The sequence below is a fragment of the Pseudomonas sp. GZD-222 genome (genome assembly GCF_049310525.1).
In the GTDB taxonomy this organism is placed as follows: Bacteria; Pseudomonadota; Gammaproteobacteria; order Pseudomonadales; family Pseudomonadaceae; genus Aquipseudomonas.
On the sequence record NZ_JBMOWO010000095.1, the window covers coordinates 1 to 57671 of the forward strand.

The 57671-nt window shown below is 62.0% G+C and carries 40 protein-coding genes, 1 other RNA gene and 2 pseudogenes (1 of these 43 running past the window's edge); 16 read left to right on the forward strand and 27 right to left on the reverse strand.

From position 1 onward, the window contains the following. The first annotated feature begins 136 nt into the window (after window positions 1-136). The 3 genes from ligA (at window position 137) to ffs (ending at window position 3903) form a co-directional block, all read left to right on the forward strand. Window positions 137-2491: an NAD-dependent DNA ligase LigA gene (ligA, locus tag ACO6VD_RS17755; RefSeq protein WP_422420947.1), complete on the forward strand. Its 2355-nt coding sequence runs from the start codon at window positions 137-139 to the stop codon at window positions 2489-2491. A 60-nt stretch (window positions 2492-2551) separates the two neighbouring features. Next, entirely contained in the window at window positions 2552-3691 is a 1140-nt protein-coding gene (locus ACO6VD_RS17760; RefSeq protein WP_422420949.1) for a zinc-binding metallopeptidase family protein, read from the forward strand. Window positions 3692-3806: 115 nt separating this feature from the next. Then, window positions 3807-3903: signal recognition particle sRNA small type (gene ffs / locus ACO6VD_RS17765), an RNA gene on the forward strand. Between the two features lie 53 nt (window positions 3904-3956). On the opposite strand, the gene ACO6VD_RS17770 is transcribed toward ffs, so the two are convergent. After that, a complete protein-coding gene (locus ACO6VD_RS17770) occupies window positions 3957-4745 on the reverse strand; it encodes a substrate-binding periplasmic protein (RefSeq protein ID WP_422420950.1) in 789 nt (262 codons plus the stop codon). A 129-nt stretch (window positions 4746-4874) separates the two neighbouring features. On the opposite strand from ACO6VD_RS17770, the gene dnaX reads away from it, so the two are divergent. The 3 genes from dnaX to recR all read left to right on the forward strand — a co-directional run bounded on the left by dnaX (window position 4875) and on the right by recR (window position 8031). Continuing rightward, entirely contained in the window at window positions 4875-6935 is a 2061-nt protein-coding gene (dnaX, locus tag ACO6VD_RS17775; RefSeq protein WP_422420951.1) for a DNA polymerase III subunit gamma/tau, read from the forward strand. Between the two features lie 70 nt (window positions 6936-7005). Next, a complete protein-coding gene (locus ACO6VD_RS17780; RefSeq protein ID WP_028945400.1) occupies window positions 7006-7332 on the forward strand; it encodes a YbaB/EbfC family nucleoid-associated protein in 327 nt (108 codons plus the stop codon). Between the two features lie 96 nt (window positions 7333-7428). Further along, window positions 7429-8031 carry a recombination mediator RecR gene (gene recR / locus ACO6VD_RS17785; protein ID WP_038613204.1) on the forward strand — a complete coding sequence of 201 codons (603 nt, stop codon included), beginning with the start codon at window positions 7429-7431 and terminating at the stop codon, window positions 8029-8031. Window positions 8032-8131: 100 nt separating this feature from the next. Here recR and ACO6VD_RS17790 read toward each other — a convergent pair whose 3' ends face one another. The 16 genes from ACO6VD_RS17790 to ccoN (ACO6VD_RS17865) all read right to left on the reverse strand — a co-directional run bounded on the left by ACO6VD_RS17790 (window position 8132) and on the right by ccoN (ACO6VD_RS17865) (window position 23724). Beyond that, window positions 8132-8680 carry an adenine phosphoribosyltransferase gene (locus ACO6VD_RS17790; protein ID WP_422420953.1) on the reverse strand — a complete coding sequence of 183 codons (549 nt, stop codon included), beginning with the start codon at window positions 8678-8680 and terminating at the stop codon, window positions 8132-8134. Window positions 8681-8735: 55 nt separating this feature from the next. Continuing rightward, window positions 8736-9470: a Crp/Fnr family transcriptional regulator FnrA gene (gene fnrA / locus ACO6VD_RS17795; protein WP_400173465.1), complete on the reverse strand. Its 735-nt coding sequence runs from the start codon at window positions 9468-9470 to the stop codon at window positions 8736-8738. A gap of 178 nt (window positions 9471-9648) precedes the next feature. Continuing rightward, the gene (gene hemN, locus ACO6VD_RS17800) at window positions 9649-11031 is read right to left on the reverse strand and encodes an oxygen-independent coproporphyrinogen III oxidase (RefSeq protein ID WP_422420956.1); all 1383 of its coding nucleotides are present in this window, start codon (window positions 11029-11031) and stop codon (window positions 9649-9651) included. A gap of 83 nt (window positions 11032-11114) precedes the next feature. Next, window positions 11115-11798 carry a sulfite exporter TauE/SafE family protein gene (locus ACO6VD_RS17805; protein WP_422420957.1) on the reverse strand — a complete coding sequence of 228 codons (684 nt, stop codon included), beginning with the start codon at window positions 11796-11798 and terminating at the stop codon, window positions 11115-11117. Next, a complete protein-coding gene (gene ccoS / locus ACO6VD_RS17810; RefSeq protein WP_038613194.1) occupies window positions 11791-12003 on the reverse strand; it encodes a cbb3-type cytochrome oxidase assembly protein CcoS in 213 nt (70 codons plus the stop codon). Before ccoS ends, ACO6VD_RS17805 begins: the two co-directional genes overlap by 8 nt. 12 nt (window positions 12004-12015) lie before the next feature. Further along, on the reverse strand, window positions 12016-14469 hold the full coding sequence (locus ACO6VD_RS17815) for a heavy metal translocating P-type ATPase (RefSeq protein WP_422420959.1): 2454 nt from the start codon (window positions 14467-14469) through the stop codon (window positions 12016-12018). A gap of 106 nt (window positions 14470-14575) precedes the next feature. After that, window positions 14576-15115 carry a FixH family protein gene (locus ACO6VD_RS17820; protein ID WP_422420961.1) on the reverse strand — a complete coding sequence of 180 codons (540 nt, stop codon included), beginning with the start codon at window positions 15113-15115 and terminating at the stop codon, window positions 14576-14578. Window positions 15116-15127: 12 nt separating this feature from the next. Continuing rightward, window positions 15128-16537, reverse strand: a complete 1410-nt coding sequence (ccoG, locus tag ACO6VD_RS17825) for a cytochrome c oxidase accessory protein CcoG (RefSeq protein ID WP_400173470.1) — start codon at window positions 16535-16537, stop codon at window positions 15128-15130. A gap of 278 nt (window positions 16538-16815) precedes the next feature. Further along, window positions 16816-17796: a cytochrome-c oxidase, cbb3-type subunit III gene (gene ccoP, locus ACO6VD_RS17830; protein WP_422420963.1), complete on the reverse strand. Its 981-nt coding sequence runs from the start codon at window positions 17794-17796 to the stop codon at window positions 16816-16818. Then, on the reverse strand, window positions 17793-17990 hold the full coding sequence (locus ACO6VD_RS17835; RefSeq protein ID WP_028945389.1) for a CcoQ/FixQ family Cbb3-type cytochrome c oxidase assembly chaperone: 198 nt from the start codon (window positions 17988-17990) through the stop codon (window positions 17793-17795). The genes ccoP (ACO6VD_RS17830) and ACO6VD_RS17835 overlap by 4 nt, the downstream gene beginning before the upstream one ends. Before the next feature lie 5 nt (window positions 17991-17995). After that, the gene (ccoO, locus tag ACO6VD_RS17840) at window positions 17996-18604 is read right to left on the reverse strand and encodes a cytochrome-c oxidase, cbb3-type subunit II (protein WP_422420965.1); all 609 of its coding nucleotides are present in this window, start codon (window positions 18602-18604) and stop codon (window positions 17996-17998) included. Beyond that, window positions 18604-20046, reverse strand: coding sequence for a cytochrome-c oxidase, cbb3-type subunit I (gene ccoN, locus ACO6VD_RS17845; RefSeq protein ID WP_422420967.1), 1443 nt, complete (start codon window positions 20044-20046; stop codon window positions 18604-18606). The genes ccoO (ACO6VD_RS17840) and ccoN (ACO6VD_RS17845) overlap by 1 nt, the downstream gene beginning before the upstream one ends. Before the next feature lie 487 nt (window positions 20047-20533). Continuing rightward, entirely contained in the window at window positions 20534-21481 is a 948-nt protein-coding gene (gene ccoP / locus ACO6VD_RS17850; protein ID WP_422420969.1) for a cytochrome-c oxidase, cbb3-type subunit III, read from the reverse strand. Continuing rightward, on the reverse strand, window positions 21478-21675 hold the full coding sequence (locus tag ACO6VD_RS17855; RefSeq protein ID WP_038613176.1) for a cbb3-type cytochrome oxidase subunit 3: 198 nt from the start codon (window positions 21673-21675) through the stop codon (window positions 21478-21480). Before ACO6VD_RS17855 ends, ccoP (ACO6VD_RS17850) begins: the two co-directional genes overlap by 4 nt. A gap of 5 nt (window positions 21676-21680) precedes the next feature. Continuing rightward, window positions 21681-22289 carry a cytochrome-c oxidase, cbb3-type subunit II gene (gene ccoO, locus ACO6VD_RS17860; RefSeq protein WP_038613174.1) on the reverse strand — a complete coding sequence of 203 codons (609 nt, stop codon included), beginning with the start codon at window positions 22287-22289 and terminating at the stop codon, window positions 21681-21683. Between the two features lie 10 nt (window positions 22290-22299). Next, window positions 22300-23724 (reverse strand): cytochrome-c oxidase, cbb3-type subunit I, encoded by a 1425-nt coding sequence (gene ccoN / locus ACO6VD_RS17865; RefSeq protein WP_422420972.1) that lies wholly within the window; start codon window positions 23722-23724, stop codon window positions 22300-22302. Between the two features lie 49 nt (window positions 23725-23773). On the opposite strand from ccoN (ACO6VD_RS17865), the gene ACO6VD_RS17870 reads away from it, so the two are divergent. Next, a complete protein-coding gene (locus ACO6VD_RS17870; RefSeq protein WP_422420974.1) occupies window positions 23774-24463 on the forward strand; it encodes an alpha/beta family hydrolase in 690 nt (229 codons plus the stop codon). Between the two features lie 73 nt (window positions 24464-24536). Here ACO6VD_RS17870 and ACO6VD_RS17875 read toward each other — a convergent pair. Further along, window positions 24537-24809: pseudogene (locus tag ACO6VD_RS17875) on the reverse strand (pyrimidine/purine nucleoside phosphorylase); the annotation flags it as partial. A gap of 70 nt (window positions 24810-24879) precedes the next feature. Continuing rightward, a complete protein-coding gene (locus tag ACO6VD_RS17880; protein ID WP_422420976.1) occupies window positions 24880-25431 on the reverse strand; it encodes an exonuclease domain-containing protein in 552 nt (183 codons plus the stop codon). A 212-nt stretch (window positions 25432-25643) separates the two neighbouring features. Between ACO6VD_RS17880 and ACO6VD_RS17885 the strand changes: the two genes are divergently transcribed. Together ACO6VD_RS17885 and ACO6VD_RS17890 are read left to right on the forward strand one after the other, a co-directional pair. Beyond that, window positions 25644-26405: a substrate-binding periplasmic protein gene (locus tag ACO6VD_RS17885; protein ID WP_422421014.1), complete on the forward strand. Its 762-nt coding sequence runs from the start codon at window positions 25644-25646 to the stop codon at window positions 26403-26405. Window positions 26406-26464: 59 nt separating this feature from the next. After that, window positions 26465-27478 carry a GNAT family N-acetyltransferase gene (locus ACO6VD_RS17890; protein ID WP_422420977.1) on the forward strand — a complete coding sequence of 338 codons (1014 nt, stop codon included), beginning with the start codon at window positions 26465-26467 and terminating at the stop codon, window positions 27476-27478. Window positions 27479-27559: 81 nt separating this feature from the next. Here ACO6VD_RS17890 and ACO6VD_RS17895 read toward each other — a convergent pair whose 3' ends face one another. Further along, window positions 27560-28090, reverse strand: coding sequence for an RNA polymerase factor sigma-70 (locus ACO6VD_RS17895; protein WP_422420979.1), 531 nt, complete (start codon window positions 28088-28090; stop codon window positions 27560-27562). 338 nt (window positions 28091-28428) lie between these two features. On the opposite strand from ACO6VD_RS17895, the gene ACO6VD_RS17900 reads away from it, so the two are divergent. Further along, a complete protein-coding gene (locus ACO6VD_RS17900; RefSeq protein WP_422420981.1) occupies window positions 28429-41391 on the forward strand; it encodes a non-ribosomal peptide synthetase in 12963 nt (4320 codons plus the stop codon). Window positions 41392-41448: 57 nt separating this feature from the next. On the opposite strand, the gene dsbG is transcribed toward ACO6VD_RS17900, so the two are convergent. Genes dsbG through dsbD form a run of 3 tightly spaced genes read right to left on the reverse strand, consistent with a single transcriptional unit; the run spans window position 41449 to window position 44758 of the window. Next, window positions 41449-42213 (reverse strand): thiol:disulfide interchange protein DsbG, encoded by a 765-nt coding sequence (gene dsbG, locus ACO6VD_RS17905; RefSeq protein ID WP_400172533.1) that lies wholly within the window; start codon window positions 42211-42213, stop codon window positions 41449-41451. Further along, on the reverse strand, window positions 42198-43055 hold the full coding sequence (locus tag ACO6VD_RS17910) for a prolipoprotein diacylglyceryl transferase family protein (RefSeq protein WP_422420983.1): 858 nt from the start codon (window positions 43053-43055) through the stop codon (window positions 42198-42200). Before ACO6VD_RS17910 ends, dsbG begins: the two co-directional genes overlap by 16 nt. Next, window positions 43055-44758, reverse strand: coding sequence for a protein-disulfide reductase DsbD (gene dsbD, locus ACO6VD_RS17915; protein WP_422420984.1), 1704 nt, complete (start codon window positions 44756-44758; stop codon window positions 43055-43057). Before dsbD ends, ACO6VD_RS17910 begins: the two co-directional genes overlap by 1 nt. A gap of 172 nt (window positions 44759-44930) precedes the next feature. Here dsbD and ACO6VD_RS17920 point away from each other — a divergent pair, with 172 nt between their 5' ends. From ACO6VD_RS17920 to ACO6VD_RS17930, 3 genes and pseudogenes are all read left to right on the forward strand, one after another. After that, window positions 44931-45614 (forward strand): response regulator, encoded by a 684-nt coding sequence (locus ACO6VD_RS17920; protein WP_400172530.1) that lies wholly within the window; start codon window positions 44931-44933, stop codon window positions 45612-45614. After that, on the forward strand, window positions 45611-46933 hold the full coding sequence (locus tag ACO6VD_RS17925; RefSeq protein ID WP_422420986.1) for an ATP-binding protein: 1323 nt from the start codon (window positions 45611-45613) through the stop codon (window positions 46931-46933). Before ACO6VD_RS17920 ends, ACO6VD_RS17925 begins: the two co-directional genes overlap by 4 nt. Before the next feature lie 141 nt (window positions 46934-47074). Next, window positions 47075-48478, forward strand: a pseudogene (locus tag ACO6VD_RS17930) (aspartate aminotransferase family protein); the annotation flags it as partial. Window positions 48479-48504: 26 nt separating this feature from the next. Here the strand turns inward: ACO6VD_RS17930 and ACO6VD_RS17935 are convergent. Then, the gene (locus ACO6VD_RS17935; RefSeq protein ID WP_422420988.1) at window positions 48505-49476 is read right to left on the reverse strand and encodes a siderophore-interacting protein; all 972 of its coding nucleotides are present in this window, start codon (window positions 49474-49476) and stop codon (window positions 48505-48507) included. A gap of 145 nt (window positions 49477-49621) precedes the next feature. On the opposite strand from ACO6VD_RS17935, the gene ACO6VD_RS17940 reads away from it, so the two are divergent. Continuing rightward, on the forward strand, window positions 49622-51244 hold the full coding sequence (locus tag ACO6VD_RS17940) for a twin-arginine translocation signal domain-containing protein (RefSeq protein WP_422420990.1): 1623 nt from the start codon (window positions 49622-49624) through the stop codon (window positions 51242-51244). Between the two features lie 58 nt (window positions 51245-51302). Here the strand turns inward: ACO6VD_RS17940 and ACO6VD_RS17945 are convergent, their stop codons facing one another. From ACO6VD_RS17945 to ACO6VD_RS17955, 3 genes are read right to left on the reverse strand one after another with little or no spacing between them, the layout of a single operon-like run. Continuing rightward, a complete protein-coding gene (locus tag ACO6VD_RS17945; protein ID WP_422420992.1) occupies window positions 51303-52706 on the reverse strand; it encodes an efflux transporter outer membrane subunit in 1404 nt (467 codons plus the stop codon). Window positions 52707-52709: 3 nt separating this feature from the next. Beyond that, on the reverse strand, window positions 52710-54677 hold the full coding sequence (locus ACO6VD_RS17950; protein ID WP_422420993.1) for a MacB family efflux pump subunit: 1968 nt from the start codon (window positions 54675-54677) through the stop codon (window positions 52710-52712). Further along, window positions 54678-55856, reverse strand: coding sequence for an efflux RND transporter periplasmic adaptor subunit (locus ACO6VD_RS17955; protein ID WP_422420995.1), 1179 nt, complete (start codon window positions 55854-55856; stop codon window positions 54678-54680). 339 nt (window positions 55857-56195) lie between these two features. Here ACO6VD_RS17955 and ACO6VD_RS17960 point away from each other — a divergent pair, with 339 nt between their 5' ends. Further along, a complete protein-coding gene (locus tag ACO6VD_RS17960; protein ID WP_422420997.1) occupies window positions 56196-56675 on the forward strand; it encodes a histidine kinase in 480 nt (159 codons plus the stop codon). A gap of 114 nt (window positions 56676-56789) precedes the next feature. Next, window positions 56790-57671, forward strand: partial view of an MFS transporter gene (locus ACO6VD_RS17965; protein WP_422420999.1) — the 5' portion only. The gene runs 444 nt beyond the window's last position; the window shows 882 of its 1326 coding nt (coding positions 1-882); its start codon is at window positions 56790-56792; its stop codon lies off the right edge, out of view.

The window sequence follows — 57671 nt, forward strand, 5'->3', positions numbered from 1 at the left end:
AAACAAAAAAAACGCGGAGACCACCCCCTCCCCTATGGGGAGGAGCGGGCTTGCCCCGCGATGAGGCCCTCAAGGCCGACCCCGAACACGCAAGAGCAGCCCAGGCTGCTCTTTTGCTTTGCAAGAGAATACGAAAATGACCGCCGAATCCCGAATCCTTGAACTGCGAGCAGAGATCCGCGAGCACAATCGCCTGTACTACGAGCAGGACGAACCCAGCATTTCAGATGCCGAGTACGACTTACTTTTCAGTGAGTTGCTGAGGCTGGAGGCTGAGCATCCTGAGTTCGGCAGTGAAGACTCGCCAACTCTGACGGTGGGAGGGGCGACACTGCCTGGTTTTAAACAGGTCACCCATGATGTACCGATGCTTAGCATTCAGAGTGTTTTCGACGAGACTCAGGTTCGAGATTTTGATCGGCGTGTTGTTGAAGGGCTGGGGTTGGTTAAGGCCGATCTTTTCGGTGAAAGCGCTTTGGTGACTTACGCTTGTGAGCCAAAGCTCGACGGGTTAGCTGTGAGTATCATCTATCGAAATGGTGAATTGGCCAGGGCGGGCACCCGAGGCGATGGCACTACAGGCGAAGATGTGCTTGAAAATATTCGGACAATAAAGTCTGTTCCGAAAAAGCTTAAGGGTAGCGATTGGCCCGGTGTGCTTGAGGTGCGTGGCGAAGTCTACATGACCAAGGCCGGCTTGGAGCAGTTGAACGCTTCTCAGGAGGAGTTGGGTAAAAAAACGTTCGCAAACCCGAGAAACGCTGCTGCCGGCAGTTTGAGGCAGCTTGACTCGAATATTACCAAAAGCCGACCTTTAACATTTTGCTCCTACGGTGTGCCGGAAGGACATCAAGGTGTTCCTGGTAGTCATGGCGAAATACTGCGGCAATTGAAAGCCTGGGGGCTGCCGGTAAGTAATGAGCTGAAGATTGTTGAGGGTATCGACGAGTGCATGCGATACCACGAAGCGATTGGGCAGCGTCGGGATGAGCTGGCTTATGATATTGATGGTGTCGTTTATAAGGTCAATAGCGTCGCGGATCAGCGGAAATTGGGCTTTCGCGCTCGTGAGCCGCGGTGGGCGTTAGCTCATAAGTACCCGCCTGTAGAGCGCGAAACGCAGGTTATTGATGTTGAGTTTCAAGTCGGGAGAACGGGGGCTGTCACGCCTGTTGCGCGATTGGAGCCTGTTCAGGTTGCAGGTGTCATCGTGTCAAATGCCACATTGCACAATATGGGAGAAATTCATCGGTTAGGCCTGTTGATCGGGGACACCGTGTTGGTCCGGCGCGCGGGGGATGTGATTCCGCAGGTGGTTAGCGTTGTTACAGAGAAGCGCCCCGCTGATGCTAAGCACATTCCTGTTCCATCAACGTGCCCGGTGTGTGGTTCTCCTGTAGAGCCTACACAACTGCGGAAGCGTGCTAAGGGTCGCATTAGTGCGGTGCCGGGAGCGGTTTATCGTTGCACCGGACGACTTGCTTGCAAGGCGCAACTCAAGCAGGCCATTGCACACTTTGTATCTAGAAGAGCTATGGATATAGATGGCCTCGGGGACAAGAGCGTGGAACAGCTGGTTGATGAAGGGCTGATTCGATCGCCGGCGGACCTGTATCAGCTTAAGTTCGAGCAGTTGATTGATTTAGAAGGCTTTGCAGAGGTCTCCGCTAAAAAACTCCTACAGGCGATCAGGGATAGTAAGCAGCCTGGATTGGCTCGGCTTGTCTTTGCGTTGGGAATTCCCGGGATCGGAGAAGAAACCGCCAAAGTGTTGGCCCGATCCTTGGGGTCTCTTGAACGTATTGGTGTAGCTATGCCTGAAGTGCTGACTTATCTACCGGATGTCGGTGTGGAGGCTGCTCACGAGATTCATTCTTTTTTTGCAGATGACCACAACGCTCAGGTCATCACGGATCTGAAAGAGTATGGTCTTCCAACAGAGGAGAGCATGACACAGCCGGTCCGAGCGACATTGGAGCAGTTTGTCGTCAGGCTTGATATCACCGGGATTGCAATCACGGGGGCGGCCAAGCTGGCGGAAAAGGTGAAAGATATCGAAGGCCTGATTGAGTTTAGTCAGGATTGGCTATCGCTGAGCTCTTTCAAGGGAGTGAGTCAAAACGCCAAGAATGCTTTGCGCGTTTTTTTTGCAGATGAAGCCACGAAAGGAAAGGTGCGCAGAATCGACCAACAACTGCGTGAATTCGGCATGCACTGGTCGAGCGAGAAGAAAGTCGCTGCCGGCTTGCCGCTGGCCGGCCAGACCTGGGTGCTGACCGGTTCCCTTGAGCGCATGAGCCGCGACGTCGCCAAGGACAAGCTGGAAAGCCTGGGTGCCAAGGTCGCGGGGTCGGTGTCGGCCAAGACCCATTGCGTGGTTGCCGGCCCTGGTGCTGGCTCCAAACTGGCCAAGGCCAACGAGCTGGGGCTCAAGGTGCTGGACGAGGATACTTTCGTGACCTTCCTCGCTGAACACGGTATCGCTGTGTAAACACGGCAACGCATGGTGGTCTCCATGGTCTAGTCTTGGCAAGCCGCCAGGAGGGATCGCATGTACCGTTTTTTCGAGCAGCTGGGCGCCAGGATTGCCGCGACCTTTGTCAGTCGCGAGCAACGGCCGGATCGGGTCTGGCAATGCCAGTGCGGGCAGTCGGTGTTTTTTCGCAACAGCCAGTGCCTGGCCTGTCAGGCGGCGCTGGGCTACTGGCCACAGGGCAACCTGGTCGCCAGCCTGGCGCCCGGGCCTGGCGAAGGGCTCTGGTTGCTCGATGGCGAGCCTGAAGCCGGTGCCTTGCGCCGTTGCGCCAATCTCGATACCCCAGCGGCCTGCAACTGGCTGCTGGCCGCTGACGACCCTCACAGCCTGTGCCTGGCCTGTCGCCTGAACCGCACCATCCCTGACCTGTCGCTGGTGGAAAACCATTCGCGCTGGCGCAAGCTGGAAACAGCCAAGCGTCGCCTGACCGCGCAATTGCTGCACCTGGGCCTGGTCGTCGAGCCGAAAAGCGAGCAACACCCTGAAGGCCTGGCGTTTGACTTTATCGGCGTAGACCTTGAAGGCAATGCGCCTACCACCGGCCATGCCAATGGTCTGATCACCCTGGATGTGCGCGAGGCCGACGACGACTGGCGGGAGCGAGTGCGGGTGCAGTTGCACGAGCCCTATCGAACCTTGCTCGGTCACCTGCGCCATGAAGTGGGGCATTACTACTGGGATCGGCTGATCGCAGATTCAATATGGCAGGAGGAATTTCGCGCGTTGTTCGGCGACGAGCGCCAGAGCTACGCCGAAGCCCTCGAACGGCATTATCAGCAGGGCGCGCCAAGCGATTGGGCGCAGGCCCATGTCAGCGCATACGCAACCATGCACCCGTGGGAAGACTGGGCGGAAACCTGGGCGCATTACCTGCACATGACCGATGCCCTGGACACCGCCTTGGCCTTGGGCATGAACGCCAGCAGCCTGGACCTCGACTATCCGCCTTTCCAGACCGAGGACCTGTACCGCCCGGATGACCCGCACGGGGATCGCTTCCTGGCGTTTCTCAATGCCTGGGTTGAACTCTCGGCAATGCTCAACGAACTGTCGCGCAGCATGGGGCAGGTGGATTTCTACCCCTTCGTGCTGGGCAAGCCGGTAGTGGCCAAACTGCACTTTATCCACCTGCGGATTACCCGGCAGGTGCCGTAGGGCAGAGCCAAGTCATTGAGTGGTGATGGTTTTTTTTGAATTAGAGGTTGTATCTTCACTTGATGCCGGTACAATGGCGCGGCTCGTCGCCAGATGAGCTGCGTTATGGTGACCCCATCGGTCCCCCCGCATTGATTACCCGTTAACCTGGTCAGGCCCGGAAGGGAGCAGCCATAGCGGGAACATCGAGTGCCGGGGTGTGGCTGGTGGGGTCGCCACCTATTTCAAGCCAGGCGCTTGTACCTGTTTCAAATCCCCCTTCGTTTTAATCATCCTGTATTGCGCGTATCGTCGTGCCTGCTTGCGTCTGGTCGTCCGGTACTGCTGTATGGCGATTGATCATGCGCTCGATTGCCCCAGACTTCTTCATCGCTTCGAGGCTGCGCAGAATACCTTGCGCGGGCACCTCAGGATCATTGCGCATGTAGCAGCTCAGTGCCTGTTCCTCCAGCATTGCCACTGGCTTGAAGCGTTGCGCTTCGGGTAGCGAGCGGTTGAACCAGTCCAGGCTCAGCTGGTTGCTGACCGCATAACGGTAGCGACCGGCTTGCAGCATCTGCAGCACTTGCAACTGGTTACGGGCGTCGTCACGTTTGAAGTGGCCGCTGTCAAATTGCCCCTGCAGGGCAGGGTAGTTAAAGCCGAGGACAGTGCCGATCACTTCGCTGGGGATGTCCGCCAGGCGCTTTGGCGTTGCTTCCTGAGCGCGGGCTACCAGCCAGTCGCGCTGCTTGAACAGCGGTGGGCTCCAGCTGAAGTTGTCTGACTGCCCGCTGCTCCAGGAGGGCATGACGAAACAGCGCACATCTACGTTGCCGCGCTCCATCGCTGTCTGCAGGCGCAAGCGTGGCATTACGTGAAATTCAGGGCGACGCTGCACATGACTGGCGAGGCTGTTCATCAGCTCGAACATGATGCCTTCCACGGGCTGGTTGTTTTCCAGGCGTATCAGCGGCATGGTCCAACTGTCGGCGATGGCAAAGCGCAAAGGCGGTAACTCATGCGCCGGCAGGTAACCGACGTACAACATAAGCAGGCTCAAAACCCAGCGCATCCACTTCTCCCTGTGCAGCATCGGCATCCCGGCGAACAAAGCTTATACGTCAGGCTGCATAGCGGATGCAATTTCAGGCCTGCTCCGCTAGGATTAGCGGTCTTTGGTCTATCTATTTGACGGTTTTCGATGAGTTATCAGGTTCTTGCACGTAAATGGCGTCCGCGCTCGTTCCGCGAAATGGTCGGCCAGACCCATGTGCTCAAGGCCTTGATCAACGCCCTGGACAACCAGCGCCTGCACCATGCCTACCTGTTCACCGGTACCCGCGGCGTGGGCAAGACCACTATCGCGCGGATCATCGCCAAGTGCCTGAACTGCGAAACCGGCATTACCTCGACCCCCTGCGGTACCTGTTCGGTATGCCGGGAAATCGACGAGGGGCGTTTCGTTGACCTGATCGAGATCGACGCCGCCAGCCGCACCAAGGTCGAAGACACCCGCGAACTGCTCGACAACGTGCAGTACGCGCCAAGCCGCGGGCGCTTCAAGGTCTACCTGATCGATGAAGTGCACATGCTTTCCAGCCACTCGTTCAACGCCTTGTTGAAGACGCTGGAAGAGCCGCCGCCCTACGTCAAGTTCATCCTCGCCACCACTGACCCGCAGAAACTGCCGGCGACCATCCTCTCGCGCTGCCTGCAGTTTTCGCTGAAGAACATGACCCCCGAGCGGGTGGTCGAGCACTTGAGTCATGTGCTGAGTGCCGAGAACGTTCCGTTTGAAGACGATGCTTTGTGGCTGCTTGGTCGTGCGGCCGACGGCTCGATGCGTGATGCCATGAGCCTGACCGACCAGGCCATTGCCTTCGGTGAAGGCAAGGTGTTGGCCGCGGATGTGCGGGCCATGCTCGGCACCCTCGATCACGGGCAGGTCTATGGCGTGCTGCAGGCGCTGCTCGAAGGTGATGCCAGGGCTTTGCTCGAAGCGGTGCGTCACCTGGCCGAGCAGGGCCCCGACTGGAACGGCGTGCTGGCCGAGATGCTCAATGTGCTGCATCGCGTCGCCATTGCCCAGGCGCTGCCTGAGGCGGTGGATAACGGCCAGGGCGATCGCGACCGGGTATTGGCCCTGGCGCAGGCGCTGCCCGCCGAGGACGTACAGTTCTACTACCAGATGGGTTTGATCGGACGCCGTGACCTGCCCTTGGCACCCGAGCCACGCGGTGGCTTCGAGATGGTGCTGCTGCGCATGCTGGCGTTCCGCCCGGCCGATACCGATGACGCACCGACGCCGGTGCTAAAGCCGGTGGGGATCAGCCAGGCCACAGCTGATTCGGCAAGTACGGTGGCAGCAGCCAGTGCGGCTGCGCCTGCTGTGATTGCTCCGCCGGTTGTCGAACCGGCGCCCACACCTGTAGCGGTGACTCCAGAGCCGGAGCCAGTTGCTGAGCCAGAACCAGAGCCTGAGCCCGCGCCGGTTGAAGTCAAGCTCGAGGCGCCGGAGCCGGTTGTCGATCTGCCGTGGAACGATCCTGCCCCGCTTGAGCCTGCTGCCGAGCCTGAGGCCGTGCCCGCCCCTGAGCCGGCAGTCGAACCGCCACAAGCGGCGCCTGCGCCGGTCCAGGCTGCTGTTCGCCAGGACGAGCCGCCTCATGATGACAACATCGGCTACAGCCCCGCAGGCATGGATCGTGATGACGAGCCACCGCTGGACGAAGACTACTACGAGCCGGAAATGGATCCGGCCAGCTACAGTTATCTGGATGAACTGGCGATTGAGCATGTCCATGAGCAAGCGCCGGCGGTAACGCCTGAGCCTTCGCCTGCGGCCATGCCCGCCACCGGCCTGGCGTTGCAATGGCTGGAATTATTCCCGCACTTGCCGATCTCCGGGATGACCGGCAGTATCGCCGCCAACTGTACGTTGATTGCCGCCGAAGGCGATGACTGGCTGCTGCATCTGGACCCGGCGCATAGCGCGCTGTTCAATGCCACCCAGCAGCGTCGTCTCAACGATGCGTTGAACCAGCATTTCGGGCGCACGCTCAAATTGTCCATCGAGCTGATTCGCCCGGAGCAGGAAACCCCGGCCCAGGCGGCGGCTCGCAAGCGTGCCGAGCGCCAGGGTGAGGCGGAGGCTGCAATCGAGGCTGATCCGCTCATCCAGCAGATGATCAAGCAGTTTGGCGCGATGGTTCGACACGATACCATTGAGCCTGTAGACGCCCAGGTAGCCCAGGGCGAATGACCGAATGACACAAGCGGCCCGGGCCACGCCCTCGCCGCACCCCGTAAGTTCAAATTTGAGGTGATCCCCCATGATGAAAGGTGGCATGGCCGGCCTGATGAAGCAGGCCCAGCAGATGCAGGAAAAAATGGCCAAGATGCAGGAAGAACTGGCCAACGCCGAAGTGACCGGCCAATCGGGCGCAGGCCTGGTGAGCGTGGTGATGACCGGTCGTCATGACGTCAAGCGCATCAGCCTGGACGACAGCCTGATGCAGGAAGACAAGGAAGTGCTGGAAGACCTGATCGCTGCCGCCGTCAACGACGCCGTGCGCAAGGTCGAGCAGAACAGCCAGGAAAAAATGGGTGGCATGACCGCTGGCATGCAACTGCCACCGGGTTTCAAGATGCCATTCTGAGTCGGCACATGTAGTACCCAGGTGGGAGCACGGCTGTGAGGTCGTTGCTCCCATCGTCGTTTTTCTCGCGCTTATTGATAATCCAGGTTAATGCCCATGAGCTTCAGTCCCCTGATTCGCCAACTGATCGATGCCTTGCGCATTTTGCCCGGCGTCGGCCAGAAAACCGCTCAGCGCATGGCCCTGCAGTTGCTCGAACGCGACCGCAGTGGCGGCACACGCCTCGCCCAGGCCCTTAGCCAGGCCATGGAAGGCGTTGGGCACTGTCGTCAATGCCGAACCCTGACAGAACAGGAACTGTGCCCCCAGTGCGCTGATACGCGCCGTGACGACACGCTGCTGTGTGTGGTCGAGGGGCCGATGGATGTCTATGCGGTGGAGCAGACCGGTTATCGCGGTCGCTACTTCGTGCTCAAGGGACACCTGTCACCGCTGGACGGGCTGGGGCCTGAGGCGATCGGTATACCGCAGTTGATGGCGCGTATCGAAGAGCAGGGCACCTTTACCGAGGTGATCCTGGCGACCAACCCGACGGTGGAAGGTGAGGCTACGGCTCACTACATTGCCCAGTTGCTGGCCGACAAGGGCCTGGTGGCCTCGCGTATCGCCCATGGCGTGCCGCTGGGTGGGGAGTTGGAACTGGTGGATGGCGGGACGCTGGCGCACTCCTTTGCGGGGCGCAAGCCGATTTCGTTGTGAGGCTGGAGGTTACATCGCGGGGCAAGCCCGCTCCCACAAGTTGAACTGCACCCAATAAGTAGGTTGCCCTGTGGGAGCGGGCTTGCCCCGCGATTGAAACTCAGTATTCGCTCAGCGAGAACTCGGTCAGGCAGAAGGTTGGAATGCCCATCGCCTGCAGTTTCTGCGAACCACCCAGTTCCGGCAGATCAATGATCGCCGCCGCCTCGAATACTTCCGCACCCATGCGGCGCACCAGGTTGGCCGCTGCCACGAAGGTGCCGCCAGTGGCAATCAGGTCATCGAAAATCAGCACCGAGTCGCCTTCACACAGGCTGTCGGCGTGTACTTCGAGGAACGCCTCGCCGTATTCGGTCTGGTAGCCTTCGGACAGCACATCGGCCGGCAGTTTGCCCTGCTTGCGGAACAGGATCAGGGGTTTGTTCAACTGGTGGGCGATGATCGAGCCAATCAGAAAGCCGCGGGCGTCCATGGCGCCGATATGGCTGAACTCGGCCTCGACATAACGCTCGATGAAGGCGTCAGCCACGTGGCGCAAGCCCCGGGGTGACTGGAACAGTGGCGTGATATCGCGAAAGATCACCCCGGCTTTCGGGAAGTCCGGTACCGGGCGGATCAGGGCTTTGAGGTCGAAGGTATCGCTGTGCATGGGGGCGGGTATCCTGAAAAACGAATGCCCGCCAGTATACCTGTATCCTGCGGGGTCAGCTCTCTACCGCACCACCCGCCAGGGCACACAGCTGGATCGGGTCAAGGATGTGGATTTCCTTGCCTTCGGCGGCGATCAGGCCGCTCTGCTGGAAGCGGGTGAAAACCCGTGAAACAGTTTCCACGGCCAGGCCCAGATAGTTGCCGATTTCGTTGCGCGACATGCTCAGGCGGAACTGGTTGGCGGAATAACCACGGGCACGGAAGCGCGCCGAGAGGTTGACCAGGAAGGTGGCGATGCGCTCGTCGGCGGTTTTCTTCGACAACAGCAGCATCATTTGCTGATCATCGCGAATTTCGCGGCTCATCACCCGCATCAGCTGGCGGCGCAGCTGTGGCAGCTGGACCGACAGCTCGTCGAGGCGTTCGAAGGGAATTTCACAGACCGAGGTAGTTTCCTGGGCCTGGGCCGAAACCGGGTAGGCTTCGGTGTCCATGCCGGACAGGCCGACCAGTTCGCTGGGCAGGTGGAAGCCGGTGATCTGCTCTTCGCCGCTGTCGCTGAGGCTGAAGGTTTTCAGGGCGCCGGAGCGCACTGCGTAGACCGAAGCGAAGTTGTCGCCCTGACGGAACAGAAATTCGCCTTTCTTCAGCGGTCGCCCGCGTTTGACGATTTCATCCAGTGCATCCATGTCTTCCAAGTTCAACGACAATGGCAGGCACAGAGGCGCCAGGCTGCAATCCTTGCAATGGGCCTGGTTGTGAGGGCGCAGTTTAACTGGCTCGGACATTTCTTCATTCCTTGGTGTAAAGCACACATAAGCCGTAAGGGTAACTCAGGGCATGGGGTTTCGGCCAGCCCGCACCCGGGTAGGGTGCGCTGGTTGAGGTGCGGCGTATCGTCCGACCTCCCTTAAACATAGTGTGCTTTACAAGTATGACTGTAAACAACGTCCGTGCCGCGCAGGGTCAGATGCCCCGGGAGAAGCGTTGCTGGCTGTGCAGGCCGAGGTAGGCGTCAAACACCATGCACACCGAGCGCACCAGCAGGCGGCCGGCGGGCAAAACCTGGATGCCCTGATTACTGAGGCTGATCAGGCCGTCGTCGTGCATCGCTTGCAGGGCGGGCCACTGATCCTTGAAGTAGCCGCGAAAATCGATGGTGAAGGCCTGCTCGATGCTGTCGAAATCCAGTTCGAAGTGGCAAATCAGCTGCTGTATCACTGCACGGCGCAGGCGATCATCGGCAGTGCAGATCAGGCCACGGCTGGTCGCCAACTGGGCGCTGGACAGGGTGTCCTGGTAACTGTTCAGGTCACTGGTGTTCTGGCAGTACAGGTCGCCAATCTGGCTGATGGCCGAGACGCCGAGGCCAATCAGGTCGCAATGGCCGTGGGTGGTGTAACCCTGGAAGTTGCGCTGCAGGGTCGATTCTTCCTGGGCGATGGCCAGTTCGTCGTCGGGCAGGGCGAAATGGTCCATGCCGATATAGCGGTAGCCTGCGGCAGTCAGCTGCTCGATGGTTCTGTGCAGCATCTCCAGCTTGGCTGCAGGTGCCGGCAGGTCGTCGCTGTCGATGCGCCGCTGGGGCATGAAGCGCTCAGGCAGGTGGGCATAGTTGAACACCGACAGGCGGTCGGGCTGCAATTTGATGATTTCGTCCACGGTGCGGGCAAAGCCTTCCGGGGTCTGCTTGGGCAAGCCGTAGATCAGGTCGATGTTGATCGAGCGAAACTGCAGGGTGCGCGCCGCGTCGATAATCGCCCGGGTCTGCTCCAGGCTTTGCAGGCGGTTGATCGCCCGTTGTACCGCGGGGTCGAGGTCCTGAACGCCAAGGCTGACCCGGTTGAAGCCCAGCTCGCGCAGCAGGCCCATGGTCGGCCAGTCGGCTTCCCGAGGATCGATCTCGATGCCGTAGTCACCGGAGTCGTCGTCCAGCAGATTGAAATGCTGGCGCAAGTGGGCCATCAACTGGCGCAGTTCGGTGTGACTGAGAAAGGTCGGGGTACCGCCACCGAAATGCAGTTGCTCAACCGTCTGCTTGGGGTCGAGGTGGCAGGCGATCAGCTGGATTTCCTGCTCCAGGCGCTGCAGGTAGGGCTGGGCGCGGGCACGGTCCTTGGTGATGACCTTGTTGCAGGCGCAGTAGTAGCAGATGTTGGCGCAGAACGGCACATGCACGTACAGCGACAGCGGGCGTACGGCGCGGCGGCTGTCGCGCAGGGCATGGAGCAGGTCGAAGGAGCCGACTTCGCTGTGCAGTTGCACCGCGGTTGGATAAGAGGTGTAGCGTGGGCCGGACAGGTCGTAGCGACGGATCAGGTCGGGGTCCCAACGGAGTGCGTCGAGCATGTGGGCGATTCCCAGAATGAGCAGCAGTGCCCGAAGTCTAGGGTCGCGGTAAAGAGCCTGTCTTGATTTGTATCAAAGGCGCTTCAGTGGCCCATAAGCCAGTGCTGGTGCGGGCCGGGCAGGGTCCAGATGCCGAACAGGATTACCAGCACACCGCCGGCGACTCGAACACCTCGCTTGCGCAACAAGGCACTGGTGCGTTCTGCGGCCAGCCCCGTGGCCAGCAGCACCGGCCAGGTGCCAAGGCCGAAGGCCAGCATCAGCAGCGCGCTGTCCGCAGCGTTACCCTGGCTCGCGGCCCAGAGCAGGGTGCTGTAGACCAGGCCGCACGGCAGCCAGCCCCACAGGGCGCCCAGCAGCAGGGCGCGGGGCAGGCTGGAGACCGGCAGCAGGCGGTTGGCCACTGGCTGGATATGGCGCCACAAACCGCGCCCGAGGCCTTCGATGCGGGTCAGGCCGCTCCACCAGCCGGCCAGGTACAAGCCCATGCTGATCAGCAGCAAGGCGGCGAGCACGCGCATGCCCACCGCTACCGGGCTGTTGGCCACGGCCCAGCCGGCCAGGCCGAGCAGCAGGCCGGCGAGGGCGTAGCTGCAGATGCGTCCCAGGTTGTAGGCCAGCAGCAGGCGAAAGCGCCGGCTGCGCTGTTCCTTGGGGGTGGCCAGGGTCAGGGCGCCCATCAGGCCGCCACACATGCCCAGGCAGTGGCCGCCGCCAAGCAGGCCGAGAATCAGCGCTGAGCTGAGCAGGGGCAGCAGGTCAAGCACGGGGAGGAGCGCCGTCGTCGGGTTTCTTGCCGTCGGCTTCGTCCATGGCCGCCGTGTGCTGTGGGTCCTGGTCGTCGAACAGGATGCTGTGGGCCGGGCTGTCGAGGTCGTCGTACTGGCCGCTGTCCACCGCCCAGAAGAAGATGTAGATGGCGATGGCGACGATCAGCAGCGCGGCCGGGATCATGATGTAAAGCGCGGGCATGGGGGCTCCTGATCAGGCCGTGGCAGGGTGTGAGGCGCGGGTCGCGGCGCCGCTGGCGGCCGGCGCGCTGATCCGGGTCAGGCGCAGGGCGTTGAGCACCACGATCAGCGAACTGACTGACATGCCAATGGCCGCCCATACCGGAGTGATCCAGCCGAGGGCGGCGAAGGGCAGCATCAGGCCATTATACAGCGCGGCCCAGAGCAGGTTCTCGATAATGATCCGGCGTGTGCGCCGAGCCAGGCTGAAGGCCTGAACCAGGGCGTCGAGGCGATTGGACAGCAGTACCGCATCGGCGCTGGTTTTCGCCAGGTCGGTGGCTGAACCCATGGCGATACTGATGTCTGCGGCAGCCAGCACCGGTACATCGTTGACGCCGTCGCCGAGCATCAGCACTTTGCGGCCTTGCTGTTGCAGGGCCTTGAGTTTTTCCAGCTTGTCATCGGGGCGCAAACCGCCAATGGCCTGGTCGATCTGCAGCTCGGCGGCCACGCTCTGGACCATTGGCGAACTGTCGCCGGACAGCAGCAGGGTCTGCCAGCCACGGGCGCGGCAGGCGGCGAGCAGGTCGCCGGCGTCGCTGCGCAGGCGATCATCCAGTACCAGCCAGGCGAGGGCTCCGTAGGCGTCGCCCAGCAGCAGCCATTGGCCGGGTTCGGCGGGCATCGAAGGGGGTGTCGTGCCGCTCAGGGCGCAGACGAATCCGGGTTCACCGATGCGCAGGCGTTGCCCTTGTACAACGCCTTCAAGCCCCAAGCCGGGCTCGGCGTGCACCTCGTCGGCCGGCACACTGGCACGGCCGAAGGCGCGGGCAATCGGGTGTTCGGAACGGTTCTCCAGGGCTGCGGCAAGCATCAGGCACTGATCGGCGTCGGCGTCAGCCAGTGGGCGAATGGCGCGCAAGGTCAGACGACCTTCGGTGAGGGTGCCGGTCTTGTCGAAAATCACCGTGTCGATCTGGTTCAGGCCTTCAAGCACATGCCCGCGCGTCAGCAGCAGGCCGAGTTTGTGCAAGGTGCCGGTGGCGGCGGTGAGCGCGGTCGGTGTCGCCAGTGACAGGGCGCAGGGGCAGGTAGCCACGAGCATGGCCAGGACGATCCAGAACGCCCGCGACGGGTCCAGTTGCCACCAGAGCAGGCCGATGGCTGCGGCGGCGACCAGGGAGAACAGCAGGAACCATTGCGAGGCACGGTCGGCGATTTCGGCCAGGCGTGGTTTTTCCGACTGGGCGCGCTCCAGCAGGCGGACGATGGCCGACAAGCGTGTGTCCTGGCCCAGGGCCTGGACTTCGACGGTCAGCGCGCTTTCCACGTTCAGGGTCCCCGCGGTTACCGCATCGCCGGCGCGGCGGGGCTGCGGCAGGTACTCGCCGGTCAGCAACGACTCATCGACACTCGACTGGCCGCTGACGATACGCCCATCGGCAGGCACCACGTGACCGGGTTGAATCAGTACGCAATCACCCACTTGCAGCTCACGCAGCAGGATTCGCTCGCTCTGGCCTGCCGCGCCGAGACGCAGGCAGGAGGCGGGTAGCAGGTTGACCAGTTGCGCGGTGGCGGCGGCGGTACGTTCACGGGCACGACGCTCCAGGTAGCGTCCGGCCAGCAGGAACAGGGCAAACATGCCCACGGCATCGAAATACAGCTCGCCGCTGCCGGTGATTGCCGTCCAGATCCCTGCGCCATAGGCCAGGCCGATGGCCAGGGACACCGAGACGTCCATGGTCAGGTGGCGAGTGCGCAAGTCGCGGGCGGCGCCGCGGAAGAACGGCGCACAGCTGTAGAACACGATCGGGGTGGTCAGGAACAGCGCGACCCAGCGCAGGATGGTGTGTAGCTCCGGGCTCAGGTCGATGTTGAATTCCGGCCAGGTGGCCATGGTCGCCATCATCGCCTGGAACCACAGCAGGCCGGCGACGCCGAGCTGGCGCAGGGCGGTGCGGTTTTCAGTGGCCAGTTGTTCGGCGGCGCGGTCGGCTTGATAAGGGTGCGCGGCGTAACCGATATGGCGCAGTTCGGCCAGTAGCCTGGACAGTGGCAGTTCACTGTCAGCCCAGTTGACCTGTAGGCGATGGTTGGACAGGTTCAGCCGTGCCTCGGCCACGCCGGGCAGGTTGCGCAGGTGCTTTTCGATCAACCAGCCGCAGGCGGCGCAGCTGATGCCTTCGATCAGCAGGGTGGTTTCGGCCAGTTCGCCGCTGTGGCGAACAAACGGTTTTTGCACATCGGCACGGTCATACAGGGCCAGTTCGTCGACCAGTTGCTGAGGCAGGGCGTCGGGGTTGGCGCTGGCTTCGCTGCGGTGCTGGTAATAGCTTTCCAGGTTGCCGGCGACAATCGCTTCGGCCACGGCCTGGCAACCCGGACAGCAGAACAGCCGGTCCTGGCCGAGTACCACGGCGGTGAAGTGGCTGCCGGCAGGAACGGGCAGGGCGCAGTGGTAGCAAGGCGTGGGGCTGGTCATGGCTATCTATCGCAAGGTCCGGGGTGACCCTCATCACGGGGCAAGCCCGCTCCCACAGTGTCAATAAAACCTGTGGGAACGGACTTGCCCCGCGATCAAGGCTGACTCATTTTTCGAGGTGTTCAGCCCCTTGCAGCGCTTCGTCGCCCAGCTGCAGGGTTACATCATGGCCGACTTGCTCTTCTTCAAACAGGCGCCAGATGTGGCCATCCTGGCTGCCGAGCAGTTCAACGAAGCGACGCCCTTCGATCTTGTCGCTGAGTTGACCAATGTAGCGCCCGGCTTCGCTTTCGCTCAGGGTCAGGGCGACTTTACGGTCCTTCTCCGGTTGGGTTGGCGAGATCAGGTTCAGTTCCAGGGTTTTCGGCTGGCTGTTACCGGTCAGGCGCAGCTCGACTTCACCGGTGAGCTCGTCGAGGTGCACGCTGGCCTTGAGGTTGAGGGTCTGGCCCAGTAGTTCACGGTCCAGCGAGCGGTTGATGCCTTTACCGGCCTCGTAGTAGTTGTCGTTGACCAGGTTGTCCGGGTTGTTGACCGCAATGTAGACCATGGTCAGGCTCAGGGTCACCGAGGTGGCCAGCACCCCGATGATGATCCATGGCCAAAGGTGCTTGTACCAGGGGCTTGCGGCTGTTGCAGAAGGCATAGACTCAATCTCTTATCGAATTTGTGGGCCAATGAAACGGCTCTTGGCTTCAACCTGGGTGGTGCTGTCGTCAGCGTCCTTGAGGGTGAAGATGACTTCGTTGGTGCTCGACGGCAGTTGTTCCGGGGCCATCGACAGTTGCACCGGCAGGCTGACGATGTCACCGGCGGCGACGCGGATTTCCTTCGCGCCTTCAAGCTTGAGGTCAGGCAGGCCAGCGGCTTCGAGCACGTAGACGTGGTCGCGCTGGTCTTTGTTCATGACCTTCAGGCTGTACACGTTCTCGATCCGGCCCTGCGCGTTTTCGCGGTACAGCACCCGGTCCTTGCTGACGTCGAAGCCCACCAGCGAACGCATGACGAAAGCACTGGCGAGCAGGGCGATCATGGCCAGCAGGACCACGGCGTAACCGATCAGGCGCGGGCGCAACATGTGGGTTTTCTGCCCGGACAGGTTGTGCTCGGTGGTGTAGCTGATCAGGCCTTTGGGGTAGTTCATCTTGTCCATGATGGTGTCGCAGGCGTCGATGCAGGCCGCGCAGCCAATGCACTCGATCTGCAGGCCGTCACGGATGTCGATGCCGGTCGGGCAGACCTGCACGCACATGGTGCAGTCGATGCAGTCGCCGAGGCCCTTGGCTTTGTAGTCGAGGTCTTTCTTGCGCGGACCGCGGGTTTCGCCGCGACGCGGATCGTAGGAAACGATCAGGGTGTCTTTGTCGAACATCACGCTCTGGAAGCGCGCATAGGGGCACATGTATACGCACACTTGCTCGCGCAGCCAGCCGGCATTGCCGTAGGTGGCCAGGGTGAAGAAGCCGACCCAGAAATACGCCCAGCCGTCGGCCTGGCCGGTAAAGAACTCCACTACCAGTTCGCGGATCGGCGAGAAGTAGCCAACGAAGGTCATGCCGGTGACAAAACCGATCAGCAGCCACAGGCTGTGCTTGGCCAGTTTGCGCATGAATTTGTTGCCGCTCATGGGCGCCTTGTCCAGCTTCATGCGCTGGTTGCGGTCACCTTCAGTGACCTTTTCGCACCACATGAAAATCCACGTCCAGACACTCTGCGGGCAGGTGTAGCCGCACCAGACGCGGCCAGCGAATACGGTGATGAAAAACAGGCCGAAGGCGGCAACGATCAACAGACCGGAAAGCAGGATGAAGTCTTGCGGCCAGATGGTCGCGCCGAAGATATAGAACTTGCGCTCAGGCAGGTTCCACCAGACGGCCTGGTGCTCGCCCCAGTTCAGCCACACCGTACCGAAATACAGGAGGAACAGCAGGGCGCCGCCGGCGATGCGCAAGTTGCGAAACAGACCGGTGAAGGCCCGGGTGTAGATTTTTTCCCTGGAGGCGTAGAGATCGACGCTGTCTTTATTGGCAGGCGGGGTGACATCATGTACTGGAATCTGCTTGCTCATCATTGAGTCCCACGGCAGTGGAATAATGCCGCGATCAGTGCGTGCCGACCGCAGTCAGAAGTTTATGCTGCTCTAGGTCGGATAATACGCCTGTAGTGGCAACATGGGGCATGGCTGCGACCTTTAGTCGCGTTGGGTTTGCCTGGTGATTAGTGTAGTGGGTGTGTCAATTGATCTGGGTCATGCAGGGCTGCAATCAAGATCTGGCCACTGCCCCGAAGGCCTAATAAAAAAGCCCCGCCAGTCTTCACTGACGGGGCTCTTGATTGCCGGGTGAATTACTTCGCCTCGGCAGTCTTTTCAGCAGGGTGGGACAGGCTGTAGACATAGGCCGCCAGCAGGTGGACCTTGTCATTGCCCTGGATCGCTTCCTGGGCAGGCATCTGGCCCTGACGGCCGTAACGGATGGTCTGCTGCAGTTGCGCGAAGCTCGAACCGTAGATGAACGCCTGTGGGTGGGTCAGGTTAGGTGCGCCCATCGCCGGGGTGCCTTTGCCTTCCGGACCGTGGCAGGCCACGCAGTTGGCGGCGAAGATTTTCTGGCCGTTGGCAATGTCGGCTTTCGCACCTTCCGGCAGCTTGCGGCCATCGAGGTTGGTCAGGACAAACGCGGCGACGTCGGCAACGCCTTGCTCGCCGATGACTTCCGACCAGGCCGGCATCACGCCATGACGACCGCCCATGATGGTGGCCTTGATGGTTTCTGGCTCGCCGCCCCAGCGCCAGTCGCTGTCGGTGAGGTTAGGGAAGCCGTAGGAGCCCTTGGCGTCGGAGCCGTGGCACACCGAGCAGTTGGAGGCGAACAGGCGGCCCCCCATCTTCAGGGCTTGCGGGTCCTTGGCGACTTCTTCAATAGGCATCGAAGCAAATTTGGCGAAGATCGGCCCAAACTTGGCATCCGAACGCGCCATTTCCTTTTCCCACTCGTGCACGCCGGTCCAGCCGGCCTGACCGTTGGCGAACTCGGTCTTTTTCTCGTTATCCAGGTACTGGTAGCCCGGCAGGATGCCTTTCCAGTTGCCCAGACCCGGGTACAGCACCAGGTAGCCGAGCGCGAAAACGATGGTGCCGACGAACAGCATGAACCACCATTTCGGCAGCGGGTTGTCATACTCCTCGATGCCGTCGTAGACGTGGCCCACGGTTTCTTCAGTGGTTTCGCTGCGCTGGCCCTTGCGGGTGGACAGCAGCAGCCAGGTCAGGGCGAAGATGGTGCCCAGACTCAAAACGGTGACGTACAGACTCCAGAAGGTAGTCATTCGTTGTTACTCCTAGACGCTTTCGCTTGCGCTTGCTCGACGTGCTTGCTGGCTTCGGGATCATCCGCGAAGGGCAGCATGGTCGCTTCGTCGAACTCAGACTTGCGCCGAGAACTGAACACCCATAACGCCAGGCCAACAAAGGCCACCATCACCACGACGGTGCCCAGGCCACGAATCATCCCGATATCCATCAATGTCACCGTTTGCTTTTGATGATGGTGCCCAGGCCTTGCAGGTAGGCAACCAGAGCGTCCATTTCAGTCTTGCCCTTGACCGCGTCGCGGGCACCGGCGATGTCTGCGTCGGTGTACGGCGTGCCGAGGGTGCGCAGGACTTCCATCTTCTTGACCGTGTCCTTGCCGTCGAGCTTGTTCTCTACCAGCCAAGGGTAGGAAGGCATCTTCGACTCGGGTACGACGTTGCGCGGGTTGTACAGGTGCGCACGGTGCCAGTCATCGGAGTAACGGCCGCCGACACGGGCCAGGTCCGGACCGGTACGTTTGGAACCCCACAGGAACGGGTGGTCCCAGACGCTTTCACCGGCGACCGAGTAGTGGCCGTAGCGCTCGGTTTCGGCACGGAACGGACGGATCATCTGCGAGTGGCACTGTACGCAGCCTTCGCGGATGTAGATGTCACGGCCTTCCAGCTCCAGCGCCGTGCGTGGCTTCATGCCCTCGACCGGCTTGTTGGTGACGTCCTGGAAGAACAGCGGGACGATCTGGGTCAGGCCGCCGATACTCACGGCGATGACCATGAAGAAGGCCAGCAGGCCAATATTCTTCTCGAGTGTTTCGTGCTTCATCAGTGAGCTCCAACTACAGCGATCTGAGCCGCGGCTTCAGCTTCGGCCGGCTTCGAGGCGCGTACGGTACGGTAGACGTTGTACGCCATCAGCAGCATGCCGGAGGCAAAGAACGCACCGCCCAGGGCACGGACGATGAAGCCTGGGTGGCTGGCTTGCAGGGCTTCGACGAAGGAGTAGGTGAGGGTGCCGTCGTCGTTGATTGCACGCCACATCAGACCCTGGGTGATGCCGTTGACCCACATCGAGGAGATGTACAGCACGGTGCCGATGGTCGCCAGCCAGAAGTGCGCGTTGATCAGGCCGATGCTGTGCATCTGCTCACGACCGTAGACTTTCGGGATCATGTGGTACAGGGCGCCGATCGAGATCATCGCTACCCAGCCCAGGGCGCCGGCGTGTACGTGGCCCACGGTCCAGTCGGTGTAGTGCGACAGCGAGTTGACGGTCTTGATCGCCATCATCGGACCTTCGAAGGTCGACATGCCGTAGAACGCCAGCGAAACCACCAGGAAACGCAGGATCGGGTCGGTGCGCAGCTTATGCCAGGCGCCCGAGAGGGTCATCATGCCGTTGATCATGCCGCCCCAGCTTGGTGCCAGAAGGATGATCGACATGGCCATGCCCAGCGACTGCGCCCAGTCCGGCAGGGCGGTGTAGTGCAGGTGGTGCGGACCGGCCCAGATGTACAGGGTGATCAGTGCCCAGAAGTGCACGATCGACAGGCGATAGGAGTAGATCGGACGCTCGGCCTGTTTCGGTACGAAGTAGTACATCATGCCCAGGAAGCCGGTGGTCAGGAAGAAGCCCACGGCGTTGTGGCCATACCACCACTGAATCATCGCATCGGTCGCACCCGAATAAGCCGAGTAGGACTTGAACAGGGTGACCGGCAGGGAAGCGTGGTTGACGATGTGCAGCATCGCGGTGACCACGATGAAGGCACCGTAGAACCAGTTACCCACATAGATGTGCTTGGTCTTGCGCTTGACGATGGTGCCGAAGAACACCACACCGTAGGTGACCCAGACAATGGCCAGCAAAATGGCGATCGGCCATTCCAGCTCTGCGTATTCCTTGGTCGTGGTGTAACCCAGCGGCAGGGTAATGAGCGCACCGACGATCACCGCTTGCCAACCCCAGAAGGTGAAGGCCGCGAGGCTGTCGGAAATCAGTCGCGTCTGGCAGGTACGCTGCACGACATAATAGGAAGTGGCAAACAGTGCACAGCCACCGAAGGCGAAAATCACCAGGTTGGTGTGCAGTGGGCGCAGGCGTCCAAAGCTCGTCCATGGCAGGTCCAGGTTCAGCTGGGGCCATACCAGTTGCGAGGCGATGAAGACTCCAAGCCCCATGCCAAGGATCCCCCAGACCACCGTCATGATGGCGAACTGGCGGACGACCTTATAGTTATAAGCAGTCGGACTGATTGCTGTGCTCATTCTAAGGTTCCACGGTTTGGGTGTTTTTGTAGGTTAAAAAATCGGCGCAAGTATGTATAAACCGTGTGGTTATTGCAACGCGATGGCTCCCGCGCCGACCTTTGCCAAAGCCCGATCTACCGCTGTTCCGGGCCTTGTTGGCGGACGAAGTGTACACAATTATCTTTTTGATATGTGTACCGTTATTCATATTTTCTTGTCCAATCGGTCAAGCTTGTTGTGACCAAATTTCATTGTCCAGAAACGGATATGAACAGGTCGAGCCGATCCCATCTGCCTTTGCACGCATTCTTCAACAGCCGCGAACGCTCAAGAGGATTATCCGGCCCTTGATGGCGGTCGCTGTGGCAACAAGCTTAGTTCCGATCAAGGCGGGTGCAAGGCGGGGTGGCGGGGGAGGTGCGACACTTGGTCGCAAGGGGGAAATGGAACCGCCGCATCCAGAGGGATGCGGCGGTTTGAGTCAAGGCTCAGTTACAGGATGATTTTACTTGGCAGTGAGGTTGTCGCTTTGCGCCGGTTGCTCCTGGGACAGGCTGTACACATAGGCCGCCAGCAGGTGGACTTTGTCATTACCCTGGATGGCTTCCTGGGCAGGCATCTGACCCTGGCGACCGTAGCGAATGGTCTGTTGCAGCTGGGCGAAGCTCGAACCGTAGATAAACGCCTGTGGGTGCGTCAGGTCCGGTGCGCCCATGGCTGGGGTGCCCTTGCCTTCAGGACCGTGGCAGGCCACGCAGTTGGTGGCGAAGAGTTTCTCGCCGTTGCCGATGTCAGCCTTGGTACCTTCTGGCAGTTTGCGGCCATCAAGGTTGGTCAGGACAAAAGCGGCCACGTCGGCAACCCCTTGCTCACCGATCACCTCGGCCCAGGCCGGCATGACACCGTGGCGGCCGCTCATGATCGACTGCTTGATGGTGTCCGGATCGCCGCCCCAGCGCCAGTCTTTGTCGGTGAGGTTAGGGAAGCCATAGGCACCCTTGGCGTCGGAGCCATGGCAGACCGAGCAGTTGGAGGCGAACAGACGGCCACCCATCTTCAGCGCCTGAGGGTCCTTGGCCACTTCCTCAACCGGCATTGCGGCAAACTTGGCGAAGATCGGACCGAACTTGGCATCTGCCTTGTCCATTTCCTTTTGCCACTCATTGACCTGGGTCCAGCCGTCTTGATAGCCCGGCAGGACGCCTTTCCAGTTACCCAGGCCCGGGTAGAGGATCAGGTAGCCGACCGAGAACACCAGGGTGCCGACGAACAACCAGAACCACCATTTTGGTAGCGGGTTGTCGTACTCCTCGATGCCGTCGAAGCTGTGGCCCATGGTCTGGTCGCCGCCGTTGGGCTTTTCGCCCTTGCGCGTGGCCAGCAGCAGCCAGGTCAAGCCGATCAGGCTGCCGATGGTCAGTACGCAGATGTACGTACTCCAGAAGGTGGTCATTGCCCGTTACTCCTCGATGCGGGTTCGTTGGCGGCAGGTGCTAGGCGGTCATCGGCGAACGGCAACAGGCTTGCCTCGGCAAACTCGCGGTCACGCCGACCGTTGAACACCCACAACGACAGGCCGATGAAGGCGATGGCCACCAGCAGGGTGCCCAGGCCGCGCAGCTGGCCGATATCCAGTGTGAAGTCCATGGCCCTTACCTCTTGTTCTTGATCGCGGTGCCGAGCACCTGAAGGTAGGCAACCAGTGCATCCATCTCGGTTTTACCCTTGATCGATTCCACCGCGCCGCTGATATCCGCATCGGTGTAAGGCACGCCCAGGGTGCGCATGGTGCGCAGCTTGGTCTCGGTGTGGCTGCTGTCCACCGGGCTGGCGACCAGCCATGGGTAGGCCGGCATCTTCGACTCGGGCACGACGTTGCGCGGGTTGTACAGGTGCGCACGGTGCCAGTCATCGGAGTAGCGGCCGCCGACACGGGCCAGGTCCGGACCGGTACGCTTGGAACCCCACAGGAACGGGTGGTCCCAGACGCTTTCACCGGCGACCGAGTAGTGGCCGTAGCGCTCGGTTTCGGCACGGAACGGACGGATCATCTGCGAGTGGCACTGGACGCAGCCTTCGCGGATGTAGATGTCACGGCCTTCCAGTTGCAGCGCGGTGTAGGGCTTCATGCCTTCGACCGGCTTGTTGGTGACGTCCTGGAAGAACAGCGGGACGATCTGGGTCAGGCCACCGATGCTGACGGCAAAGACCATCAACAGCACCAGCAGGAAGACGTTCTTCTCGATTACTTCGTGTTTCATCTGGGTCTCCTCAGGCCAGCTGCGCGGCGGCAGGGGCGGTCGCGGTCACCGGGGCACGCACGGTGCGCCAGGTGTTCCAGGCCATCAGGAACATGCCGGTCAGGAAGATTGCTCCGCCGACGAAGCGCACGATGAAGCCTGGGTGGCTGGCCACCAGGGTTTCGACGAAGGAGTAGGTGAGGGTGCCGTCGGTGTTGACCGCACGCCACATCAGGCCCTGGGCGATGCCGTTGACCCACATCGAGGCGATGTACAGCACGGTACCGATGGTGGCGAGCCAGAAGTGTGCGTTGATCAGGCCGATGCTGTGCATCTGCTCGCGACCGAAGACTTTCGGGATCATATGGTACAGGGCGCCGATCGAGATCATTGCTACCCAGCCCAGCGCGCCGGCGTGTACGTGGCCGATGGTCCAGTCGGTGTAGTGCGACAGGGCGTTGACGGTCTTGATCGCCATCATCGGACCTTCGAAGGTCGACATGCCGTAGAACGCCAGCGAAACCACCAGGAAACGCAGGATCGGGTCGCTGCGCAGCTTATGCCAGGCGCCCGAGAGGGTCATCATGCCGTTGATCATGCCACCCCAGCTCGGTGCCAGGAGGATCAGCGACATGATCATGCCCAGCGACTGCGCCCAGTCCGGCAGCGCGGTGTAGTGCAGGTGGTGCGGACCGGCCCAGATGTACAGGGTGATCAGCGCCCAGAAGTGCACAATCGACAGGCGATAGGAGTACACCGGACGTTCGGCTTGTTTGGGCACGAAGTAGTACATCATGCCGAGGAAGCCTGCGGTCAGGAAGAAGCCCACGGCGTTGTGGCCGTACCACCACTGGACCATGGCGTCAGTGGCGCCACCGTACAGCGAGTAGGACTTGGTCAGGCTGACCGGAATTTCCAGGTTGTTGACGATGTGCAGGATCGCCACGGTAATGATGAACGCACCGAAGAACCAGTTGCCCACATAGATGTGCTTGGTGGTGCGCTTCATCAGGGTGCCGAAGAACACCACGGCGTAGGCGACCCAGACAATGGTGATCAGGATATCGATCGGCCATTCCAGTTCGGCGTACTCTTTGGAGCTGGTAAAGCCCAGTGGCAGGCTGACCGCGGCAAGCACGATCACCAGTTGCCAGGCCCAGAAGGTAAACGCGGCAAGGCGTGGTGAGAACAGGGTGGTCTGGCAAGTTCGCTGGACCGAATAGTAGGAGGCGGCAAACAGCGCGCAACCACCGAAGGCGAAGATCACCGCGTTGGTATGCAATGGGCGCAGGCGCCCGAAGCTGGTCCAGGGGAGGTCGAAGTTGAGCGAAGGCCAGACGAGTTGCGCGGCAAGAAAAACGCCGAGCCCCATCCCGACGATTCCCCACACCACCGTCATAATGGCGAATTGGCGGACCACCTTGTAGTTGTAGGCGGTACTGCTGGTTGTGTTCATGTATGGGTTCCCATCCACGGTTATAGGCAGGCTAAATAGCGAGGTAAGCATGAGTAATGGGCAAGTGGCCGGTATTGACGGGGATCAATGGGCGCAGCTGATCGAAAACCGTGGCTGGCGCTGGAATGCCCCGCAAAATCAGGGGGATGGCGCGCATTTCAGGTGTCTGATTCTGGCCCATGGCGCCGGTGCGCCGATGGACAGCGGGTTCATGGAAGAAATGGCGCAAAGGCTGGCGGTACAAGGGCTGGGGGTGCTGCGTTTCGAGTTTCCCTATATGGCGCAGCGGCGCATCGATGGTGGCAAAAGGCCTCCAAATCCACAGGCAAAGCTGCTGGAATGCTGGCGCGAGGTGTATCAGCAGGTGCGACCATTGGTCACTGGGACGCTTGCCATCGGCGGCAAGTCCATGGGCGGGCGGATGGCCAGTTTGCTTGCCGATGAGCTGGGTGCTGATGCGCTGGTGTGCCTGGGTTATCCCTTTTATGCCGCCGGCAAGCCGGAAAAACCGCGAGTGGCGCATTTGGCAGCGTTGCAGACGCCGACGCTGATCATTCAGGGCGAACGGGATGCGTTGGGTAACCGGCAGACGGTGGAAGGCTATGCATTATCGCCGGCAATCGAGCTGTGCTGGCTGGAGGCGGGGGACCATGATCTGAAGCCGTTGAAGGCTTCGGGGTTCAGTCATGCTGATCATCTGCAGACGGCTGCAGATCGGATTGTGGCGTTTGTGCGCTGAATTTCGCGGGGCAAGCCCGCTCCCACCAGGGGGAGCGGGGGTGCCCCAAGAAGGGTCTGAACGAACCAAGGCGTTCGCAGAGATAAGCGGTATCTACTGCTACTTTCAATTGGAACTTGCTGTTGGCCGGCACGTTGAACTGGCTGCCTGCCGAGAAGGTTTCCCAGTTGTCGCTATCCGGCAGCTTGACGGTCAGGGCGCCCGAAACCACGTGCATGATTTCACGCTGGGCAGTGCCGAATTCGTACTCGCCGGGGGCCATCACGCCAACCGTGGCCGGACCTTCGGCAGTGCCGAAAGCGATCGACTTGACCGTGCCATCAAAGTACTCGTTGACCTTAAACATGGGCGACTCCTGAAAAGGGGCTGAAAAGGCTGGCCAGTATGCCCAAGGCATGGGGCGCCGTCATCCGCTTTCAGGTGCCGTTGGCCGGTAGGCTCAACGGCAGCAAACGTGCGGTGTTGCGTGCATCTTCCAGGGCCCGATGCTGCTGGCCACAGAACTGTAAACCGGCCAGTTGCAACGCACCGTTCAGGCCCAGGGGGCGCTGCAACTGGCGGGCCTTGGCAAAGCGCTGCTTGAGGTTGATGTGCGGCAGGTCGGCCAGCACGCTGTGCAACTGGTGCAATTGCCATTCCTGGAGCAATTGCTGGCGATCGTAGTCGCCCCAGCTGACCCAGGCTTGCAGGTGCGTGCGATGATGGCCGATCCAGCGTTCGAACTGCCCCCACACGTCTGCGAAGGGCGCGGCGGCGTCGACATTTGCCTGGCTGATATGCGTGAGCTCACGGCAGAACGGGGTCAGTTGCGGACGTCGCCGTGGTTTGACGAAACGCTGGAAATGATCGACCTCCCGGCCCTGTCGATTGACCAGCGTCGCACCAATTTCGATAACTTCCATATCCGTGACCGGCCAACCCCCATCGTCTGTGGTTGCTTCCAGGTCGATCACCAGCCAATGCCCCATAGTAGGCTCCCTTGCAAGACTCGCTAGAGCGTAGCCAAACTTGAGCGCCTGGGGTATCCCCTGGCGTTTTGCCGGTAACCGGTTTTTGGCGCAATCGAATGGTTGTATGGCGCCGGGAAAACGCCTAGCTTAGGCGCAATCCGGTTAGAACCCGCAAAGAGTGTGTTGCTTTGACTCAAACGTCCATGCCGCAGGCTGTGTCCTTGCTGTTCATGTTTGCTAGCCTGTGGCTGGCGTCATCGGCCCAGGCGACCGAAGAGGTCGAGGTCAAAGTCGGTGCTGCACATTTCCCTCCTTATACCGTGCGGCCGGAGAAGGGCGCCGAAACAGGGTTGCTGCCCCAACTGGTCGAGGCCTTGAACAACGCCCAGGAGCACTACCATTTTGTTCTGGTGCCGACGTCGATTCCGCGTCGCTTCAATGATTTTCGCCAGGGCCGCACCGACATGGCGATTTTCGAGAACCCTGAGTGGGGCTGGAAAAACATCGCCCATGTCGCGGTCGATATGGGGCTTGAAGATGCCGAGGTGTTCGTCACCCATCTGCAGCCGGATCGTGACGAGCGCTATTTTGCCGACCTCAGCGGCAAGCGTCTGGCCCTGTACAGTGGTTATCACTATGCCTTTGCCGGCTTCAATCCTGACCCCCAGTACCTGGCCGAGCATTACAACGCGACCCTGACCTACTCCCACGACAGTAATCTATTGATGGTTCAGCGTGGTCGGGCTGATGTCGCGTTGGTGACCCGTTCCTACCTCAGCGATTTTCTAGCACGTAATCCAGGCAGTGTCGGGCAGTTGCTCACTTCTGCGCGAGTCGACCAGGTTTACCGCCACTATGCCTTGCTGCGTCCCGATGCGCCGATCACTGGTCCGGCCTTTGCCAGTCTGTTGCAGCAGTTGCACGACAATGGCGAGCTGTTACGCATTTTCCAGCCGTTTCGCATCAGTGTTTCCCCTCCTGGAGCAGACTAAATTTCGCTCACGCGGCTACGTTCAGAACGGTGAGCACCTTTCTATCGTGAGCCAAGATCATGCCCTTCGACACTGCTTCGCAAACGCTGTCATTTCCCCGCTGGCGTAGCCTGGACGCCGATGAAAGTGACTGCCACCTGAACCTCGTGCTGGAGGGCAGTCCGCTGATTCGGGTGCGACTGGTGCGTGGCGATACTCTGGAAGTCCATCTCGAGGACGTTGCCCGGGAGCGCGTCCAGCAAGCCCTGTGGGCGGCATGCTATTGGCTGTTTGCGCGTGATCCTGACTGTCAGCGTCTGACCTGGCACCTGAGCTGCGAGCCGGGTGACGCCGTGCTCAGTGGTCTGCTCGTGGCTCAGGCCCAGGCGGGTGTGTACCGCTGTGAAAGAACACAGTTCTGGCAACTGCCGCAGCCCTGGCTGGGGCAGGCGTTTGACGGGGTCTACCCGCAACAGATGCAGATCACCGAGGGCAAGCGTCATCCACGCCGCGCGCCGAAACCCCGCGGTGAGGTGTACCGCCGATTCGATGCGCGCCTGGGCGCCTGGGTGTCACTGCGCACCCTGGAAATCGACAGCGACCTGGAGCGTTTCAACCGCTGGCAGAACAATCCGCGGGTGCTGAACTTCTGGCAGGAAGGCGGCAGCCTCGAACAGCACCGTGACTACCTGAGCAAGTTGCAGGCGGACCCGCACAGCCTGACCTTGATCGGTTGCTTCGATGACCAGCCATTTGCCTACTTCGAGGCCTATTGGGCCAAGGAAGACCGCATCGCCCCGTTCTATGCCGTCGATGATTACGACCGCGGCATTCACATGCTGGTGGGTGAAGAAACTCATCGCGGGCCACACAAGGTTGCCAGTTGGCTATCGGCCTTGGTGCATTACCTGTTTCTTGACGATCCGCGTACCCTGCGGGTGGTGGCCGAGCCGCGTGCCGACAACAGCAAGATGATCGGCTATATGCACGAGCAGTGCTTTCATTGCGAAAAGGAGTTCGACTTCCCGCACAAGCGGGCAGCCTTGATGGTGCTGGGAAGGGAACGTTTCTTCGAGCGCTGTAAGCTCGCCTGAGGCTCAAGCTGCCAGTTGCAAGCGACAAGCTTCAAGTTGATCGTGCGCAACTTACCGCTTGAAGCTTGTCGCTTGTAGCGCTTAAGCCCTCTGGCTTGAGACTTTCCGGCAATGTACCAGGGCGTCGCGGATCATGAAGTTGACCAGTGTCGGCGAGACCCCCAGTTCCTTGGCGATGTCCTTTTGCGCAACGCCGTGCAGCCGGTACATTTCGAATGCATAGCGGGTGCGCTGCGGCAGTTCGTTCAGGGCGTCGGCAATGTGTTCCAGGGTGGCGAGGTTGATATGCGTGGCTTCGGGCGAGGCGCCCTGGACGACCACGTTCAAGCCTTCCTCTTCGCTGCCGGAGTACCTGAGTTCCATGGACTGCTTGCGATAGTGGTCGATGGCCAGGTTGCGCACGATCTGAAACAGGTAGCTCAACTGAGCCTTGAATGAGGACGTGATCTGCGGGGCAGAACTGAGTCGAAAGAAGGCGTCCTGCACCACGTCTTCAGCACGAGAACGACAGCCAGTGATGCGTGCGGCGATCTTGACGAGAATGTTGCGGTTGTCGACAAACGCCTGGAGTAACGGTGAATCGCACTTACTTGTGGATTGTTGTTCCGCCATGGAAATCACCTTAGCTCTAAGAGGGAGGAGGAGCGCTCCGGGTGGGGAGGCTTCCTGCGACGTGCGACAAATTATTCTTAATGATAATTATTGTCAAATGAGAAAAGTAACGAGTCTCGGGATAATTTGGTTATAAGTCCCAGCCTGTGATGCGCTTCAAATAACCCCCCCTCTGTCGCCCTGCCGAAGATGCGCAGCGGACTTAATTATTTCCCCTGTCCATCCGTTCCTCTGTGTACATCCCTTGGCGCTCGGCAGGCGCAACGTGCAACCGCCTAACCGGTACGCGCCACTGTCGAGCCCTGATTTCACGTACAGACTCTGGCAGGAACCCTCCCATGACGGACGCCTTCGAACTCCCGGTTACGCTGGTCCAGGCATTGGCCCAACGTGCTGCGCAAACCCCTGACCGGGTTGCCTTGCGCTTTCTGGCCGACGACCCGCAACAGGAGGCGGTGCTGACCTATGGTGACCTCGACCTGCGCGCCCGAACCATCGCCACGGCCCTGCAAGCCCGTACGGCGTTCGGCGATCGGGCGGTGCTGCTGTTTCCCAGCGGCCCGGACTATGTGGCGGCCTTCTTCGGTTGCCTGTACGCCGGGGTGATTGCCGTGCCGGCGTATCCGCCGGAATCCTCGCGCCGTCATCATCAGGAGCGCCTGGTGTCGATCATCGAAGACGCTGAGCCGAGCCTGTTGCTCACCAGCAGTGGCCTGTACGACAGCCTGCAGGCGCTGGAGGTGTTCGCCGAAGAGACTGCGCCGCACTTGCTCGCAGTCGATCATCTGGACGCCGCACTGGCGGATGCCTGGCAAACCCCGGCACTGCAGGCCGATGACATCGCCTTCCTGCAATACACCTCCGGGTCCACCGCCTTGCCCAAGGGTGTGCAGGTCAGCCACGGCAACCTGGTGGCCAACGAGGTACTGATCCGCCATGGCTTCGGCATCGACCTCAATCCGGATGACGTGATCGTCAGCTGGTTGCCGCTGTACCACGACATGGGCCTGATCGGCGGCCTGCTGCAACCGATTTTCAGCGGCGTGCTCTGTGTACTGATGGCGCCGGCTTACTTTCTGGCCCGGCCACAACGCTGGTTGCAGGCGATCAGCGATCATGGCGGCACCATCAGCGGTGGTCCCGACTTCGCCTATCGCCTGTGCAGCGAGCGGGTCAGCAGCGCCGCCCTGGCCAACCTCGATCTGAGCCGCTGGCGTGTGGCCTATTCCGGTTCCGAGCCAATCCGTCAGGACAGTCTGCAAGCCTTCGCCGAGAAGTTTGCAGACTGTGGTTTCAGTACCGAGAGCTTCTTTGCCAGCTATGGCCTGGCTGAGGCGACCCTGTTTGTCAGCGGCAGTACCCGTGGTCAGGGCATTGGCGCCTTGCCCCTGAATGCCGGCGCCCTGGCGCGCAACAGCGCCGAGCCGGGCAATGACACGGTGCAGATGAGCTGCGGGCGCAGCCAGCCCGAACACGGCGTGCAGATCGTCGACCCGCAGCAGCTGACTGTCCTGGCCGACAATCAGGTTGGTGAAATCTGGGCCTGTGGCCCGAGCATTGCCAAAGGCTACTGGCGCAACCCTGAAGCGACGGCGCGAACCTTTGTCGAGCTAGGCGGGCAGACCTGGTTGCGCACCGGTGACCTGGGCTTTGTGCGTGAGGGTGAACTGTTTGTCACCGGTCGTCTCAAGGACATGCTGATTGTGCGTGGGCATAACCTTTACCCGCAGGATCTGGAGAAGACTCTGGAGCGTGAAGTCGACGTACTGCGCAAGGGGCGTGTGGCGATCTTCGCCGTCGACCACCTGGGTGAGGAGGGGATCGGTGTTGCCGTCGAGGTCAGCCGTAATGTGCAGAAGATCATCACCCCGACGGCCCTGATCAAGACCTTGCGCCAGGTGATCGCCGATGCCTGCCAGCAAGCCCCGGCGGTGGTCCTGTTGCTCAACCCGGGAGCGCTACCGAAGACCTCCAGCGGCAAGCTGCAGCGTTCCGCCTGCCGTCTGCGGATGAACGATGGCAGCCTGGATTGTTATGCGCGGTTCCCAGAAGTCGAGCAACCCGAAGCGCTTGCTCAAGGCTCACAGGCTGGCGCGTTGCAGTCCCTGATTGCACGCCTGTGGTGTGAGCAACTGGGCGTGGCGCAAGTCGCCGACGATGATCATTTCTTCCTGCTCGGCGGTAACTCGATTGCCGCCACGCAGCTGACAGCCCGCCTGGCTTGCGAGCTGAACCTGCAACTGAGTGTGCGGGTGCTGTTCGAAGCGCCGTTGCTGGGCGACTTCTGCACCGCTGTAGCCGCCGCGCAACAGCAGGGTGGTGCGGCCCATGGCGCAATCCAGCGCCTCGCTGCTAGCCAGGCAGTGCCGCAGTCACTGGCGCAGAACCGCCTGTGGCTGCTCTGGCAACTGGAGCCGCACAGTGGCGCCTATAACATTCCGGGGACGCTGCGTTTGCGCGGCGAGCTGGACCAGGCGGCGCTGCAGTCCAGCTTCCAGGCCCTGGTCGATCGCCATGCGTCTTTGCGCAGCGTATTTTCCGAAGTGGAGGGTCAGGCGCTGCAGCGTGTGCTGCCAGTACTGACATTCAACCTGCAGCACCTCGACCTGAGCGGCGTCGACAGCGTTGAAGTGCAGGCTCGGCGCGATGCCGAAGCGCAGCAACCGTTCGATCTGCAAACCGGCCCGTTGCTGCGGGTAACCCTGGTGCGCCTGGACAGTGAGGAGCATCAACTCTGGGTGACCTTGCATCACATCATCACCGACGGCTGGTCGATGAATATCCTCATCGACGAGTTTTCGCGGCTGTATGCCGCTCACTGTCAGGGGCAGCAGGCTGAACTGCCCGCGTTGGCCCTGGACTACGCCGACTATGGCAGCTGGCAACGGCAATGGCTGGCTGACGGTGAGGCGGCGCGACAACTGAGCTACTGGACGGCGCAACTGGGCGATGAGCAACCGGTGCTCGACCTGGCAACCGATCATCCGCGTTCAAGCCAGCACACCAGGTCGGCTGCGCGCCTGAGCGTGCGGGTGCCGACCGCCCTGAGCGATGCACTGCGCAGTAGCGCCCGCGCGCACGACAGCACGCTGTTCATGATTCTGCTGGCCGGCTTTCAGAGCGTGCTGCATCGCTACAGCGGGCAGTCCGATATCCGTGTCGGGGTGCCCAACGCCAACCGCCCGAGGCTGGAAACCCAGGGTATGGTGGGGTTCTTCATTAATACCCAGGTTCTGCGGGCGCAACTGAATTCACGCTTGTCGTTCGCCGACCTGCTGGTCCAGGTACGTGAGGCAACCCTGCAAGCCCAGGCGCATCAGGACCTGCCGTTCGAGCAGTTGCTCGCTGCCTTCCCGCAAGCGCGCGAGCAGGGGCTGTTCCAGGTCATGTTCAACCACCAGCAACGTGATCTGACGGCGTTGCGGCGCCTGCCCGGGCTGCTTGCCGAAGAGCTGCCATGGCACAGCCGCGAGGCCAAGTTCGACCTGCAACTGCATAGCGAAGAAGATCACCAGGGGCGCCTGTCGCTGTCCTTCGACTACGCCAGCGAGTTGTTCGACGCTGCCAGCGTGCAGCGTCTGGCCGCCCACCTGCTGAGCGTGCTGGAGCAGGTCTGTGCCGCGCCGGCGGTCAGCATCGGCGACCTGCAGCTGCTTGATGCCCAAGGCCGCGAGCAATTGCTGCAATGGGGCCAGGCGCCTGCGCCCCAGGCCCGGCAGTGGGTGGTCGAGCAACTCAATGAACAGGCGCGCCTGACCCCGCAGCACACCGCTCTGGTATGGGCAGGCGGCACCCTCGACTACGCCAGCCTGCACCAGCAGGCCAATCGCCTGGCCCATTACCTGCGCGACAAGGGTGTCGGCCCGGATGTCTGCGTGGCCATTGCTGCCGAGCGTTCGCCGCAGCTGCTGATCGGCGTGCTGGCCATTCTCAAAGCCGGTGGCGCCTATGTTCCGCTGGATGTCGATTATCCGCCTGAACGCCTGGCGTACATGCTCGCCGACTGTGGTGCGGGGCTGCTGCTCAGCCATAGCGATGTACTCGAGCGTTTGCCGCAGGTGCCAGGGATCAGCGCCATTGCCATCGATCAGCTCAAACTCGACAGCTGGCCGTGCCAGCCGCCGGGCTTGCACCTGCATGGTGATAACCTCGCCTACGTGATTTATACCTCTGGCTCTACCGGGCAACCCAAGGGCGTCGGCAGCACCCATGCAGCACTGGCCGAGCGCTTGCAGTGGATGCAGGCGCACTATGCGCTGGATGAGTACGATGTGCTGATGCAGAAAGCGCCCATCAGCTTTGACGTGTCGGTGTGGGAGTGCTTCTGGCCGCTGGTCAACGGTTGCCGGCTGGTGTTGGCGGGGCCTGGTGAACACCGCGACCCGCAACGCATCGCGGCGCTGGTGCGCGAGCATGGTGTAACGACCTTGCACTTTGTTCCCGCGTTGTTGCAGGTATTCATTCAAGAGCCGCTGGCGGCGGGATGTAGCAGCTTGCGCCGGCTGTTCTCCGGCGGTGAGGCGTTGTCTGCGGCTCTGCGCGACCGGGTGCTGCAAGTGCTGCCACACGTCGCGTTGCACAACCGCTATGGGCCGACCGAAACCGCGATCAACGTCACCCACTGGCAGTGCAGCGAGACCGATGGCGCGCGTTCGCCAATTGGCCGGCCGTTGGCCAACGTTGTGTGCCAGGTCTTTGATGAAGAACTGCAGCTCTGTGCGCCGGGTGTTCCCGGTGAACTTTACCTCGGTGGTGCCGGGCTGGCTCGTGGTTACCTCGGGCGTCCGGGGCTGACAGCGGAACGCTTCGTGCCGCAGCCTGAGGGCGACGGTCAGCGTGTCTATCGCAGTGGTGACCGGGCACGTTGGGTCGCCTCCCTGGGGGCACTGGAGTACCTCGGGCGTCTTGATCAACAGGTAAAGCTGCGTGGTTTCCGCGTTGAACCTGAAGAAATCGAAGCCTGCCTGCTCGGCCAGCCGGGCGTGGAGCAGGCAGTGGTGCTGATCCGCCAGACCGTCGCCGGTGCGCAGTTGGTGGGTTATTACAGCGGTATTGAAAACAATGCGGGGCTGATGGCGGCGTTGGGCGAACAGCTGCCGGCTTATATGGTGCCGGCATTGCTGATGCATCTGGCGCAGATGCCTTTGGGCCCGAGCGGTAAGGTCGAGCGCAAGGCGCTGCCGGAACCGGTATGGACCACCCGTGAACACATCGAGCCGAGCACCGCGCTGCAGCAGCAGATTGCAGCCATCTGGCGCGACGTGCTGGGGCTGCAACAGGTCGGTCTGCAGGATGACTTCTTTGCCCTCGGCGGCCACTCGTTGCTGGCGACCCAGATCATTTCCCGCAGCCGTCAGGCGTGCAATGTCGAGTTGCCGTTGCGGGTGCTGTTCGAAGCCAGCGAGCTGGGCGCATTTGCCCGCGAGGTCGAGCAGATCCAGCAGAGCGGGGCGCACAACCTGCAGGGCGAAATCGCTCGCATCGATCGGCGCCAGGCCGTGCCGCTGTCTTACTCGCAACAGCGTATGTGGTTCCTCTGGCAAATGGAGCCGGACAGCCCGGCGTATAACGTCGGCGGCATGGCGCGGTTGCGCGGCGTGCTGGATGTCAGCCGCTTCGAGCAAGCCCTGCACGCCTTGATTGTGCGCCATGAGACCCTGCGAACAACCTTCCCGAGCATCGACGGTGTGCCGTATCAGTGCGTGCACAGCGACAGCACTGTGCAGATGCACTGGCAGGATTTTTCTGCGCACAGCCCGGTAGAGCGCGAGTCGCGTCTGCAAGCCTTTGCCGATGAGCAAGCACACCAGCCGTTCGACCTGGAACGCGGTCCGCTGCTGCGTGCGTGCCTGGTCAAGGCCGCTGAGCATGAACACTATTTTGTCCTGACGCTGCACCATATCGTCACCGAAGGTTGGGCCATGGACATCTTCGCCCGCGAGCTGGGTGAGCTCTACGAAGCCTTTGTCGATGAGCGTGAATCCCCGCTGCAAGCCTTGCCGGTGCAATACCTGGACTACAGCGTCTGGCAGCGCCAGTGGCTGGAAGACGGCGAAGGCCGGCGCCAGCTTGACTACTGGAAAGCCAAACTGGGTGATGAACATCCGGTGCTGGAACTGCCCGCCGACCGTCCACGGCCAGCGCTGCAAAGTCACCGAGGCGAGTTCTATCGCTTTGATCTGAGCCCGCAGTTGGCGGCACGGGTTCGGGCGTTCAATGCCGAGCGCGGTTTGACCCTGTTCATGACCATGACCGCAACCCTGGCAGTGCTGCTCTATCGTTACAGTGGTCAGCAGGACTTGCGTATTGGTGCCCCGGTGGCCAACCGCATTCGTCCGGAAAGCGAAGGGCTGATTGGGGCTTTCCTCAATACCCAGGTGTTGCGCTGCCAGCTCGACGGGCAGATGCGCGTCAGTGCGCTGATCGACCAGGTTCGCCAGACCGTGATCGAGGGGCAGTCGCACCAGGACCTGCCGTTCGATCAATTGGTCGAAGCGTTGCAGCCGGCACGCAGCACTGCTTACAACCCATTGTTCCAGGTGATGTGCAACGTACAGCGCTGGGAGTTCCAGCAAAGCCGGCAGTTGTCGGGCATGCAGGTGGACTACCTGGTCAACGACGCCCGGGCAACCAAGTTCGATCTCAACCTGGAAGTTACCGACCTCGACCGGCGCCTGGGCTGCTGCCTGACCTACAGCTGCGACCTGTTCGACGAGCCGCGCATCGCGCAGATGGCTGCGCACTGGCAGAACCTGCTGGAGGCGATGCTCGACAATCCCGGGCAGCTTCTGTGTGAGCTGCCGATGCTGGCCAGCGATCAGCAGCAACAGCTATGCGACAGCCTCAAGGGTGACCTTGAGGCCGATCTTAATCAGACCATCGAGGGGCTGTTCAGCGCGCAAGCGGCACGTCAGCCGCAGGCCCTGGCCCTGACCTTTGCCGGTCAGCACCTGAGTTATGCCGAGCTGGATGCGCGCGCCAACCAGTTGGCCCGTGTGCTGCGTGAGCGTGGCGTTGGCCCGCAGGTGCGGGTGGGCCTGGCGCTGGAGCGTTCGCTGGAGATGGTGGTCGGGCTGTTGGCGATTCTCAAGGCCGGGGGCGCTTATGTGCCGCTGGATCCGGAGTACCCGCTGGAACGCCTGCACTACATGATCGAAGACAGCGGCATCAGCTTGTTGCTGGGCCAGCGCAGTCTGTTCGAGGCGCTCGGTGAATTGCCGGGCCAGGTCGCGCGCTGGAGCCTGGAAGACGACGGCCCGGCGCTGGCTGCTGTCAGCCGTGAGCCGTTGCCACAGGCCAGTCTACCGGGCCACCAGGCGTACCTGATCTACACCTCCGGCTCCACCGGCAAGCCCAAAGGCGTGGTGGTCAGCCGTGGCGAGATCGCCATGCATTGCCAGGCGGTCATTGAACGCTTCGGTATGCGTAGCGATGACTGCGAGCTGCACTTCTATTCGATTAACTTCGATGCCGCCACCGAGCGCCTGCTGGTGCCGCTGTTGTGCGGTGCGCGGGTGGTACTGCGTGCCCAGGGGCAGTGGGGTGCCGAAGAGATTTGCACACTCATTCGTGAACAGCAGGTGTCGCTTCTCGGCTTCACCCCAAGCTATGGCAGTCAGTTGGCCCAGTGGCTGGCCAGCCGCAATGAGCACTTGCCTGTGCGCCTGTGTATCACCGGTGGCGAAGCCCTGACCGGAGAGCACTTGCAGAGGATCCGCCAGGCGTTTGCGCCACAGCAGTTCTTCAACGCTTACGGGCCGACCGAAACCGTGGTCATGCCGCTCGCGTGCCTGGCGCCCGAACAGCTGGAAGCAGGGGCTGGCAGTGTGCCGATCGGCGCGGTGGTCGGTGCCCGGGTGGCCTACATTCTCGATGCCGATCTGGCGTTGCTGCCTCAAGGCGGTATTGGCGAGTTGTATGTGGGCGGCGCCGGCCTGGCCCAGGGTTACCATGAACGACCGGGGCTCAGTGCCGAACGTTTTGTCGCCGACCCGTTCAGCGTTGAAGGCGGGCGTTTGTATCGCACCGGCGACCTGGTTCGCCAACGTGCCGACGGGCTGGTCGAGTACGTTGGCCGTATCGATCATCAGGTGAAGATTCGCGGTTTCCGTATCGAGCTGGGCGAAATCGAAACGCGTTTGCTTGAGCATCCGGCGGTGCGCGAGGCGGTGGTAGTGGCCCTGGACATGCCTGGCGGCAAGCAACTGGCGGCGTATCTGGTCTGTGAGCAGGCTCAGGCTGATGCCTCAGCGCAGACCGCGTTGCGTGACGCGCTCAAGGTGCAGCTACGGCTGCATCTGCCGGACTACATGGTGCCTGCTCATCTGCTCCTGCTTGCGCAGATGCCACTGATGGGCAATGGCAAGCTTGACCGGCGGGCGCTGCCAGCGCCTGAGCTGGCGCAAGGGCGGGAACGCTATGAGGCGCCGCGCAGCGAGCTGGAACAGCAACTGGCCAAGCTCTGGCAAGAGGTCTTGAACGTGCCGCAGGTCGGCCTGCAGGACAACTTCTTCGAGTTGGGCGGTGATTCGATTCTGTCGATCCAGGTGGTCAGTCGAGCCCGTCAGGCCGGGCTGCATTTCACCCCGCGTGACCTGTTCCAGCACCAGACCATCCAGACCCTGGCCACTGTGGTCCGGCGCAGTGATGACAGCCAGGTCGACCAAGGTCCATTGCGCGGTCGCGCGGTACTGACGCCGATCCAGCACTGGTTCTTCGACAGCGATGTGCCGCAGCCGCAGCACTGGAACCAGGCGGTACTGCTGGCGCCAACCGAACGTCTAGTGCCCAAGGCGCTGGAGCAGTCCTTGCAGGAGCTAGTCGAGCACCACGACGCCTTGCGCCTGCAGTTCAGCGCGCACGATGGCCAGTGGCAGGGCGACTATGTCCAGGGGCAGGGCCGCGAATTGCTCTGGCAAGTGTCGGTCAACCATTTCGCCGATTGCCAGCCGTTGTACAGCGATGTGCAGCGCAGTCTTGATTTGCACAATGGGCCGTTGCTGCGGGCCTTGCTGGTTGAAGACAACGAGGGGCAGCAGCGATTGCTCCTGGCGATCCATCACTTGGTGGTGGACGGTGTGTCGTGGCGCGTGCTGCTGGAAGATGTGCAGGCGCTGTACCGTGGCCAGACCCTGGCAGCCAAGACCCGTGCCATGAGCGACTGGGCCGCGCGCCTGGTGACCTATGCCAGCAGCGATTCACTGCGCGACGAACAGCACTGGTGGCAGGCTCAGCTGAACACGGCGCACCGTGAGCTGCCCTGCGATCATCCGCAAGGGGAAAACCTGCACAAACAGGCGCAGACCCTCAGCGTGCGCCTGGACGCCGGGCAAACCCGGCAACTGCTCAAGGAGGCCCCCGCGGCGTACCACACCCAGGTCAATGACCTGCTACTGACGGCCCTGGCCCGGGTGCTGTGCCGCTGGAGTGGCGACAGCTCGGTGCTGGTACAGCTGGAAGGTCATGGCCGCGAGAGTCTCTTCGAAGACATGGACCTGACCCGCAGTGTCGGCTGGTTCACCAGTGCCTATCCGCTGAGCCTGAGTCCGGCGGTTGGCGAAGGTGCCTCAGGGCAGGCGGCTTCGATCAAGGCGATCAAGGAACAATTGCGCCAGGTGCCGCACAAGGGCCTGGGCTATGGCGTGCTGCGCTACCTGGCCGAGACACCGGTACGCGAAGCCATGGCGGCCTTGCCGCAGGCGCGGATTACCTTCAACTACCTGGGTCAGTTCGACCAGCAGTTCCAGACCGATGCCCTGTTCCAGCCGGTGGATGAGCCGGCCGGCGAGGCCCATGATCTGGAGGCGCCACTGCCGAACTGGTTGAGTGTCGATGGCCAGGTCTTTGCCGGTGAGCTGCAGTTGCGCTGGACCTTCAGCCGCGCCCGCTACGACGAGCACACGATTGATCAGCTGGCCCGGGCCTATAAAGCGGAATTGCTTGGCCTGATCGCGCACTGCCTGACTTCCGGCAACGGCAGCTTCACGCCGTCGGACTTCCCCCTGGCGCGACTGACCCAGGAGCAGATCGACAGCTTGCCGGTGCCGACAACACAGATCGAAGACGTCTACCCGCTGACGCCGATGCAGGAGGGGCTGTTGCTGCATACCCTGCTGGAGCCGGGCACCGGCATCTACTACATGCAGGACCGCTACCGGATCAACAGCGCCCTCGACCCGCAGCGTTTCGCCCAGGCCTGGCAAGGCGTGGTCGCGCGTCATGAAGCTCTGCGTGCTTCGTTCAGCTGGAACGCTGGCGAAGCGATGCTGCAGATCATCCACAAGCCGGGCAATACCGCGCTCGACTACCAGGACTGGGCCGAGCTTGGCGAGGACGAGCAGGAAGTGCGTCTGCAGACCCTGCACAAACAGGAACGTGAAGCCGGCTTCGATCTGCTGCAACAGGCGCCGTTCCACCTGCGCCTGATCCGGGTTGGCGCGGACCGTTACTGGTTCATGATGAGCAACCACCACATCCTGATCGATGCCTGGTGCCGTTCGTTGCTGATGAACGATTTCTTCGAGCTGTACATGGCCTTGGGCGAGGGTCGCGAGGCGCAGTTGCCAGTGCCACCGCGCTACCGCGACTACATCAGCTGGTTGCAGCATCAGGACCTGGACGAAGCGCGCCAGTGGTGGCGCGACAACCTGCAAGGCTTCGAGCGCAGCACCGCAGTACCGAGTGACCGGCCACTGTTGCGTGATCACGCTGCCGAGAGCGCCGGAATGATTGTCGGCGATTGCTACACCCGTCTGGATGTTGCTGACGGTGTCCGTCTGCGTGAGCTGGCCCAAGCCCATCAGCTGACCGTCAACACCTTTGCCCAGGCGGCCTGGGCGCTGGTGTTGAGTCGCTTCAGCGGCGAACGCGATGTGCTGTTCGGGGTGACGGTGGCCGGTCGGCCGGTGAGCATGCCGCAGATGCAGCGCACGGTAGGGCTGTTCATCAACAGTATCGCGCTGCGGGTGAAACTGCCGGCTGCCGCTGAGCGTTGCAGTGTCCGGCAATGGCTCAAGGGCTTGTTCGAACGCAACATGGAGTTGCGCGAGTACGAGTACCTGCCGCTGGTAAGCATTCAGGAGTGCAGCGAGCTGCCCAAAGGCCAGCCGTTGTTCGACAGCCTGTTCGTGTTCGAGAACGCTCCGGTGGAAGTGGCCGTGCTGGATCGGGCGCAGAGCCTGAATGCCAGCTCCGACTCCGGTCGTACCCACACCAACTTCCCGTTGACGGCGGTGTGCTATCCGGGGGATGACCTGGGATTACACCTGTCGTTCGACCAGCGCTATTTCGACACGTCGACTGTCGAGCGTCTGTTGGCCGAGTTCAAGCGCCTGGTGCTGGCTCTGGCCGACGGCTTCCTCGGCGACATGAGCGAGTTGCCGCTGTTGGGTGAGCAAGAGCAGCGCTTCCTGCTCGAGGATTGCAACCGTAGCGAACGCGCCTACCCCCTGGAGCAGAGTTATGCCGAGTTGTTCGAAGCGCGGGTTGCTACCCATCCGCAGCGTACTGTGGCGCGCTGCCTGGAGCAGTCGATCAGCTACACACAGCTCAATCAACAGGCTAACCGCCTGGGTCATGCGCTGATCGCTGCCGGGGTCGGCGTGGATCAACCGGTGGCGCTGTTGGCAGAACGTGATCTACCTTTGCTGGGCATGATCGTCGGCAGCTTCAAGGCCGGTGCCGGCTACTTGCCGCTCGATCCGGGCCTGCCGACGGCGCGCCCGCAACGTATCGTCGAGCTTAGTCGCACGCCGGTGTTGGTCTGCAGCCAGGCGTGCGCCGAGCAAGGGCGTGCGCTGCTCGACGAGTTGGTGTGCGCGGGGCGGCCGAAGCTGCTGATCTGGGAACAGGTACAAAGCGCCGGGCTGCCCGACATCAATCCGGGCATCTACAGCGCGCCGGACAACCTCGCCTATGTGATCTACACCTCCGGTTCCACCGGTCTGCCGAAGGGGGTGATGGTCGAGCAGCGCGGCATGCTCAACAACCAGTTGAGCAAGGTGCCGTACCTGCAACTGGACGAGCAGGATGTCATTGCCCAGACCGCCTCGCAGAGTTTCGATATCTCGGTCTGGCAGTTCCTTGCCGCGCCGCTGTTCGGTGCCCAGGTGGCGATTGTGCCCAACGCCATTGCCCACGACCCGCAAGGCCTGCTTGAGCATGTCCAGACCTGCGGGATCACCGTGCTGGAGAGCGTGCCGTCACTGATTCAGGGCATGCTTGCCAATGAGCATCAACACCTCGACGGCTTGCGCTGGATGCTGCCGACCGGGGAAGCGATGCCGCCTGAACTGGCCTCGCAGTGGCTGCAACGTTATCCGCAGATCGCTCTGGTCAACGCCTATGGCCCGGCGGAATGCTCCGATGACGTGGCCTTCTTCCGCGTCGATGCGGCCTCGACGCGCGGCAGTTATCTGCCGATCGGCACGCCCACCGACAACAACCGTTTGTACCTGCTGGGCGACGATCAGGAGTTGGTGCCGTTGGGAGCGGTAGGTGAACTCTGTGTGGCGGGCACTGGCGTCGGCCGTGGTTATGTCGGCGATCCGCTGCGCACCGCCCAGGTGTTTATCCCGCATCCGTTCGGGGCCCCGGGGGAGCGCCTGTATCGCACCGGTGACCTGGCGCGGCGGCGTGTGGACGGTGTGCTCGAATACGTCGGGCGCATTGACCACCAGGTGAAGATCCGTGGCTACCGCATCGAGCTGGGTGAAATCGAGGCACGGCTGCATGAGCAGAGCGAGGTTCGCGATGCGGCGGTGGGCGTTCAGGAGGGCGCCAACGGCAAGCACCTGGTCGGCTACCTGGTGGCCAGCGCGGCGACTGCGGATACCGATGTATTGCTCGAGCAGATCAAGCAGCGCCTACGGGCCGAACTGCCTGAGTATATGGTGCCGCTGCATTGGACCTGGCTCAAGCAACTGCCGCTCAATGCCAACGGCAAGCTCGACCGCAAGGCCCTGCCGACGGTTGATTTCGCCGCTCAGCAGCGTCACGACTACCTCGCACCGCGCAGCGAACTGGAGCAGACCCTGGCGACGATCTGGGCCGAGGTACTCAAGGTCGAACGGGTCGGGGTACGGGATAACTTCTTCGAGTTGGGCGGGCATTCCCTGTTGGCTACCCAGATCGCCTCACGGGTGCAGAAAACCTTGCAGTTGAACGTGCCGTTGCGGGCGATGTTCGAATGCAGCAGCGTCGAGGAGCTGGCTGTTTATGTGGAAGGTCTTAAGGCCAGTGAGCTGAGCGATGACAAGGTTGACCGCCTCAGCGATCTGATGGCGGAACTCGAAGCGCTGTAAGAGGGGAACTGCAGGGTACCGGTATTGCTCAAGGTACCCTGCAGGCGCTGCCATGCATCAACGCTTGCCGAGGATTTTCCCCAGCATTTCCGGTCGTGGCGCACCTTGCTGCGACTGCATTTGCTGTTGTTCATCGAGGTAGAAGATGGCAGGTGTCGCTGACAGCCCCAGCTCCTCCATCAGGGCCAGATTGCCCTCGAGCTTGGCTTGCACCGCCGCGGGAATCTTGTCCAGCGCCTTGAGGGTGCTGGCCTTGCCGGCACTCTCGTGCTTGTTCAGGGCCTGGACCGGATCTTTGCTGGCCAGCAGCGCCGCCGATTTGCCCGGACTGTCTTCACGGATGATGCCGACCATGATGTGGCGCAACTGCACCTTGCCCGACTCGACCCACGGCCGCGCCTGCTGCCAGAACATGTTGCAGTACGGGCAGTTCGGGTCGCTGAACAGGTAGACAACGCGCGGTGCGTCAGCCTTGCCGTCGGCAATCCAGGCGCTCTTGTCCATCTTCGCCCAGACCTCCTTGGACATCGGCGCATAGACCAGCTTCTGCAGCGGTGCTTCGCTCAAGTCCTGGCCTTGTTCATCGAACAGGCTGCCAACCAGCACGTGCTTGCCGTCAGGCGTCAAGTACAGCGCCATACCCCGGTTCTGGTACTCGGCGGCGTAACCGCGTAAACCGTTGGGGGCATCGAAGCTGCCTTTGATCTTCACACCCTTGGCTTCGATTTGTTGCACAGCCTTGGGCAGGGTTTCGGCCATCGCGGCCTGGCTGGCCAGCAGGCCGATCGTGAGGGTCAGGGGCAATTTCAGCAAAGGGTGCATGTGTCGTTCCTTGAAGCGTTGGTGACAGCGGGCGCAGGTGTGCGCTCGAAGGATTCCAGGGCGTGGCTGAGACTGGCCCGCGACAGCTCGCCCAGGTGGCTGCCGACCAGACGGCCGTCGGCGTTGTAGAACAGGGTGGTGGGCAGGGCCATGGAGCCGACTTTCTGCGCCAGCTGGCCACCACCGTCGAACAGCACGTGGGACAGGTTGAGCCCGGTGGTGGCGAGAAAGGTGCTGACCGTCTGCGGGGTTTCCCCCTGGTTGACGAACAGGAAGGTGATGTCCGGGTGCTCGTGCTGAGCCTGTTGCAGCACCGGCATTTCCCGGCGGCACGGAGGGCACCAGGTGGCCCACAGGTTGATGACCAGCGGCCGGCCTTGGTAAGCGGTGAGCTGCACGCTACGACCGTCGGCTTTTTGCAAGCTCACCTGGGGCAGTTGCGTGCCCTGCTCATAGAGGTGACTGCCCAGGCTGCCGAGCAGCCAGAACAGTGCACCGCTGAACAGGCCCCAACCCAGGGGCCGACGCAGCGCTGGGCGACGCCAGCCACGCCACAAGGCACCGAAGGCTACCACCAGCAGCCCCGGCCAGAGCAGGAAGCCGCCATCGCGCAGGTCGACGATCTGGATCAGGTCATCGCGGTACATCGGCCAATAGCTGAGGACAAACCCCAGGCGTGCGCCCAACAGCCCCAGCAGGAACAGGCTGAACAGCACTGACTCAGGGTTGTCGCCACCACGCTTGGCCACCCGCCAGCCGACCACTGTGGCCAGGGTCAGCGCGCACAGTAGCAACAGATGATCGACGGCCATGGTCAGCGGCCCGAGGTTTACCGTCAGCATTAGCCTTGACTCCGGGTCTGGGCCCATTGTTCGAGGAAGTTCTTCGCATCGATTTCACCGGTGATGCGTCGGCTGCGGCGTTCGTTACCTTCCGGGCCGATCCAGATCAGGCTCGGCGGCCCCGGCACCTGGTAGCGTTGCAGCAGCTCACGGCTGGAGGGCGCATCGGCGGTCACATCCAGACGCAGCAAGCGGACGTCGCCCAGTGCGGCCAGCACATCGGCGCGGGCGAACACCTGTTTCTCCATGACTTTGCACGACACACACCAGTCGGCATAGTAGTCCAGCATCACCCACTGGCCTTGGGCCTTGGCGCTGTCCAGCTCGCGTTGCAGTTCAGCCGGTTGGCTGACGGTGATAAAGGCATCGCTATGTGCAGCGCTGGCAACCACGCCAGTAGCGGCGCGGAAGGGCTGCAGCGGCTGCCAGGGATCGTCGCCGCCGGCTGAAGCACCGATCACCAGCAGGCTGCCCCAGAAGCCCAGCAGCAACGGCAGCGCACGGATCGGCCGCAAGCCGTGCAGTGCGGGCCAGGCCGCCCAGGCCAGGGCGATCAGCCAGGCGCCGGCCAGGCCCAGCCACAGTGCTGGCTCCAGTACGGTACGCAGGGTGTACAAGGCCATGGCCAGGAAGACAAAGCCGAACAGGCCCTTGACCAGGTTCATCCACGGGCCAGGACGGGGCAGGTAGCGATTGCCCAGGGTCACCAGCAGCAATAGCGGCAAGCCCATGCCGATGCCGAGGGTGAACAGCACCAGTGCGCCGTGCAGGGCATTGCCGCTCTGGGCGATGTAGAGCAGGGCGCCGGCCAGCGGTGCGGTCATGCACGGTCCCATCAGCAGCCCGGAAAGTGCACCCAGCAGCGCTGCGCCATACAGGTTGCCGCCACGGGTGCCGTGGCCTGCACGTTCCAGTCGATCACGCAGCCACACCGGCAGTTGCAACTCGAAGGCACCGAACATCGGCAAGGCCAGCAACACAAACAGACCGGCCAGGGTGCCGAGCAACCAGGGCTGTTGCAGCCAGGCCTGCAGGCTGCCACCGAGCAACGCAGCGATTACGCCGAGGGCGGCGTAGACCAGGGCCATGCTCAGGACATAGACACTTGCCAATGCCCAGCCGCGGCGGGCACTGACGCCATTACCGAGGACCAACCCGGCGAGAATCGGCAGCATCGGCAGCGAACATGGGGTAAAGGCCAGCAGCAGGCCAAGTCCGAGGAAGGCCAGCAGGCTCCAGGCCAGGCTCGACTGCTGCAGGCCGCCGGCCAGGGCCTGATCGCTGGCCTGTTCGTCGACAACCGTGTTGCTCAGGCTGACCAGGTTGGTCTGCGGTGGGTAGCACAAGCCGGCATCGGCACAGCCTTGCCAGCCCATGCGCAACTGACCAGCGGCCGAGGCGGGCAGAATCAGCTCAAGTTCGCCGCGATATACCAGGGTTTCGCCGAAGTATTCATCATGATGAGGCAAGGCTTCTGGCAGGGCAGGCTGCTGCTCGACAGGCAGGCCGTCGAACTTCAGGCGCTTTTGATACAGGTAGTAGCCGTCGGTGATTTTCCAGTGCAGGCGCATCTGCCCGGAGTCCAGACGTTCGCTGCTGAACACGAAAGCCTTGTCCACCGGCAGAAAGTCACTCTGGGCGAACGGGTTGGCCTGGGTCAGGCCGCTGAATAGAAGCATCAGGGCGATTAGTAAAGTGCGCATCTCAAAGCCTTGGTAGTGCGTTAAGCGCTCGATCCTGGCCGAACGCGATTAACCGAGTGTTAACCGGCAAACGTCGATTGTCGCCCAAACCGCGACGATCCGGCGCTGGCGCGGCATAATCCTCGCTTAATCCGATTGCGCTTCACTGCCACTTTTAACATCGAGACCGACCATGCACGTACTGCTCTGCGAGGATGACGACCTGATTGCCAGCGGCATCGCCGCAGGGCTGAGTGCCCAGGGCATGACCGTGGACCGGGTGGCCACCGCTGGCGCAGCCCAGGCCATGCTCCAGGCCGCCGCCTTCGATGTCATGGTGCTGGACCTGGGCCTGCCCGATGAAGATGGCCTGAAGTTGCTGCAGCGTCTGCGTCAGCAGGGCGAGAGCTTGCCTGTGCTGGTGCTCACCGCCCGCGATGCGGTCACCGACCGGGTCGACGGACTGCAGGCCGGCGCCGACGATTACTTACTCAAGCCGTTCGACCTGCGCGAGCTGGCGGCGCGGCTGCACACCCTGTTGCGGCGCTCGGCCGGGCGTGCGGTGAATATCATCGAGCACGGTCCGCTCAGCTACGACCCCAGCAGTCGCGAAACCTGCCTGGGCGGTGTCCCGGTCGACCTGTCGCGACGCGAGCAGGCGCTGTTGCAGGCCCTGTTGCACAACCGTGGCCGGGTGCTGTCCAGCGAGCAGCTCAAGGACAGCGTCTACGGCTTCGGTGACGAGGTCGAGAGCAATGCCTTGAACGTGCATATCCATCACCTGCGCCGCAAGTTGGGCAACGGTATTGTCGAAACCGTACGCGGTCTGGGCTATCGCCTGGGGCCTGCGCAGTTGCCCGAGGTGTCGCAGCCATGAGCCTGCGCGTACGCCTGACCCTGATCCTGGGCACCGCTTTCGTGCTGATCTGGGCGCTGGCGGCGGCCTGGATGCTGCGCGACCTGCGCTATCAGATGATGTTTTCCCTGGACCAGCGTCTGGTGGCTTCGGCGCGCATGGTTGCCGGCCTGATCGATCAGTTGCCACAGCCGCTGGTCGCCAAAGGCGAGGGTACGCAACTGAGCGCCGATCAGCTCAGTGTGCCGGATGGCATGGCTTGTCAGGTCAGCTCGTTACGCGGCGAGATCATTGCCCGTAACCACGGTCAGGGACACACCCTCGATGACGACCGCAGCGGCTTTCGTGACCAGACCATCGAGGGCGCGCGCTGGCGTACCTTTACCTATTACCGCGGCGATGTACGCATCACCACGGCTGACCGTCACCAGGAGCGTGAGGCGCTGAACCGCTCGATCCTGCTGGCGGCTTCGGCGCCGGTATTTGTCGCGCTGCTCGGCACCCTCGGCTTGCTCTGGATCGGCATCGGCAAGGGCCTGGCACCGCTCAACCGTATGCGCGATGCGCTGCGCAGGCGCAGCCCCGATGCCCTCGAACCGTTGCAGGTACGTGCTTTACCGAGCGAGTTGCAGCCACTGCTGGATACCCAGAACCAGCTGTTCTTGCGCATTGCCCAGACCATCGAGCGCGAACGGCGTCTGACCGATGACGCCGCCCATGAGCTGCGTACGCCGCTGACTGCAATCAAGACCCACCTGCAGGTGGCACGGATGACCGATGGCGCGATTCGTGAGCAAGCACTGGAGCACGCCGAGCAGGGCGCTGACCGCTTGCACAAGACGCTGGAGCAGTTGTTGCTGTTGGCGCGGGTCGAAGGCAGCCTGTCGTTTGAAGATGGCGTGCAGTGCAGCGCCGAGCAGGTGGCGCGCCAGGCCATCCAGGACACAGGGCTGGGCGACTCACAGCGTATCGATCTGCAGTTGGCACCCGACGCCGCCCAGGCGTACCTCGGGATGCCCTCGCCACTGGCGGTAACCGCCTTGCGCAACCTGCTGGACAACGCCTTGCGCCATACCCGTGGTACGGAGCCGGTGGAGCTGGCGGTGCAGATGGACAAGGGGCGGGTGGCCTTCATGGTACGGGACCACGGTCCAGGCATCGCCGATCAAGATCTGGAGCGCCTCACCGAGCGCTTCTGGCGCAATGGCCAGAGCGGTGGCTGCGGCCTGGGCCTGGCGATTGTCCAGGCAATCGTCCAGCGCTGCGCCGGTTCCCTGCGCTTCGACAATCGCAGCGATGGTCTGCGGGTGCAGTTGCACATCCCGTTGCGCGCTGAGTAGCGATGAAAAAAACCTCGATCAGCGCCTGAATCGGCTAAATCCGCCGGGCGCTGAAGCGTTTTTCAAGCGATAACAACCCGGCACTCATCTGGTAACAGGCGCGTGACGGGCACATCCGCTTGCTTGCGAGGGTTTCCCCAGATGTCAGTCGCTATCAGCCTTGCCCAGCCGTTGCCGGTGTCTTCGGACGTGGCCGCTGCCGAAACGCTTTATCACTTCGAAGAGTCACCGTTGCTGGCCCGCCAAAAGCAGCAAGAGTCCAATGCCCGCAGCTACCCTCGGCGCATCCCTCTGGCATTGAAAAAGGCCCGTGGCCTGTATGTCGAAGACGTCGAAGGGCGTCAGTTCATCGATTGCCTGGCCGGCGCCGGCACCCTGGCGCTGGGACACAACCACCCGGTAGTGATCGAGGCGATTCAGCAGGTGCTGGCCGATGAGCTGCCGCTGCATACCCTTGACCTCACTACACCGGTCAAAGACCAGTTCGTTCAGGACCTCTTCGGCCTGCTGCCACACGCCTTGCGTGACGAGGCGAAGATCCAGTTCTGCGGACCGACCGGGACCGATGCGGTGGAAGCGGCGCTGAAGCTGGTGCGCACTGCCACCGGACGCAGCACCGTACTGTCGTTCCAGGGCGCTTATCACGGCATGTCTCAGGGCGCATTGAGCCTGATGGGCAGTCTGGGGCCGAAAAAGCCCCTGGCGGCACTGTTGAGCAATGGCGTGCAGTTCCTGCCTTATCCCTACGATTACCGTTGCCCGTTCGGACTGGGTGGTGAGGCCGGGGTCAAGGTCAACCTGCACTACCTGGAGAACCTGCTTAACGATCCGGAAGGCGGCGTGCAGTTGCCGGCGGCGGTAATTGTCGAGGCCGTGCAAGGCGAAGGCGGGGTGATTCCGGCTGATCTCGAGTGGCTGCGCGGCGTGCGGCGGATTACCGAGAAGGCCGGTGTGGCGTTGATTGTCGATGAAATCCAGAGTGGGTTTGCGCGTACCGGCAAGATGTTTGCCTTTGAGCACGCCGGCATCATTCCCGATGTGGTGGTGATGTCCAAAGCCATCGGCGGCAGCCTGCCGCTGGCCGTGGTGGTCTATCGTCAGTGGCTCGACACCTGGCAGCCGGGTGCCCATGCCGGCACCTTCCGCGGCAACCAGATGGCCATGGCGGCGGGTTCGGCGGTGATGAAGTACATCAAGGACCACGACCTGTGCGCCCATGCCCAGGCGATGGGTGAGCGTCTCAGCGGGCATTTGCGTCGCCTGCAGGAGGACTTTGCGCAGTTGGGTGATATTCGCGGCCGTGGCCTGATGCTCGGGGTCGAACTGGTCGATCCGGCGAGCGCCAAGGATGCCCAGGGCCATCCGGGCGCTTGTCCGCAGTTGGCACCGCTGGTGCAGCGCGAATGCCTCAAGCGCGGTCTGATTCTCGAATTGGGTGGGCGTCAGGGCGCGGTTGTGCGCTTCCTGCCACCGCTGGTGATCACCGCCGAGCAGGTCGATGAAGTGGCTGCGCGCTTCGGTCGAGCGCTGGCAGCGGCGGTGGCGACCCGACTTGCCCCGCGATCAGAGATTCACTCGAACGAACGTCCTGCGCGCCAATACCCCATCAAGGTCAAAGCCTTGCGGTCCAGTCCACGCTCCTGGACGAGGAAACGACGGATGTTCATCACCGCCGCAGACTCACCGGCAATCCATGCGTGGAACTCGCCGTTGCTGGACTGGGCACGTTCCCAGAGGATCTGCTGCTCGATATCGACGTCCTCAAGGGCTGCAGTGCTGCGCTGCTCCAGCTGCACCCGTGGCAGGCGTGCCAGTTCGCGCACGGCATGAATCATCGCCTCACCATGATCGCCATTGAGCACATCCCGCGGTAGCCAGTTCAGCTCGGTCGCGGCACTGCAGGTCAGATCAACACAGTCCTGTTCACATGGCACTTCAATGAATGCCTGCACGGGCACACCGGGATGCTCCATAACCATCTGTTCGAGGATGCCGGCGATAGCGGGCAGGGCGGTTTCGTCACCGACCAGCAGCAGCTCGCGCAGGTTGTTTGGCGGTTGCCATTCATAGCCACCCGGATCGCCATCAAAGGCGAGATTAGGCGCCACCATCTGTAGGCGATCGCCGATGCGGGCATGAGTCGCCCAGGCAGAGGCGGGGCCGTTGACGCCATGCAGAACGAAGTCGACATCCACCTCCAGCACTTCCCGCCGCAGGTCTCTGATGGTGTACGTACGCATGGGTGGGCTGCTCTGGGCATCCAGGCCGCGCCGGGCTTCTTGCCATGAACCGTGCTTGGGCAGCTGTGGCGGTTGGCCGTTGGCACTGGGAAAGAACAGCTTGATGCGCTGGTCGGCGGCCAGGGTACGCATTTGCGCAACGTCAGTACCGCTGAAAACAAAGCGGGCGAGCGACGGGCTCAGGGGGATGATCGCTTTGAGCTGTACATCGAACATTCGGTAGCCGGTCGGTTTGGCCGGCTTCCCGACCAGCTTGCGCAGACCGTTGCCCAAGGCGCTGGCCAAGGAGGTGGAGGAGGACATGGGTGATAGCCTTTTGCAAAGAATTCACCTTGGGAACGAATTCCGGGGGGCCTGAATTAGCCATCGGCCCAGCCCTTAAATTTCCCGCGGGTGGATACGTTCTAGCTTGGATAAAGCCTGCTTTCTGGCGGACACGGGTAGAACAATGACGATATCGCGGCGAGGATTCATAGCAGGTCTGGCAGTGGCAGGTGCGGCGGTGCCTGCGGCCTATTATGCGCACAAGGAATTGACCCACGATCCTGAGGACGACATCGTCACGCCGGGTGAGGCCAGCGTCGAACTGGCCGACGTTGCCGGTCAGCAGTTGGCGGATCAACTGCGTGGCGTCTGGGACCTGCGCTTTTCCGGAAGCCAGGCAGGCCTTTCCGGGTTGCCCGAGCAGGGCCTGCAGCTTTACCTCGACGTTGCCACCAAGGGTCGCGGACTGCGTGGTTTCGTCGATGAAAAAAGCCGCCTTGAAGGGCCGGGAGCGGTGGCTTATCGGGTCGTCGGTGACCTAGTTGGCGCTTCCAGTGCGCAGATCCGTTGGCGTTTGCTGAGCAATCAACAAGGGCCGGGCTACGAATGCATTGCCAGTCTGGATGAAGTCTGGGGCCGTTACGCCAATGCCGGCAGCGGTACCTTGAGTGGCCGCCTGCAACCGCTCGACCGGCCCATGGCATTGCCACTGCTGGACAGTCACTTTGTCGCGGTCAAACGTCCGTTTCCCGAGGCCCGCGAGCGCTTGCCGTATACCCCGGAGTTAGAGGCCTGGGTGACCGGCGCCGAACACCGTCTGTTTCACCAGCTCTGGCATGCTACCCGCGACAAATGGCACAACCTGTCGGCCGAAAAGCAGGGCGCCTTGCGTGGGCTGGGCTGGCAACCCGGGCCTCGTGATCAGGAACGCGATGCCCGTGGTCCGCGCAAGCATCGCAATGGTTCGGGGATCGATTTTCTGTTCATGCACCGGCATATGCTGGGGACTGCGCGTTCCATGCAGGACCTGCCTTCCTGGGCGCATTTCCCCTTGCCACGGCCCAGTGTCGAGCAGGACCGACAAGGCTTTGCCCGTTACTTCGACAACCACGACGGCTACTGCGTACCGCCAACCTGGCTGGCGCCTGACGACGATGCCTATGGTCAGTGGGTGTCGGCGATCAAGGCGGGCGAAACGTTCTGCAGCAACTTCCAGGTCTGGGAATCCCAGTACCAGGATCCGCTCTATCTTTCGAAGCTGACGCTGGGCGCGTTCGGCTCGGAACTGGAGATGAACCTGCATGACTGGTTGCACATGTGCTGGGCCTCGGTGCCACGCGATCCTGTCAACGGTGTCCCGGTGCCCTTTGCTCGTGATCCTGCGGACTTCAGCTCACGCTGGTTCGGTGCGCAAAACGATTTTCTCGGTGATCCCTTTTCGTCGCATGTGAGTCCGGTGTTCTGGGGCTTTCATGGCTGGATCGACGACCGCATCGAAGACTGGTATCGCGCTCACGAACGGCACAATCCCGGCCAAGTGCGCAGGCTGCAGCTCAATGGCGTGAAGTGGTTTGCCCCAGGGCGTTGGGTCGAGGTGGAAGACCCCTGGTTGGGGCCGGTAACTCACGGTTGCAGCACGGTGCCTGGAGCTTTCCCTGGCAAGTCGGTGGAGATGGATGTGGAAACCATGAAACTGGCGCTGCGCATCACCTTTGGTGACGACGACAATCTTGGTGACCTGGTCCGGCGTGTGCCGCGACGGCCCTGGTATGCGCGGCACCTGTCATTGCGCGGGATTGTTTCCTGAGAGGATAAACAGTGGCTTGATCGCGGGACAATTCTATTTGCCCCGCGACAAGCGCGTTTTACCGAGGTACCTGCCAGCCCCCACCCAAAGCCTTGTACAACGCCACACTGCCTTGCAGGCGTGCCAGACGCAGTTGTGCCTGCTGATCCTGGGCCTGGTACAGCGTGCGTTGCGTCTCCAGCACCGTCAGCAAGGTTTCGGCACCGGCCCGGTAACGGCTTTCCGACAAGGCAAAGGCGATTCGCGCCTGCTCGACTTCCTGATCCTGCCATTGGCGCTGGTCGTCCACGCCGCTGATGGCGTTGAGGGCTTTCTCGACGTCGGCGAAACCGGCAACGATGCTGGTGCGATAGTCCTGCAATAGCTCCTCCTGCCGGGCCTGGGTTTTATCCCGTTCGGCACGCAGGCGGCCATTGTTGAAGATTGGCGCGGCCAGGCCGGCCGTCAGGGTGTAGTAGGGGCTGCGCAGGATGCGGGCAAAGGTGTCCGCCCCTGATCCCAGGTCAGCACCCAGGGTCAGGCTCGGCAGCATGGCCGCGCGGGCAACCTGGATGTTGGCCTGGGCCGCAGCCAGGCGCGCCTCGGCTGCGGCGATGTCTGGACGGCGGCTGAGCAGTTCGCTCGGCAGGCCACTACCAATCTCCGGCCAGCGTATAACGTCGATCGATTCCTCGAACGGTGCCAGACGCTGCACAGGCTCGCCAAGCAGGGTCGCCAGGGTAATGCGTGCTTCCTGCAGCTGCTGTTCGAACAACGGCACCTGGCGCGCCTGACCGGCCACCAGGCTGCGTTGCTGGGCCAGCTCCAGCGCCGTGGCCGAACCCGAGTCGTAGCGGGTCTGCACCAGGCGCAATACGTCCTGCGCGTTGGCCAGGTTGAGCCGGGCAATACGCACCTGCTCGGCCAGCGCCAGGCTTTGCAGATAGCTATTGGCGACGCCGCTGAGCAAGGTCAGTTCGACCGTCTGACGGTCGTAACGGCTGGCGTCGAGGTCAAACAGGGCGCTGTCACGGGCGGCCGCTTTGCCGCCCCAGAAGTCGACCTCGTAGCTGGCACTCAGACGCGTGCCGAACGTGGTGGTGGTGCGTTCGCTGTTGCTGTCATCGGACTGGTCGAAACCATTGCCGTGCAGCAGGTGCTTACGGCTACCATCGAGGCCGAACTTGACCTCCGGTAGTAGAGGCGCGCCGGCGATCACTGCCGAGGCCTGGGCCTGGCGGACCCGTGCAGCGGCGGCGGCGAGGTCGAAACTGTTACGTTGCGCTTGCGCAATCAATTGATTGAGCGGTGCGCTGGAAAACTGCTGCCACCAGTCCGGCTGGGGCAATGGCTGGGCGAACGGGCCGTGGCCTTGCCATGCCTCGGGCGCTTGCAGGCCACTCGCCGGGGGGGCGGTGTTAGTGCTGCAGGCAGCGAGGAACAAGCTGATGGACAACACACTGAGGCGGCTAGGCAGGTTCATTGATTATTCGCTGGTAAGGGCTTTGACCGGGTCGAGGCGGGCGGCTTTGCGCGCCGGCATGAAGCCGAACACCACCCCGGTGACCACTGCGCAGGCAAAGGCGCCAAGCACGGCCGCCAGGGAAAAGGCCACGGCGATGTTGCCAAGCAGCAAACCGCCGCCAATCAGCAAAGCCAGGGCAATACCGGTAAGGCCGCCGACCATCGACAGCAACACCGCCTCGCTGAGGAACTGGCGCAGGATGTCGCGCTGACGGGCGCCCGTGGCCATGCGGATGCCGATCTCGCGGGTGCGCTCGCGCACCGTCATCAGCATGATGTTCATCACCCCGATGCCACCGACCAGCAGCGAGATCGCTGCGATCGAGCCGAGCATCAGTGACAGGGTGTTCTGGGTGCGTGCCTCGGCCTGGATCAGCGCCGCGTCGTTGCTCAGTTCGTAATCGTGCTTGCCGTGGTGCAGCTTGCGCATCAGCTTGTCGATGGCCGCCTCGGTCTCGGCCACCCGACGGGAATCAGCGGCGGCGATGGTCACGTACTCCGGGTTGCGACTGCCGAACAGGCGAATCGCGGCGGCGGAGTAGGGCACCACGATACGTTCGTCACTATCCTGGTCGCCGGAGCTGGCACCTTTGCCTTTGAGCACGCCGACCACCTGGAAGGGTACGTTCTCCACCAGGATGTACTGGCCGAGTGGGTCAACCCCGGCGCCGAACAGCTTCTCTTTGACCTTCTGGCCGATTACCGCGACGGCGGCTGCGACCTGTTCGTCGGCTTCAGTGAAGAAGCTGCCTTCAACCACCGGCCAGTTGAAGATCTCGGAGAAATAGGTGTTGTTGCCGCCGACATAGAACTGCTGGTTGTTGTTGCCGTAGCGCACCATCAAGGTGTTGCCGATCACCGGCATGATCATTTTCACCTGGGGCAGGCTGCCTACCGCAGCGACATCATCCAGGGTGACGATCCCGGCGGGGTCGCGCAGGGTCGGCGCGCTGCCGCTGAGGTAGAGAATGTTGGAGCCAAATGCCGCCATCTGGGCCATGACCTGACGCTTGCTGCCTTCGCCGACGGCGAGCATGACCACCACTGACGCCACGCCGATGACGATGCCGAGCAAGGTCAGAGCGGTGCGGAAGCGGTTGATCCACATGATCCGCCAGGCCGCTTGCAGCGATTCGATCATCTCGCCTTTCCAGGCGCCGCTGTAGGTCGCACCCTGATCCAGGCGCTGGCGCAGGTCTTCGGCCTGCAGGCCGGCGCTGGGGTCGTGCGCGGTGGCGTGGTTGTTGGCCGAGTCACTGACGATCAAACCGTCGCGTATCTCTATGACCCGCTTGGCCCGTGCCGCGACTTCGCGATCGTGGGTGATCAGGATCACTACGTGACCCTGGCTGGCCAGCTCATCGAGCAAGGCCATGACTTCGGCACCGCTCTGGCTGTCCAGGGCGCCGGTCGGTTCGTCGGCAAGAATGATATGGCCGCCGTTCATCAGCGCCCGGGCAATCGATACCCGTTGCTGCTGACCGCCGGAAAGCTGGTGTGGGCGGTTGCCGGTGCGGCTGGCCAGGCCCAGGCGCTCGAGCAAGGCGGCCGCGCGGGCGTGGCGTTCGCTGGCGGGTGTGCCGGCATAGATGGCCGGCATCTCGACGTTTTCCTGCGCCGAGCCCGAAGCAATCAAATGGTAACCCTGGAAGACAAACCCGAAGGCTTCGCGGCGTAGCCAGGCCAGCTCGTCGCTGTCGAGCTCGGCGACGTCTTTTCCGGCGAACAGATAATCGCCCGAGGTCGGTCGGTCGAGGCAGCCAAGAATGTTCATCAGCGTCGACTTGCCGGAACCGGAGGCACCTACGATGGCGACGAACTCCCCCGGGTGGATCGCCAGGCTGATGCCACGCACGACCTCGACCTTGGGCGTGTCGACGCCCCCGTAGGATTTGCGGATGTCGAGCAGTTCGATCAGCGGCGTACTCATTCAACCTCCGCTGGCAGCAGGTGCGCCGATCAGCAATCGTTCGCCTTCGTTCAATCCTTCCAGTACCTGTACCCGCAGGCGGTCGCTCAGCCCGGTGCGCACCTGGCGTTGCTCGACCTTGCCGTTGGTGCCGAGCACCTGGGCAACTTGCAGGGTAGCGTCACTGGCGTCCTCGTCCAGCGCGGCCACCGGGACGGTCAGTACTTTGCTGGCACGACCGGCAACGAAGAACACCTGGGTGGTCATCTCCGCCATCAGCGCGTTGTCGGGGTTGTCGACATCCAGCAGCACGGTATACAGCACCACTTTGCCACCGCTACCACTGCCACTGGCGCTGGCCGGACTGCCGCCGCCTTGGCTGGACTGATCCAGGGGTTTGGGCGGTACCGGCAGGATCTGGCGTACGGTGCTGGTCCAGCGCCGTTTGCCGCCGGCCAGGGTAGTGAAGTAGGCCGTCATGCCGGGTTTGACATGGCCGATATCGGCTTCGGAGACCTCAGCCCAGACCGTCATCGGCGACAGCTTGGCGATCCGCAGAATCAATGGTGTCTGTTGCTGGGCGTTGAGGGTCTGGCCTTCTCGGGCATCGACGGCGACCACGGTCCCGGACATCGGCGCATAGATTCGTGTGTAGCCCAGTTCGGCTTCATCACTGCGCAGACTGGCCTGGGCCTGGCGGATCTGTGCGCGGAACATGTCGATGCGTGCCTGGGTGACCTTGAGCTCGGCCTGGGCGCTTTGCACGTCTTCCTCTCGAGTAGCACCGCCGACAGCCAGGTCACGTTGGCGCTTGTACTTTTGTTCGGCGAGCTGGTACTGGGCCTGCTGCTCGGCGAGCTGGGCCTTGAGGTTGTCGATCGAGAAACGTCCGGCATCGAGCCTGGCCTGTTGTGTCGAAGGGTCGATCTCGACGAGCAGTTGTCCCTCCTTGACCTGGTCGCCCACTTCCACATGCAGCTTGCGGATCTGGCCGGAAGCCTGCGCACCGACATCCACATAGCGTCGAGGTTGCAAGGTGCCCAGTGCGGTGACGCTGCTTTCGATATCGTTGCGTGTGACGCTGACGGTGCTCAGCGGATCGCCACCGGCGGGCAGAAATTTCCAGGCAAGCAGGGCGCTCAGGCTGAGCAGGCCGAGGCCGAAGAGTACCAGCCGGCGTTTGTTCGAAGGACGTCTCATGCGGGGTTCCAGCCAAAGGGGTTGGGTCGTGGCGTCACGCTGCCGGGCAAGCACGAAAGACACGGGAGGCTTCAGGTAAACGAGAGACTCGCTGCGGAATTTACCGTGGCGGGGTTGGTACGGCAGTCGCTCAGAAATACGAATAATTATAATTTGTATTTTTGCGGTCTGCCATCAGTGAAAATTTCGTAAAGGCATTCCTTGATTTATGCGGACTTCCCGACAACTATCAATTGAGATGCATTATCTGGCGCAGTGTCCGCCACCAGCCTGAAGTGATGTATTGGCGCAGTAGGGTCAAGGAACGCCGCTAACGCTCTTCTGCCTTGGTCATTGACGATGCCGAACAAATCACTGCGGATCCTGATTGCCGACGAGCATCCGATGCAATTGATGCAGTTGGAAAAAATGCTCAATGGCATGGGCTACTTTCGCATCGCCCCGGTCGAGTCGTTCGAGGACCTGCAGCGTCTGGTGCAGGGCGCGTTGCAACCGTTCAACCTGTTGGTGGGCAATATTGACCTGGCCAACCACGTCGGGGTCGACCTGGAACGCTTTTGCCGGGTCAATGCACAGATCCAGCATGCCCTGCTTTACCAGTCCCAGCACCTGAAGGTGCCCGCGATACCCAGCAATCAGCGCGAGTCGGTGAATGTCAGTCTGCCCAAAGTGCCCGATAACGAAACCATGCTGACTTTCATGGCAATCATCGACACGCCGAAAGTCATCGGGCAGCTACCGGGCGTGTTCGAACGTGCGTCCCACCCGGGCTATCCGCCGCGGCGGGCGAGTTTCGCGCAGTCGATGTTTTCCCGTTAATCCTCAGCCGTAGCGTCAGTCAGCGCACCCCGGCGGGTGTGTTTTGCTATGCTCTTGCGTTCGCCAAAGCACGCTCACGCGTGTGCTGAAGCCCATCGATTGACGGATACCCTTATGACAGCCACCTCGCCTGCGCCGGCAATACGCCTGACGCGCAGTGATCACAAAACCCTGAGCCTGGCGGCACTGGGCGGCGCGCTGGAAATCTACGATTTCATTATCTTCGTGTTCTTCGCACTGACCCTCAGCCAGTTGTTCTTTCCGCCGCAGATGCCTGAGTGGCTGCGCTTGCTGCAAAGCTTCGGGATCTTCGTCACCGGCTACCTGGCCAGGCCGCTGGGCGGGATCCTGATGGCGCACTTTGCCGATCACCTGGGGCGCAAGAAGGTCTTCAGCCTGAGTATCCTGATGATGGCCTTGCCGTGCCTGCTGATCGGCGTGATGCCCACCTATGCCGAAATCGGTTATTTCGCCCCGCTGATTCTGTTGGCCCTGCGTATTTTCCAGGGCGCCGCTGTCGGCGGTGAAGTGCCCAGCGCCTGGGTGTTCGTTGCCGAACACGCACCGGCCGGACGGCGAGGTTATGCTTTGGGCTTCCTGCAGGCGGGCCTGACCTTCGGTTATCTGCTGGGGGCGTTGACGGCCACGCTGCTGGCGCAGTTGTTCACCGCGCAGGAAATTCTCGATTACGCCTGGCGCTTCCCGTTCCTGCTGGGCGGCGTGTTTGGCGTGATCGGTGTCTGGCTGCGCCGCTGGTTGAGTGAAACGCCGGTGTTTCTGGCAATGCGTGAGCATAACGAGCGTCCGGTCGCCTTTCCGCTGCGCACCGTGCTGACTGAACATCGGCGCGCGTTGCTTCCGGCAGCCCTGCTCACCTGTGTACTGACATCGGCCGTCGTGGTGTTGGTGGTGATCACTCCAACCGTGATGCAGCAACGCTTTGGCATGAGCGCAGGCCATACCTTCGCGTTGAGCAGCATGGGTATCGTCTTTCTC

Coding starts and splice junctions, on each gene's coding strand:
- ligA (WP_422420947.1), top strand. CDS start 137: ATGACCGCCGAATCCCGAATCCTTGAACTGCGAGCAGAGATCCGCGAG.
- ACO6VD_RS17760 (WP_422420949.1), top strand. CDS start 2,552: ATGTACCGTTTTTTCGAGCAGCTGGGCGCCAGGATTGCCGCGACCTTT.
- ACO6VD_RS17770 (WP_422420950.1), bottom strand. CDS start 4,745: ATGCGCTGGGTTTTGAGCCTGCTTATGTTGTACGTCGGTTACCTGCCG.
- dnaX (WP_422420951.1), top strand. CDS start 4,875: ATGAGTTATCAGGTTCTTGCACGTAAATGGCGTCCGCGCTCGTTCCGC.
- ACO6VD_RS17780 (WP_028945400.1), top strand. CDS start 7,006: ATGATGAAAGGTGGCATGGCCGGCCTGATGAAGCAGGCCCAGCAGATG.
- recR (WP_038613204.1), top strand. CDS start 7,429: ATGAGCTTCAGTCCCCTGATTCGCCAACTGATCGATGCCTTGCGCATT.
- ACO6VD_RS17790 (WP_422420953.1), bottom strand. CDS start 8,680: ATGCACAGCGATACCTTCGACCTCAAAGCCCTGATCCGCCCGGTACCG.
- fnrA (WP_400173465.1), bottom strand. CDS start 9,470: ATGTCCGAGCCAGTTAAACTGCGCCCTCACAACCAGGCCCATTGCAAG.
- hemN (WP_422420956.1), bottom strand. CDS start 11,031: ATGCTCGACGCACTCCGTTGGGACCCCGACCTGATCCGTCGCTACGAC.
- ccoS (WP_038613194.1), bottom strand. CDS start 12,003: ATGCCCGCGCTTTACATCATGATCCCGGCCGCGCTGCTGATCGTCGCC.
- ACO6VD_RS17815 (WP_422420959.1), bottom strand. CDS start 14,469: ATGACCAGCCCCACGCCTTGCTACCACTGCGCCCTGCCCGTTCCTGCC.
- ACO6VD_RS17820 (WP_422420961.1), bottom strand. CDS start 15,115: ATGCCTTCTGCAACAGCCGCAAGCCCCTGGTACAAGCACCTTTGGCCA.
- ccoG (WP_400173470.1), bottom strand. CDS start 16,537: ATGAGCAAGCAGATTCCAGTACATGATGTCACCCCGCCTGCCAATAAA.
- ccoP (WP_422420963.1), bottom strand. CDS start 17,796: ATGACTACCTTCTGGAGTCTGTACGTCACCGTTTTGAGTCTGGGCACC.
- ACO6VD_RS17835 (WP_028945389.1), bottom strand. CDS start 17,990: ATGGATATCGGGATGATTCGTGGCCTGGGCACCGTCGTGGTGATGGTG.
- ccoO (WP_422420965.1), bottom strand. CDS start 18,604: ATGAAGCACGAAACACTCGAGAAGAATATTGGCCTGCTGGCCTTCTTC.
- ccoN (WP_422420967.1), bottom strand. CDS start 20,046: ATGAGCACAGCAATCAGTCCGACTGCTTATAACTATAAGGTCGTCCGC.
- ccoP (WP_422420969.1), bottom strand. CDS start 21,481: ATGACCACCTTCTGGAGTACGTACATCTGCGTACTGACCATCGGCAGC.
- ACO6VD_RS17855 (WP_038613176.1), bottom strand. CDS start 21,675: ATGGACTTCACACTGGATATCGGCCAGCTGCGCGGCCTGGGCACCCTG.
- ccoO (WP_038613174.1), bottom strand. CDS start 22,289: ATGAAACACGAAGTAATCGAGAAGAACGTCTTCCTGCTGGTGCTGTTG.
- ccoN (WP_422420972.1), bottom strand. CDS start 23,724: ATGAACACAACCAGCAGTACCGCCTACAACTACAAGGTGGTCCGCCAA.
- ACO6VD_RS17870 (WP_422420974.1), top strand. CDS start 23,774: ATGAGTAATGGGCAAGTGGCCGGTATTGACGGGGATCAATGGGCGCAG.
- ACO6VD_RS17880 (WP_422420976.1), bottom strand. CDS start 25,431: ATGGGGCATTGGCTGGTGATCGACCTGGAAGCAACCACAGACGATGGG.
- ACO6VD_RS17885 (WP_422421014.1), top strand. CDS start 25,644: ATGTTTGCTAGCCTGTGGCTGGCGTCATCGGCCCAGGCGACCGAAGAG.
- ACO6VD_RS17890 (WP_422420977.1), top strand. CDS start 26,465: ATGCCCTTCGACACTGCTTCGCAAACGCTGTCATTTCCCCGCTGGCGT.
- ACO6VD_RS17895 (WP_422420979.1), bottom strand. CDS start 28,090: ATGGCGGAACAACAATCCACAAGTAAGTGCGATTCACCGTTACTCCAG.
- ACO6VD_RS17900 (WP_422420981.1), top strand. CDS start 28,429: ATGACGGACGCCTTCGAACTCCCGGTTACGCTGGTCCAGGCATTGGCC.
- dsbG (WP_400172533.1), bottom strand. CDS start 42,213: ATGCACCCTTTGCTGAAATTGCCCCTGACCCTCACGATCGGCCTGCTG.
- ACO6VD_RS17910 (WP_422420983.1), bottom strand. CDS start 43,055: ATGCTGACGGTAAACCTCGGGCCGCTGACCATGGCCGTCGATCATCTG.
- dsbD (WP_422420984.1), bottom strand. CDS start 44,758: ATGCGCACTTTACTAATCGCCCTGATGCTTCTATTCAGCGGCCTGACC.
- ACO6VD_RS17920 (WP_400172530.1), top strand. CDS start 44,931: ATGCACGTACTGCTCTGCGAGGATGACGACCTGATTGCCAGCGGCATC.
- ACO6VD_RS17925 (WP_422420986.1), top strand. CDS start 45,611: ATGAGCCTGCGCGTACGCCTGACCCTGATCCTGGGCACCGCTTTCGTG.
- ACO6VD_RS17935 (WP_422420988.1), bottom strand. CDS start 49,476: ATGTCCTCCTCCACCTCCTTGGCCAGCGCCTTGGGCAACGGTCTGCGC.
- ACO6VD_RS17940 (WP_422420990.1), top strand. CDS start 49,622: ATGACGATATCGCGGCGAGGATTCATAGCAGGTCTGGCAGTGGCAGGT.
- ACO6VD_RS17945 (WP_422420992.1), bottom strand. CDS start 52,706: ATGAACCTGCCTAGCCGCCTCAGTGTGTTGTCCATCAGCTTGTTCCTC.
- ACO6VD_RS17950 (WP_422420993.1), bottom strand. CDS start 54,677: ATGAGTACGCCGCTGATCGAACTGCTCGACATCCGCAAATCCTACGGG.
- ACO6VD_RS17955 (WP_422420995.1), bottom strand. CDS start 55,856: ATGAGACGTCCTTCGAACAAACGCCGGCTGGTACTCTTCGGCCTCGGC.
- ACO6VD_RS17960 (WP_422420997.1), top strand. CDS start 56,196: ATGCCGAACAAATCACTGCGGATCCTGATTGCCGACGAGCATCCGATG.